Raw genomic sequence first — 57,671 nt, 5'->3', positions numbered from 1 at the left:
CCGGACGATATGGCCGCCATCGAAGCGCGCATGCACGCGCTGATCGAGAAAGATTACGACGTCATCAAGAAAGTCACGCCACGCGCCGAAGTGATCGACGTGTTCACTGCCCGTGGTGAGGACTACAAGCTACGTCTGGTGGAAGACATGCCGGACGAACAGGCCATGGGCCTGTATTACCACGAAGAATATGTCGACATGTGCCGTGGCCCGCACGTGCCGAATACGCGCTTCCTCAAATCGTTCAAGCTGACCAAGCTGTCCGGTGCCTACTGGCGCGGCGATGCGAAAAACGAGCAACTGCAGCGGGTCTATGGCACCGCCTGGGCTGACAAGAAGCAGCTGGCGGCCTACATCCAGCGCATCGAAGAAGCCGAGAAGCGCGATCACCGTAAAATCGGTAAGCGCCTGAACCTGTTCCACCTCCAGGAAGAAGCGCCGGGCATGGTGTTCTGGCACCCGAACGGCTGGACCCTGTACCAGGTGCTTGAGCAGTACATGCGCAAGGTGCAGCGTGAAAACGGCTATCTGGAGATCAAGACGCCGCAAGTGGTTGACCGTAGCCTGTGGGAGAAATCCGGGCACTGGGCCAACTACGCCGACAATATGTTCACCACCGAGTCGGAAAGCCGCGACTACGCCATCAAGCCGATGAACTGCCCTTGCCACGTGCAAGTGTTCAATCAGGGCTTGAAGAGCTACCGCGAGCTGCCGATGCGCCTGGCCGAGTTCGGTGCGTGCCACCGTAACGAGCCATCGGGTGCACTGCACGGCATCATGCGTGTGCGCGGTTTCACTCAGGACGACGCCCACATCTTCTGCACCGAAGAGCAGATGCAGGCCGAATCCGCCGCGTTCATCAAGCTGACCATGGACGTTTATCGCGATTTCGGCTTTACCGACGTCGAAATGAAGCTGTCCACTCGTCCGGAAAAACGCGTCGGTTCCGACGAGTTGTGGGATCGCGCCGAAGCTGCACTGGCCGCTGCGCTAGATAGTGCGGGCCTTGCGTACGATCTGCAGCCGGGTGAGGGCGCCTTCTACGGTCCTAAAATCGAGTTCTCGCTGAAAGATTGCCTTGGCCGTGTCTGGCAATGTGGTACCTTGCAGCTCGATTTTAACCTGCCGATCCGTCTGGGAGCCGAATACGTCTCCGAAGACAACAGCCGTAAACACCCGGTTATGCTGCACCGGGCGATCCTCGGCTCATTCGAACGGTTCGTCGGGATCCTGATCGAGCACTACGAGGGCGCGTTCCCTGCGTGGCTGGCTCCGACTCAGGCAGTGATCATGAATATCACTGATAAACAGGCCGATTTTGCTGCTGAAGTTGAAAAAACACTCAACGAAAGCGGATTTCGTGCCAAGTCCGACTTGAGAAATGAAAAGATCGGCTTTAAAATCCGCGAGCATACTTTGCTCAAGGTTCCCTATCTTTTGGTTATCGGAGATCGGGAAGTCGAGATGCAGACTGTCGCTGTGCGTACTCGTGAAGGTGCTGACCTGGGCTCGATGCCCGTCGCCCAGTTCGCTGAGTTCCTCGCGCAAGCGGTTTCCCGGCGTGGTCGCCCAGATTCGGAGTAATTACTATTAAGCGTGAAATGAGACAAGATAAACGAGCTGCACCGAAAGCCCCGATCAACGAGAATATCTCGGCACGCGAGGTTCGGTTAATTGGGGCTGAGGGTGAGCAGCTTGGGATTGTGTCAATTGAAGACGCGCTTCTTAAGGCTGAAGAAGCCAAGCTCGATTTGGTGGAAATTTCCGCCGATGCTGTACCTCCTGTCTGCAAGCTGATGGATTACGGCAAGTCGATCTTCGAAAAGAAGAAGCAGATTGCCGCAGCCAAGAAAAACCAGAAGCAGATCCAGGTTAAAGAAATCAAGTTTCGTCCAGGGACGGAGGAAGGGGATTACCAGGTAAAACTGCGCAACCTGGTACGTTTCCTGAGTGATGGGGACAGGGCCAAGGTATCCTTGCGATTCCGCGGCCGTGAGATGGCCCACCAGGAGCTGGGTATGGAACTCCTCAAGCGGGTTGAAGCTGACCTGCTGGAGTACGGTTCCGTCGAACAGCATCCTAAGATGGAAGGACGCCAGCTGATCATGGTCATCGCCCCGAAAAAGAAGAAGTAATCAATAGGGCACGGCAGGCCTTCTGATTATGTTTATCAACTGAATGCGGAGTATCCGAACATGCCAAAGATGAAGACTAAAAGTGGTGCTGCTAAGCGGTTTCTGAAAACTGCTAACGGTATCAAGCACAAGCACGCTTTCAAGAGCCACATCCTGACCAAAATGTCGACCAAGCGTAAGCGTCAACTGCGCGGTAGCAGCTTGCTGCATCCGTCTGACGTGGCAAAAGTCGAGCGCATGCTGCGCCTTCGTTAATTTTGGATCAAGAATAGAGGAAGTAACTCATGGCTCGTGTAAAGCGTGGCGTCATTGCCCGTAAGCGTCACAAAAAAATTCTGAAACTCGCTAAAGGCTACTACGGCGCGCGTTCACGCGTATTCCGTGTTGCCAAGCAAGCGGTAATCAAGGCAGGCCAATACGCCTACCGTGACCGTCGTCAGAAAAAACGTCAGTTCCGCGCTCTGTGGATCGCTCGTATCAATGCTGGTGCTCGTGTTAACGGTCTGTCCTACAGCCGTTTCATCGCTGGCCTGAAAAAAGCGTCCATCGAAATCGACCGTAAGGTTCTGGCTGAACTGGCCGTGAACGAAAAAGCGGTGTTTGCTGCGATTGTCGAGAAAGCTAAAGCCACCTTGGCTTAAGTACCCCCGACAGTCACCCTGGGCTACTCCGTAGTCCAAGGTGGTAAACGTCATAAATAGGGGAAGAGCCTTCAAGCTCTTCCCCTATTTTGTATCTGGAGTCTGTACATGGAAAACCTGGACGCGCTGGTCGCTCAAGCTCTTGAGGCTGTGCAAAGCGCTGAAGATATCAATGCCCTGGAGCAAATCCGGGTTCAATACCTTGGCAAGAAAGGTGAGTTGACTCAGGTGATGAAGACCCTGGGCAATCTGCCGGCCGAAGAGCGCCCGCAAGTCGGTGCGCTGATCAACGTTGCCAAGGAGCGTGTCACAGAGGTTCTCAATGCGCGCAAGGCGTTGTTCGAGGAGGCCGATCTTGCGGCCAAGCTCGCCGCCGAGTCCATTGACGTGACCCTGCCTGGCCGCGGCCAGACCTCTGGCGGTCTGCATCCGGTGACCCGGACTCTGGAACGTATCGAGCAGTTCTTTACCCACATCGGCTACGGCATTGCCGAAGGCCCTGAGGTCGAAGACGACTATCACAACTTCGAGGCGCTCAACATCCCAGGCCATCACCCGGCCCGGTCGATGCACGACACCTTCTATTTCAATGCGAACATGCTGTTGCGCACCCATACCTCGCCGGTACAGGTCCGCACCATGGAATCGCAGCAGCCGCCGATCCGCATCGTCTGCCCAGGCCGTGTGTACCGTAGCGACTCCGATATCACCCACTCGCCGATGTTCCACCAGGTCGAAGGCCTGCTGGTTGATCGCGACATCAATTTCGCCGACCTCAAAGGCACCATCGAAGAATTCCTGCGGGTGTTCTTCGAAAAAGAGCTGGCGGTACGTTTCCGCCCGTCCTACTTCCCGTTCACCGAGCCATCCGCCGAAGTCGATATGGAGTGCGTGATGTGCAGCGGTAAAGGCTGCCGTGTCTGCAAACAGACCGGCTGGCTGGAAGTCATGGGGTGCGGGATGGTTCACCCCAACGTGCTGCGCATGTCCGGGATCGACCCGGAAGAGTTCTCGGGCTTTGCCTTCGGCATGGGCGTCGAGCGTCTGGCCATGCTGCGTTACGGCGTGAACGACTTGCGCCTGTTCTTCGACAACGACTTGCGGTTCCTCGCGCAATTTCGCTAGTCGTAACGAACCTTTAGGAGAGCAGGATGAAATTCAGTGAACAATGGCTGCGTGGCTGGGTAAGCCCGCAGGTAAATCGCGATGAGCTGGTTGCTCGTCTGTCGATGGCCGGTCTTGAGGTCGATAGCGTTACGCCGGCCGCCGGTGTTTTCAGCGGTGTAGTGGTGGGCGAGGTGCTCAGCACCGAACAGCACCCGGACGCCGATAAGTTGCGTGTGTGCCAGGTCAGCAACGGCGCGGAAACCTTCCAGGTTGTGTGCGGTGCGCCAAACGTGCGCCCGGGCCTGAAAATCCCGTTCGCGATGATCGGTGCCGAACTGCCCGGTGACTTCAAGATCAAGAAAGCCAAGCTGCGTGGCGTCGAGTCCAACGGCATGCTGTGCTCCCAGGCGGAGTTGCAGGTGGGCGAAGGCAATGATGGCTTGATGGAACTGCCGGCTGATGCGCCCGTGGGCCAGGACATCCGTGCCTACCTCGACCTGGAAGACGCCAGCATCGAAGTCGACCTGACTCCGAACCGTGGCGACTGCCTGTCCCTGGCCGGTCTGGCCCGTGAAGTCGGTGCGCTGTACGGCGTGCCTGTCACACGTCCAGTAGTGACCGCGGTCCCGGCCGTCCACGACGAAGTGCGTTCCATCGAAGTGCTGGCGCCAAGCGCGTGCCCGCGCTACCTGGGCCGTGTCATTCGCAATGTCGACCTGTCCCGGCCGACCCCGCTGTGGATGGTTGAGCGCCTGCGTCGCGCCGACGTGCGCAGCATCGATGCTGCCGTCGACATCACCAACTACGTGATGCTGGAGCTGGGTCAACCGCTGCACGCCTTCGATCTGGCCGAGATCAACGGCGGGATTCGCGTGCGCATGGCCGAGGAAGGCGAAAAGCTGGTCTTGCTCGATGGCCAGGAAGTCACCCTGCGTAGCGATACCTTGGTGATTGCTGACCACTCCCGCGCCCTGGCCATTGCCGGTGTAATGGGGGGTGAGCACAGTGGCGTGTCGGCGACGACCCGTGACGTGTTCCTTGAAAGCGCGTTCTTCGACCAGATCGCTGTGGCAGGCAAGGCCCGTTCCTACGGCCTGCACACCGATGCCTCGCACCGCTACGAGCGTGGCGTGGACTGGCAACTGGCCCGTGAAGCCATGGAGCGTGCCACCGGCCTGCTGCTGGAAATCACCGGCGGTGAAGCTGGCCCGATTACCGAGACTGTCAACGAGCAGTACTTGCCTTCGATTGCACCAGTGACGCTGCGCGCCCAGCGCGTCGAGCAGATGCTCGGCCTGGTGATCGAAGAAGCGCAAATCGTCAGTCTGCTGACCGGCCCTCGGCCTGGGCATTAGCGCTGATGGGGCAGGGCAGTGGCGCGTAGAAGTGCCGAGCCATCGGTTCGATATCAGCCTTGAAGTCGACCTGATCGAAGAACTGGCCCGCCTGTACGGCTACAACCGTCTGCCGGTTCGTTACCCGCAAGCGCGCCTGGCCCCACAGCCCAAGACCGAAGCCCGTGCGCACCTGCCGGAGCTGCGTCGTCTGCTGGTCGCCCGCGGTTATCAGGAAGCGGTGACCTACAGCTTCATTGATCCCAAGCAGTTCGAACTGTTCAGCCCGGGTGTCGAGCCGCTGTTGCTGGCCAATCCGATCTCCAACGACATGGCGGCTATGCGTTCGTCCCTGTGGCCAGGCCTGGTGAAAGCACTTTCCCATAACCTGAACCGTCAGCAGGATCGCGTGCGCATGTTCGAAAGCGGCCTGCGCTTTGTCGGCCAATTGGACGGCCTGAAGCAGGAGCCGATGCTGGCCGGTGTGGTCTGCGGCAGCCGTCTGCCTGAGGGTTGGGCCCAGGGGCGCGATCCGGTGGACTTCTTCGACGTCAAGGCTGACGTGGAAGCGGTGCTGGGCTTTGCCGGCGCGCTGGATGCCTTCGCATTTGTTCCGGGCAGCCACCCGGCATTGCATCCAGGCCAGACTGCGCGCATCGAGCGTGAAGGCCGCCTGGTCGGTTTCGTTGGCGCTATCCACCCTGAACTGTCGAAAACCCTCGGTCTTGACCGTCCGGTGTTCGTCTTCGAGTTGGTGTTGGCTGACGTCGCTGCGGGCAAGATGCCTAAATTCAGCGAGCTGTCGCGTTTCCCGGAAGTGCGTCGTGACCTCGCCCTGGTGGCGGATCGTGATGTGGCGGCCAGTGCCGTGCTGGAAGTAATCCGAGAAAATGCAGGCGAATGGCTGACGGACCTCAGGCTATTTGACGTCTATCAGGGTAAAGGCATTGATCCGCATAGAAAAAGCCTTGCAGTTGGCTTGACCTGGCAGCATCCATCGCGCACTCTTAATGACGATGAGGTGAATACCACGACGCAAAATATCCTCACCTCGCTCGAACAAAGGTTGAACGCCACGTTAAGGAAGTGACGTATGGGGGCTTTGACGAAAGCTGAGATGGCGGAACGTCTGTACGAAGAGTTGGGTCTGAACAAGCGCGAGGCCAAGGAATTGGTCGAGCTGTTTTTTTTGAAGAAATCAGGCACGCTCTGGAAGACAACGAACAGGTCAAATTGTCCGGTTTCGGCAATTTTGACCTGCGGGACAAACGCCAGCGGCCTGGCCGCAATCCAAAAACGGGAGAAGAAATCCCGATCACGGCTCGCCGTGTGGTCACCTTTCGTCCAGGGCAGAAGTTGAAGGCCCGAGTTGAGGCTTATGCTGGAACCAAGTCATAACGACGAGCTACCCGTCATCCCAGGCAAACGCTACTTCACCATTGGTGAAGTCAGCGAGCTATGTGCGGTAAAACCGCACGTGCTGCGCTATTGGGAGCAGGAGTTTCCTCAACTCAACCCCGTCAAACGCACCGGGAACCGTCGGTATTATCAGCGCCAGGATGTGCTGATGATCCGACAGATCCGCGCGTTACTGTACGACCAGGGGTTCACCATCAGCGGCGCACGCCAGCGTATGTCCGGTGATGAAGCCAAAGAAGACACCACCCAATACAAGCAATTGATCCGCCAGATGATCTCCGAACTGGAAGATGTACTGGTGGTTTTGAAAAAGTGAAACAAGCCTTTAAAATACTTCCACATTTCAAATGCTTGCGGTATATTCCTGATCGCTTCTTTACGAAGCGAACCCAGTTTCACGCCTAGTCGGGGCGTAGCGCAGTCCGGTAGCGCACTAGCATGGGGTGCTAGGGGTCGAGTGTTCGAATCACTCCGTCCCGACCATATAATTCAATGACTTAGCCCAATCTGAAAAGATTGGGCTTTTTCATGCGTAGGGACTTTTGCGGGGGCTCATCCCGTTTTTCTCCTCAAGATTGTCAGCGTCGGCCCGCGAGAGTCAGTATGCAGATACTTTGTTCTCAGCTTCAATCAGATGTTGCACCTCCGGGGTAGAATAGTGGCTCGTAATGCTGCCGTTCTTATGCCCCAACAACGCTTTACGATCTTCCTCTGTCACGCTTACTGCACGTAGCCTTCTGCCAAAGGTGTGTTTGGTCGTGAATCTTGATTGATCTGAACCCAGGGTGTGCCGGCGCCTGGTGGGTCTTCTCCCACTTGTCCGCTGCGCGCACCCCGGCTTTCTCACACTTCGCCCGCCGAACCCGGCAGGCATCAGAAACACGCTGGTGTTCAACGCCGGCACTCGTGTTTCCCAATCCCATCGCAATTTGCAGACTTCCTGTTCCCGGCAGCCGGTGTTCACTTTAGAGAGGGCCATCCTCAACAGGTGGTCCGGCAGCTCGGCCAAAAGCATTGACTGCTCATCCCATGACAGGGGGTAAGGCTTCCTGCTGGATTTCTTTTCCCCCATCATTGAAATCATCGGCACGCTTTCCAGCCGATGGATCAAGTACTGCTCGGCTTCTTCCCTCTCGCTTGCTCCAGTGCGTTCTTGAAGTCGGCAACCTCTGACGACTTTGTCGATGTGCCCAATCCTGCTCCTCTCGTAGAGGCCCGACATTGTTTTTCGCGCCATTGTTTTGCTCCTTGGCGCCCACTGCGGGGCGGATTGTTGTCCTGATTGGTCTGCTTTTCAATCGCCTTGGCTTCGATGTAGGCGTCTGCCCACTGGTCCAGTTCATGACGGTCGAAGGCAACGCCCTGTTTCCCAATGGGGAATTCGCGGACGTGGGGGCGCACGGTGTTCTTGAGTTCTTCCCGGCACATGCCGAGATAAGCAGGTGCGTGCATCGCCCGAATGAAACGCGGCGCGGTCTCTAGGGCTGGCGCCAGCTTTGTGTTGGCCATAGGAATGCCTCGCCACGCCGTTGCCGGGTGGATTGATTGAAGGGGGGAGGGGTTACTTGGTTTTGAGTTCGGCGCTCCGCGAATCTTGGTGGCGCGGCGTAGGACGGTTAACCGCCTCTGTCGACGTCAGCTAGCGGGCCACAAAGGTGGTGCCGGTGGACCTGTGAGCGGATTGAATGGAGTGCTCGCCCCCAGTGAGCGCTGATGGACAAGTTCGCGACGCTATTACACCGGTCATTCACCGAGCCCCGCCATCACGTTGGCTCGATCCAACGCGGCCTTCAAAAAGTCACGTCTTCGGGGCCGATGTTGAGGCTCACGCCCGGCGAATCACGATTGTCATTCAGGAAGCCACTAACGATCAGGCGCATCTACTCGCTGTGGTTACATGGACTTCTCGAAACGCCTGTTCTTCACCGCTGCAGTCCGCCAGAAATAGCGCAAAAATGGTGGTGGCCATGGTTTTTAGCCGTCACCATACGTGGCAATCTCGATATTTAGCGGGCGGCTACTTGGGCTGTCAGAGTGTGATGATAAACGCCGCCACCGCCATAATCGCCAAGCAGCCAAGAATCTCGCCCGTAACGGGCATCAATAAGGTCAGGGACGCCACCGCCAGCAGGGCGGCTACGAGCATCCATCCTACGCGCCGCGAGCCCATCATGTGCAACGCTGCGTGAACAGGTAACCGTGGCCGCGCACGGTGTCGATCGGCTTAAAGCCGGTCCGGCCTTCGATTTTGCGCCGCAGTCGGTACACCAACACCTCGATGACATTCGGATCGCGCTCACCGTCTTGCGGATAGAGTCCCATCAAGTGTTCCTTGGCCACTACCTGCTGATGATGGCGCATCAGGTACTCGAGGATGCGGTACTCGTAGGCGCTTAGGGCCAATGGCTGCTCATCGAGAACCGCCTGCTTGCGATTAAGGTCGAGCGACAGCGGTCCGGCGACGAGAGTCGACTGGGTAAACCCGCCGGTGCGGCGCAGCAAGGCAGCCAGCCGTATGTCCAACTCTTCAAACCGAAAGGGTTTGACCAGGTAATCATCGGCCCCGGCGGCCAGACCTTCGACCTTGTTCTGCCAATTGCAGCGCGCGGTGAGGATTAGAACTGGAAAACGCTGGCCCCGGGTGCGCAGCTGGCGGATCAGTTCCTGCCCACTCATATCCGGCAGGCTAAGGTCGATCAGCGCCAGGTCATGGTTGAATTGCTCAGCCCGGTACAACGCCTCTTCGGCGTTGCTCACGGCTTCAACCAGGTAACCGCTCTCGGTCAGGCGCGTGTGCAGGTGATGACGCAACAACGCGTCATCTTCAACGACCAGCAATTTCATGACGCTCTCCTTGGAAACCTACTGACGAGGCACACCGATGTACCTCGTCAGCTTGACGTCGGACGCTGGTTAAAACGCGTAGTTGGCCGCCAGGTAGGTCTGAGCGCTGCTGTTGAGTTTCATCGAACCCTGTTTGCTGCCGCCGTGCTCGTTCAGTTCGGTACTGGCGTTGGTGCGCAGGTAGCGGTAACCCAGTTCCACCGAGGTGTTTTGCGATACCTGCTGCAGTACACCTACCTGAGCGCCGATGGTGTAACCGATATTGGTGTCGCGGCTGAAGCCGGACGATTCCTGGCTGACTTTGGTCAGGCCGGCCGAGGCACCGCCGAACAGTTTGGTATCTTTGCCCACCGGCAAGAACAGGTCGTAGCTGCCGAGCAGGTTTTCCTGACGCTGCTTATACGCATGGTGCGAACCCGACACGTTGTCATAGGTGGCGTAGTAACGGCTGTCGTCGCTTTGACGGCCGACGCGAAGACCAAAGGTGTGGTCCTTGTGGATTATGCCGTCGGCGCTTGGGTGGTTGAGGTTATCGTTTAGTGACTTGGATTTACTGACCTGGTTGCTGGTCTGGCCATAGGTCAGGCCAGCGAAGTTAGTGGTCTCCGCCTGGGCCGTGGCACTGGCGCCCAGTACGGTGAAGGTCAGCAGCAATTTTTTTAAGGAGGTCATGAGGAAATTCCTAATGCGCTGAGTGCGCTGTGGGGGATGAAGCAAGGTTATGTCCCCCGTCCTGAATACCCGCTGAACCCCTGCTGTACCTTAACTGAACCAGATCAAACGATTGTTTGAAGAGCCAAGTTTATTCTTTGGAATGCGCTGCTGGAATCCGGAACCACCAGAACGGAGCGGGCCTGTCGTCTGGCGTGCCACGGGGCCACGTCTATTGCCTCATCAGCAAACGCAAGATTGAAGACGGCAAGGCGCAACTGTGTGTCAAGGTTGAGAACCCCTTTCCGGTGATCAAGGTGCGCTTCAACCAACGCAAGGTTCGTTACCGTGGGCTGAAAAGAATACAGCGCAAAGTTGTTCAGTCTATTTGGGTTGGCCAATTTGCTGCTGGCCAAACGGTTTTTGCAACGGGCGACGGGATAAAACCGCCTGAAAGCGAGATGAGCCCGCGAATCAGCAAAATGAGGGCAGAAATCGCCCTCAGAAACCCAGAGTAAGACCGATGGGTTGAAAAAGGACGGCCTGGAAATGGAGGGCGGCGTGAACGGATTAATTACTCGGCGCCTCCTTAATGGTTTTTGTCGTCGAATACTATCTTCCATAGTGGTACTGCAGTAGCAAATGTACCACGGTGAGTGGTTAGCCCTGTCGAAATTGCCTCTACCTGTGGGTTGCCATTTCCTATGGCTTGTTGATAGACCATCGGTAATCTGCCCAGGCCGATAGTAATCGCCTCATCAGCTTCGCCATAATAATTTTTCACTAGGCTTTTAATCACCCATCGGTAGGTGTGTGTCAGCAATTAATCGGCCATAAGCCGATGCTGCAAAAAACTGAGAGTTAAAATATTCTTTCTTAATTAGCTTCCGTAAGTCCGTGGGTATGTCGGCTGGGTCGTACTGCTGCCTCTCATACGCTTTGCGAGAAACTTCAAAATAGTCTTCATTTATTATTGATCTAGCCAAGCCAGGGATTCCATAATAGTGTTCAAATGAAAAGCTCGAGAGAATAAATAACGTAGGTACCCAGTCGGCATCGTTGGCTCTCGGGAAGGTTTAGAAAACCACTCAGCGTTATGAAAATATCAGTTGGTGCACTGGCAGTCACTGCTGCCTGCACGGGGATGTTTGCCTTTTCTAACTTTTCAAGAAAGGCCATCGTGACGAAGCCGCCTTGTGACCAGCCAGCTAAAAATAAATTACGTGTATTGATTTGCATATGGCTAAGGACTGCTTTACTGGCGACCAACATATCGTAACTGGATTGCTGATGGCTAGCCTTCACCATATAACCTTCTGGCTCAGTGGATTTTCCCAAACCAAAGTAATCTGCACCTATGACGATATAACCCTGCCCGGCAAACTGAGCAATCATTAGCGCCGTTTCAGTCGATTGCTCGGGAAAAGAAGGGACTTGTTGCTTGCCATAGACTGTGCCGTGTTGATAAGAAACAATTGAAAGGTTAGAAGAATCTATATCTGGTATTGCAAGTAGTCCTGTGGCTATAGTGGGTTGATTGCCACGCTCTGGTATAACTGAAGGGTAGGTTATTCTATACAAGCTTACGCCGTTTGTTGCAGGTGAGTATTTCACAGTGACACCGAAAAATTCAGGCGCAAGCTGCTGGAGAATATTATTAAGCTTGTTCGGGGACCAATACCCAATCAATTCAAGTTTTACTTCGGATGAAACCACTGTTAATGTCTGTGTGCTTTTTGCCTGAGCAGTTGTTGCCAATGGCAGTAGAAAAAAAATAAGTGTCACTGCATGCACTAGTTTGTATAGGTGGTTCATGGGATTTCCTTGTGTTGGTGTTCAAGATTTTTGATATTGGAAATAAATATTATCTTTTGATGTCTCTCGATTTTTATGGACGCTCCGATCAACTTGCCGAAAAGTGGCGGCAAGTTGGTCGTAGCATCCCTAAGCGACGGTTTCTTTTTTAACCGCCCCCCCCGATTTCTATCGCGGCCACTCCAGTAACCGAAAATTGACCCGCTCGCTCGAAATGCTGCCTCTTAAAGAGCAGAGCTCTCAGCAGGGAGTGTCCGTTCTTCCTGTCGACGGTCAGTGGTAATCAGGAATCATTGTCCTACAATACTTTCGGGGAAAGTAATGTTTCCGAGCCGGTTTGTGCACGAGCCTGTGAGAAGTGGTGAATTCACATTAATTGAGCTTCTGTCTTGCACTGTGTTTGCCGAAACTAGTCCATTATTGGTGTCAAAGTTTGAAAGGTGATGAAATTGAAAATTTACTTTCGGGTGATTATAGCAATTACAGCTGCATATGCCTCGCTTACATGGGCTGCCCCTGAGTTGCAGGTGAAGTTTCACATGGGCATTGGCAACGGTAAGACCCAGGAGGTCGGCGGCACCCTTGTTAATGTAGGGGATGCGCCTATTACTCAAGGGTATCTGGTGATTACGCCTATAGCGACCCAATGTCACCCCAAGGCAAGCATTCTCTATACGTTTGGATTGTTAGCTCCCGCTGAGGAGCAGCCGTTTCGCGTTCCGGTTATCGAACGTTTTTCCAGCTATCGACTGCAGATGGGCGCTTTTGATGAACAAGGGTTTGCTGTTACGGCCAAGGATGCCAATCAGGCCATCCTGGATGGACGCATTGGCGAAGAGCGCGAGAAGTGTAACGCCGCTCGAGAGAATTAAAATCATAAAATGTTAAATGAGTGTTTTTGGTTCTTGCGCCATTTCATTGTTGGCGCATAACTGCGCTTCACTGTGCAGCCACTGAAAGTAAGCAATGAAGTCCAAGTGTTGGACTATTAAGGAGGCCTGCACCTTTGGGTGCTCGCTTGATAGATTTTTCTTGGGTAGAGTTTAATGATTTTCTTTCAAAATAAAAAAGCGTTCACCTATTTGACCCTGCTGTTCTTTACAGGTCATATCGCCTCGTCGGTGGCTGCGCCTTATCAGAAAACTGTCGCGGCAGAGCAAGTTCTGCAATACATTATCTACCCACCGGTTCAAGGTGAGACATTACAAGCTATTGCCGAACGCTTTTCTCTGCCGGTCAGTGCATTGACATCATTGCGCGAACAATTTAAAGCCTACGGCTGGTCATCCAGCTCGGTACTAGTACCTTATAGTCCGCAGGGTGAGGCACGGCTGTATAGCAATTACCTCGTCTATCAACTCAAGCCCGGTGAAACCCTGGCCGCAGTTGCCGGAAAATTTAACCGTTCCACTCGTGAACTTTCAGCCTTAAACGGGCAGGTTATGCTGGCCAGCAAACTGGCCACGCTCCAGGCAGGCGACTTCATTTTGGTGCCCGGTCCGGTGGGCTTTGCAGGCAATGGCAAGCTGAGTGCGGCACAGCTCAAAGAACAGGATCAACTGACCAGTGCCTTAGCGCAGGAGGTGGTGGGTGCTGCCCAACTGTTGGGGGCCAACCAGAAAAAAGGCGCAGACCCAACCGGGATGCTGACTCAGCGTGCCATGGGCGGGGTGACCGGCGGTGCGTCTCGCGAGATCGAGAAGTTCCTCGGCGCCAATGGCACCGCTAAGGTCGGAATCCAGGCCAACGTCAACAGCGGCCAGGTCGGCTACTCGCTGGATTACCTCCAGCCGTTGTACGAGCGTGACATCGACATTGTCTTCGCTCAAATAGGCGCACGCACCTTTGGCGAACGCAATCTGGCCAACGTCGGACTGGGGTATCGCAAGCAAGTGGACCCGCATTGGGTATTGGGGGTAAACGGCTTTCTCGATCAGGACATGTCTCGCAACCACACCCGTGGCGGCATCGGAGGCGAAGCCTGGACCGATCAGGCGCGCTTCTCGGCTAACTACTACGCCCCACTCAGCGGCTGGAAACACTCCAACGATCATCGGCTGAACAGTAATCCAGACACCCGCTTCCTTCAGGAACGTGCCGCTAAGGGCTGGGACGCTAATGTGGAAACCGCGATGCCCGGCATTCAACAGCTGTCGCTCTCTGGTAAATACTTCCAGTGGCAGGGCGACCGCGTCGACGTCTCAGGTAGCCGTAGTCAGACGGAAAAAAATCCTAAAGGCTATACCTTGGGTGCCAAGTATCAACCGATCCCTTTGCTTAACTTGAACGCTCAACATACCAAAGTTACCGGTGGCCTTGGGGGCTGGGAGCTGGGCATGGGGCTGACTTGGGACTTCGATAAATCACTCAATGAATTGCTTGATCCGGAAAAAGCTATTGCCCTACGCCCACTGGCACAAGCCAAGACCGATATCGTCAATCGCAACTACAACATCGTTCTTGAGTATCAGGAAAAAGACAAGTATGCGCCGCTGACCTTTGCGCTGAGTAACATGAGCATGATGGTGGGAACCAGTGATCCTGGTATGCGTGTTCAAGGCGGGCGCCAAGGTTTGGTGACCTACTCATCCTCTGACCCACTGGCACTGAGCGTCGACTCCGTGACCGGTGTGTTGAGTGCTCTGGTGCTTGGTACGGTGACCATTACTGCCGTTGAACACGATGGAGCCGGTAAAGTTTTCGGTTCAGCCAGTTATACCGTCACCGTAACTCCCAATACCTTGGTGCCGGCAGTTAATGTAACGGCCATCAATGGCAGCCTCAGCGTGGGTTCGACGTTAACGGGGGTCTATACCTTTACATCTAACGGCGGTGAGCCCACCGACAAATCAACAATGGTTTGGCTTAACGGCGGCCATACCGAGACTGATAACACCTATTTGCTCGACGGTGCCGACGTTGGCAGCGTGTTGACGTTTCAGGTTACCGCGCAAAACGGTGCTGGAATTATCGGTAATACCTCCAGCATGAACACGGCCAGCTCAATTGATACACAGATCCCGGTAGTGATCATTCAGGACCACGCCGGCAACACGTTGAATGGTGTTCCTTTGGTGGGTGACGTACTCACTGCGATGGTGGTGTGTGCCACTAGTTGTAGTGCCAGTAGCTTCCTCTACCAATGGGAAGAAGAAACCACCCCAGGCAGCGGCGTGTATGTCGATGTGGCAGGGGCGACGGGACAAACCTTCACAATCCAACCGGGGTATCAACTCAAGCGGGTTCGGGTGACGGTTGAATCCCAAAAAGTCACGCCCTAGATGACGCATTCACTGCGGTCACGGGTTCACTGGACGCGCTGAAGGGTACAGATGAAGGGTTATGAGGCTTTGTCCCAGGGACATCTGTGCCGTGGCAGTGGCCCTGCAACTGCTGTGGTGGGTGGGCAAATGGCGGGATGTCACCGGATGCCCGGCTTGTTACGGATCTTGTTTTTAACCTAGGTGTGGTGGCCAGGCGCGTAAGCCGCGGATGCGTAGGCAGAGCAGTGGACGTTCGATAGCAGTCTTCTGCCGCGCAGAGCGTCTTCTCGGTGCTTGGTCTTTTGAATATTCGAATTCTCTTTTTCAGGTTTAGATAGCGCTCATGAAGTTATTCAGAAACAAGATCACCGCTGGAATATTGATTGCATCGCAATTTATGTACGGTGTGCCGGTGTATGCGGAAAAATACACTTCCGAGCCCACTTCTCGGATTAACGGGCGAGCCCCGGTCGCCAGTAACCTTGCGTTTGACAAGCTGATACCGGCATTTGGCGACACCGTTACGCTGACCTATGATTTTAGCGACCTGGATGGGGACTTGGAGCAAGGGACCACAGTGCAATGGCTGCGCGATGGTCAACCTATTCAAGGCGCAACTGCGTTCAGTTACACCGTGGCTGAGAGCAACGGTGATCGTCCAGGCGAACGGCTGAGCGTAGAGGTCACGCCTAGGACCGACCCTGCGCGCTCCGAGCCGTCCGTGGGCCAAGTCGCAAGCCTGGAGACAACTGTGTACGGTGATCCAGCGGCGAAGCCGGTGGTCTCTGATTTGAACATCGTGGGTAAGCTGAGCATCGGTGAAGCCCTGACCGGCGTGTACAGCTATGACGACAACGGCAGTGGCTCGGCTGATGCGTCGACCTATAAGTGGGGTGTGAAAGACTCGACGGCCAATGGTGTTGCGAGCGGCGATCAGGTCACCAACAGCGGTGTGGTGCCAGGTTATACCCTACGTGATACCGATGCCGGTCAGGTGCTGGAAGTGTCGGTGCAGGCGAAGAACCAGGCCGGCACCGTGGGCAACACGGACACCAAGACGACGGCGAACTCGACCGGTACCACCGGCGGTGACGGTGCAGGGGGTGTGATTAACCTGAACGTCGCCCCGGTCATCGCTGACCTTACGATCAACGGCAAGCTGAATGTGGGTGAAAACCTGACGGGTCAGTACACATACGATGCCAACGGCAGTGGCTCGGCTGATGCGTCGACCTATAAGTGGGGTGTGAAAGACTCGACGGCCAATGGTGTTGCGAGCGGCGATCAGGTCACCAACAGCGGTGTGTGCCAGGTTATACCCTACTGATACCGATGCCGGTCAGGTGCTGGAAGTGTCGGTGCAGGCGAAGAACCAGGCCGGTACCGTGGGCAACACGGACACCAAGACGACGGCGAACTCGACCGGTACCACCGGCGGTGACGGTGCAGGGGGGGTGATTAACCTGAACGTCGCCCCGGTCATCGCTGACCTTACGATCAACGGCAAGCTGAATGTGGGTGAAAACCTGACGGGTCAGTACACATACGATGCCAACGGCAGTGGCTCGGCTGATGCGTCGACCTATAAGTGGGATGTGAAAGACTCGACGGCCAATGGTGTTGCGAGCGGCGATCAGGTCACCAACAGCGGTGTGGTGCCAGGTTATACCCTACGTGATACCGATGCCGGTCAGGTGCTGGAAGTGTCGGTGCAGGCGAAGAACCAGGCCGGCACCGTGGGCAACACGGACACCAAGACGACGGCGAACTCGACCGGTACCACCGGCGGTGACGGTGCAGGGGTGTGATTAACCTGAACGTCGCCCCGGTCATCGCTGACCTTACGATCAACGGCAAGCTGAATGTGGGTGAAAACCTGACGGGTCAGTACACATACGATGCCAACGGCAGTGGCTCGGCTGATGCGTCGACCTATAAGTGGGGTGTGAAAGACTCGACGGCCAATGGTGTTGCGAGCGGCGATCAGGTCACCAACAGCGGTGTGGTGCCAGGTTATACCCTACGTGATACCGATGCCGGTCAGGTGCTGGAAGTGTCGGTGCAGGCGAAGAACCAGGCCGGCACCGTGGGCAACACGGACACCAAGACGACGGCGAACTCGACCGGTACCACCGGCGGTGACGGTGCAGGGGGTGTGATTAACCTGAACGTCGCCCCGGTCATCGCTGACCTTACGATCAACGGCAAGCTGAATGTGGGTGAAAACCTGACGGGTCAGTACACATACGATGCCAACGGCAGTGGCTCGGCTGATGCGTCGACCTATAAGTGGGGTGTGAAAGACTCGACGGCCAATGGTGTTGCGAGCGGCGATAAGGTCATCAACAGCGGTGTGGTGCCAGGTTATACCCTACGTGATACCGATGCCGGTCAGGTGCTGGAAGTGTCGGTGCAGGCGAAGAACCAGGCCGGCACCGTGGGCAACACGGACACCAAGACGACGGCGAACTCGACCGGTACCACCGGCGGTGACGGTGCAGGGGGTGTGATTAACCTGAACGTCGCCCCGGTCATCGCTGACCTTACGATCAACGGCAAGCTGAATGTGGGTGAAAACCTGACGGGTCAGTACACATACGATGCCAACGGCAGTGGCTCGGCTGATGCGTCGACCTATAAGTGGGGTGTGAAAGACTCGACGGCCAATGGTGTTGCGAGCGGCGATCAGGTCACCAACAGCGGTGTGGTGCCAGGTTATACCCTACGTGATACCGATGCCGGTCAGGTGCTGGAAGTGTCGGTGCAGGCGAAGAACCAGGCCGGCACCGTGGGCAACACGGACACCAAGACGACGGCGAACTCGACCGGTACCACCGGCGGTGACGGTGCAGGGGGTGTGATTAACCTGAACGTCGCCCCGGTCATCGCTGACCTTACGATCAACGGCAAGCTGAATGTGGGTGAAAACCTGACGGGTCAGTACACATACGATGCCAACGGCAGTGGCTCGGCTGATGCGTCGACCTATAAGTGGGGTGTGAAAGACTCGACGGCCAATGGTGTTGCGAGCGGCGATAAGGTCATCAACAGCGGTGTGGTGCCAGGTTATACCCTACGTGATACCGATGCCGGTCAGGTGCTGGAAGTGTCGGTGCAGGCGAAGAACCAGGCCGGCACCGTGGGCAACACGGACACCAAGACGACGGCGAACTCGACCGGTACCACCGGCGGTGACGGTGCAGGGGTGTGATTAACCTGAACGTCGCCCCGGTCATCGCTGACCTTACGATCAACGGCAAGCTGAATGTGGGTGAAAACCTGACGGGTCAGTACACATACGATGCCAACGGCAGTGGCTCGGCTGATGCGTCGACCTATAAGTGGGGTGTGAAAGACTCGACGGCCAATGGTGTTGCGAGCGGCGATCAGGTCACCAACAGCGGTGTGGTGCCAGGTTATACCCTACGTGATACCGATGCCGGTCAGGTGCTGGAAGTGTCGGTGCAGGCGAAGAACCTTGCTGGTGTAGCCGGCAATGTGGAGACCAAGACGACGGCGAACTCGACGGGTGGCACAGGCGGCACAGTGATCGACTCCTCCAAGAAGCCGCAGATCGATAAGCTGAGCATCAGCGGTATTCTGGATCAGAATCAGGTACTGACAGCAACCTATACCTACAATGATCCGAACGGCGGGTCGGATAGTTCGACCTATGCATGGGGCCTGGTAGGCACAACAGAAGGGGCTGTCGACAATTCGACGGACGTGGTAACTGGTAACGGCACCGTGCAGTCGCCGCCCTTGGATCTGGCGACATATTCTGGTCGCGTGGTGGAATTGACAATGTTGCCTAAAAATAATCTGGAAGTACCGTTGATTGGCAACAAGGTAATGGCTACTACAGAGCTCCCCCCTAGTGTCACTGATCTGAAAATTAAGCGACCTACTTCCGAAGGATATACCGTCATGGTCGGTCAGACCCTAGAGGCAGAATTTAAACCCGTTGGCAACAATATCGGAGTGACGAATAAGATCCAATGGTACCGGGCTGCGAATGCCATTCCTACGGCTACCAACAAAACCTACCAGCTAGTCTTCGCCGATCAAAATGAGACTATTACCTTTAAAGTGACACCGGTTTCAACGACAAACTTGAATGGTGTAGAAAAAATTTCTGCCTCGCTAGGGCCTGTCGCAAGTGCGATAAGACCGTTCATTCAACCAAAAGCGAAGCGGATGTCATGGAACGCAGCAAGAAACTTTTGCGCATCCCGAGGAGGAAAATTGGCAGAATCAAGCGATTTACAACAGATATTTACCCGTTTAACAGGTGCTGCGCCGGCTGGTTCGGAAAACGCGCAGGGTAATAAAATCATGAACACTATCTACGGATGGCCGTTCACAGAGGACGCTCCGGCGTACTATTATTGGGCCAATGATCAACCCTCTAGTGAAGAAGGTTATGCTGTCGACATGAATAATGGCTATAGAAGCAAAAACTATACAGAGACTAACATGCAGGTGGCCTGCATTGCTGGTTCGAGATAAGTGAAGTTCAAGCGAGATAACCGGGTTTGCTAACGATCTATTGAAGTGCTTGGTGGTGTGCGAGCAAAGTCGCAACTATGGTTTTAGGGAGGGACTGCCGGCAACGGCATGTCCTTTCTGGCTTCACCGGTTTCAGAATGGTGGTAAGTTTTGGTGGCGCGTGCCCTGCGCAAAAAAAACGGCATTTGTTTTCAATAGGGAAACTCCGAACAAGCCCCCAAGTATGCTGAAATACAGCCTCACACCTGCCCAGAGTGCTTCATGAGCCAGCTGAGCTTTTCCGATTTCGAATACGCAAGCAAACACGCCGCGATGGATCAGGTCGTGCCCTGGAGCGGTTTACGGGCGTTGATACGAGCCTTATTATCCGAAGGCTGGCGGTGGCCGCAAACCGTATCCGCTGGATACCATGCTGCGCATTCACTTGCGGCAAAACTGGTTCTTGATCCTGCCATGGAAGAGGCGCTGTATAATCACGCCCATCCGCCAGTTTGCGCACTTGACCCTGAGCGCGCCGATTCCTGAGGATATGGTAGTTGTGAGGTAAATGGTCACCGTAATAAGAGACCACATCCCCAACGACCATAAACGGTGTAAATCCTTCATAGCCACCTTCTGCGCCTTTATAATTCACATAACCACAGACTCCTTCATAGCTTTTACCACTAGCGAAACGCCCCTTGAATTTATAAATAGTTTCAAATTTCGCGGAGTCGGGGTCTGAAATATGTCTGAGCAGCTTCCTTTTTGCATCGACGATTTCGGTCTTGCTTGCAATAGAGTGCTCGACTGTAGGGGGAGCAGGTGGCGCTGGGGGAGGGAGAAGTCCGCAACCTGTAAGTGCAAGAGTGACACCAGCTATGGTTATTTTCTTTAACCTTTTCCAAAATCCTTTTTCTAGTGCTTTAGCGCCGAATCAGCATCGTAATGTGCTAATTCGATGTGTCGATAGAGATGCACAGCACCGCCTTATCGAATCCTGCTTGGGAATCCATACTGCGACAAGAGTTGTGATTTTTTTGTTCCTGCTTAGTCGCCGAAGCGCATGACCGACTGTATCGCGATGGTATTGGCGTAGAACTCTCTTATGAATAGTACGAATGTGCTAGATGGCCCTTTGCCTCATGTCCAGGGTGTGAAACTATTTTCTTCAAAAATAACGGCAAAGGGCCGCCCCTATGATCGCTTTTACAAGGCATCTCCTGCCTGCCTGCCTGCCGCATTACTGTGTAGTGCCCTCGCTGCCCAAGCGAGCGAAGTGCTGAAGGGCGACTTCTGGGTCGTTCACTACCAGGGTGCCTTGGGCAAGAATCAAGTGTTCATCGCAGACGGCGACCCCACTCACATCGTCAATCGTCCAGGTGGGGCGAAATCATTGGGTGTCTATCAACTTTACGAAGAGCCCGGAAAGCCCGACTTCACCTCTTACGATGTCGAAATCGATTGTGCGAAGAACCGCGTGCGAGTAATGGGTGCAGCGGATTTCCGCAGCGTGTTCAATGGGTTTCGCGATGCGAAGTATTCCAGACAATGGCAGAGCAAACCTGACGCCTGGCTGATGCAAAGCCGTGACTTTGTCTGTAAGCCGACTGAACGCCAGGCCAAGAAGATGGAGCACTTGGGTGTGATGTCCGCGTCGCAAATGAGCAAGGCAGGGCCGCACTTCTTCGAGATATTGAACCGCGAGGCCGCCAAGACGGCCATCCTGCAGAAGATAGATGACGGGTTCGCGCAGATGCCTGCCAAGTAACGCGACCTTCAGGGAGAAGACCTTATGAACCGATTGTTTATGTTGGCCTTGCTCGCCACCTTGCTCAGTGGCTGTGCATCATTGTCGGCCAGCAGTACCTGGAAAGATCGCCCGGTGGGCGAACTGATCGACTTCTTCGGTGTGCCAAGGCAGATCATGGTGGCGCCGGAGGAAGATATGGTAGTGCTTAGGTATGTACGTGACAGTAGCTATGTCTCACGTGAAGCAGCGGGTACTTACACGGGGCCGCAGAACGGGCAACTTGTGCACGCAGAATACTGGGAAGACGTACAACACTCAGGCAGTTGCGAGATCAATGTGTTCGTCAACAGAGCGCGACTGGTGCAGAAGGTGCGGACGAAAGGGCGTTGTGTAGCGGTCGAGATGGCACCAGTAAGGTAGCGCATGGGCCACTGGCAAGAAGAGGGGCGGGTCTAACTATACGGAGCGGCCTTGCGAGGTGCAGGATTTTAGCGAATGGCATGAATTCATGCGCGCCTGCGAAGACAAGGTGATGGTAAGCATCAATGATCATCCCGAAGTCCGACGGGTGTTTAAAGGGTTCCGCATGGAGGCGATGGATATCCGTTACAGCAGGGCCAACCCGAGGAAGGGTGTAGCAGAAAAAACAGGCGAGCTGGCTATTATGAACTGGTAATGGTCACTATCAGCGCATTGGTGCAATCAGCTCAGGCCCTTTGCTCCGTACGTTGCCCACGGCTTTCTCGACTTTGAACCATTCGAACACCTCCGATGATTTGCCCTGGTGCAATACCATCTGCTCGGCACGCTCCTTGGGCGTGCCCGGGTCCAGACATTCCCTGGCCAACTCCGGCGTGAGCACCACAGGCCGCCGGTCGTGAAGGTCTACCATGCCGCCGGCGCTGTCGGCGGTGATGATCACAAAGCCGTCATGCTCGCCTTGGCCTTCATCTGCGTCGGGTAGCTGGCCTACGGTCGCGCACAGCACCGGCGCGCCATCTCCATGGGGAATTCGCGGACGTGGGGGCGAACGGTGTTCTTGAAAACCGCTCGGCATATGCTGAGATATGCGGGGCTGCCGATGCCCTGATGAAACGCGGCGCGGTTTCTAGGACCGTCGCCAGCTTTGTGTTGGCCATAGGAATGCCTCGCCACTCACCATGGCCAAAGAGGGCGAGTCGTACGATTTGAAGGTCATGATCACGCTGCACATCCTAGTGCCGGATCTGCCCCCACAGGAAGAGCTGCCGCCACCTGCGCTTGATCCTGTGGTGGCTGCACAAAACCAGATCGCGCACTTGCGAGCCGAGGCGGATTACGCAATCAGGCACCTGCAGGATGCAGTCGATATCGACGACGCTACAGCGGCAGAGCTGACGACCCTCAAGGCCTGTAAGAAGTACCGCGTGGCCCTGAGCCGCGTGCCTGAGCAGGAAGGGTATCCGCTCGCAATTGATTGGCCCGCCGCGTCCTAGTACCGCGCTGTTGATCTCGTATCTCAGGTGTGGCAACGGCGGTTTCAAAGTATTTCGTACAGGCCCTGGGCGATTATTAAACAGCGTTACTGGATCACGGAAAGCGCTTTTTTAACAAGTTGCGATCACACGCAACTCAAGGCGGTGAAACGGTAATCACCGTGAAACCGGTGAACTTGCCGGGTGTGACTGCTCCCGTGGGGGTACTCAGTGTCGAGGTAATGTCTAATTTGCTGGTTTGACCATCAGTAACATTCACATTGATGCCTCTAGTCGCGTCCTTGCCATTTACGGTGATCTTTGAGAATAGAGTCCAATAGTCGTCGAGTTGCACGCCTAAAGAGTTTGTCCTGGATGCTGAAACTGTAACGTTAGTTGAGCCTCGGCACTGCAAATCGAGCTGGGTTGAAGCCTTTGCTCCTGATAATTTATTGTCGGGAAGGCTTCCATGGTCAATAGTGGCATTCCCCGATATTTCGCATTGAACTGCTACAGGGCCAACTCTGGCGCATGGCCCGAAAGGATTATAGGCGCCGCCGACACTGGGGCCGACTCGGGAGTACGTAAATGTTATGCAGATATTATTATCGGCATATTGACGAGGAACTAGAATCGATCCACTTAGAGGGATTCTAAATCCTTTCATCTGTAGGTCTGAGAGTAATTGGCCCAAAGTAGACGCGCCATGGCGAACAGGTACCTCCCAAGAGTTGTACTCTCCTACATAGATAATCGAATATGGCTGCAGCGCAGCAATGCCAATTGTGCATAAAGTTAATTGTGGGTCGTCGGATGCGCAAGGGCTCGGGCTGGTGTCGCCAGTTGTCCACCCGCTTACTAGGAAATAATAGCGCACCCCGCCCGATTCTATACGACTGTCTGTTGTGGTGAGGGTGTAGTAGGCCTGTGCTTGTAACGCTGAGGCCCATAATAGTATCCCAGCGAAAACTTTTTGCAGCACCGTTACGGAAATTTTTTTCATGTTGATTACTCGTAACTTAGGGAAAAAGTAAGAGATGCTTCAAAATCACCAAGCCCTAGGGCGTGATTAGCAAGTGCCTTGGGCTCGCCTTGCAGGTAAGTATTGAAGCTGAGCAAATTGTCGCCGATAGTTAGCGGCCCCATGCGGTGAGTCTTGTTCAATGGCAGGGCAGTGCCACTTTTAGTTTCCAGCCCGACCAGCAGACCTTTTACTGTGGCGCTTTGAAGCACCAGCAGCCCGGGAGGCTCTTTGCTTTCATTGCCGCTGAAGGTGATGCTGACCATACGTTTGCCGACATCCGGGTCACAGTTGGTCAGGTGTAGTTCAATCGGGAGACCCTTAGTTCTGCCGTTGAGATAAAGATCCTTGTCGATTACGGTGCTGAAGTCCCGCAGAATCTCCCTGTCATTCTCCGCGAGTACACAAGGTTCATTAACCAACGTGCCAGAAAAGTACAGGTTGTCCGGTGTCGCCTGCGCTGCAGGCGACCATAGGCTTACAACTAACCAGGCACTTAAGGTGGTCGTGTACTTACCCATAGATACTCCTAGTATAGTTCGGCCATCAAAAGCGCTGAGGCGGTAAAGTCAGTGCTGGGCAACTGAGCAGCGGGGAGCTTTACCGGTACGGCTTCGAGCAGCGGTGGCGTCGATGCGCTGACATCGATCTCTCGAGATTCGTTCGGAATCAGCACGGTGCCACCGAGCAGTACTTTGATGCCTAGGTTGTCCACCGAGGTCTTCAGGGCAGTAGGCTCGAAGTCTGCGTACGCTCCTTTGAGAGTCAGGCGCATGTGCCAGGCGATACCAGTGCCAGCCGCACCCGGACATTCGATCTGATAGGCGATCGCCTGGCGATAAAGCTCACCATCAATGCGATTGACGGCGATATTGCGCTCGAAGTGCACATCTATACGGCCACCCTTATTGCTAATAATACAGGCGGGGGGCGCCAGCAAATTTCCGGTGAACTGCAGATTGTCTTGGCCCAGACTCGGAAAGCTTAGGGCGGTGAACCATAGTGCCGGTAACATGTAACCTAGTGTCTTCATTGATAGTCGACCACAAGGGTTGCGCCAGCTCTAAACGGACCCGCCTTGATCTCGCTGTTCTGGCGTTTAACCAACACCGCTTGCAATAATGGCTGCCTGCGAGAGTCAAAGTTTGCCCAGGTGTTGATTGCCAGCGGTTCACCGTCTTTTGTTAACGCGATGCCGAGGTTTTCATACCCTGGGACTCTCAGCAGCGTGGAGTTGAAACCCGCGTCGTTACCGCGGATCTGCAGGCGTAGATCATTTGTCAACGAGCGTGTGCAGTCGAGGGAGTAGCCCAGGGTGATAGTTTTGTAATGTCCATTGATGCCCGTGGTCTGCACATCGCCAAACGACTGAGTAATAGGTTCGTTTTTGTTAATAACACAAGGAATTGCGGCATATACAATACCTTGAATTCTTACTGCCCGCTCGTTAGCGGGAGAAGTAGATGCACAAGTAACTAGCACGGCGAGAAGTGCAGTTTTTCCGACTTTCATCGCGGGAAATTCAATCATACGTCAGGTACACATTTAGACTGGCGCGAAAGGCGCCGGGGCGCAAAGCGGCTGCGGTGCGTTCAGGACGGATGTAGTACGTCAACTGGCTCTCTCCAGGCGAGACGAACCAGGCCGGTGCGGTGCGGCCTAGGCGTACGTCGTTGCCTTGGACATCGAGTACACGCAGGCCGAAGCCCTCGGCGCCAACCACCTTGATCAGGTCGGGGGTATCGGCATCCGCGACCGCGTTGAAGGCCAGCGTAGCCACCGGTTCAATCGCGCTCCAAACCAGCGTGCCTTGCTGATCATCACGTCGACCACCATCGCTACGCACACAGCCTTGCAACTTGAGCTGCATGGCCACCGGAGCGCCCTGATCGCCAATGCGTGAAAGGCGCGCAGTGCTCAGGTCTCCCAGCGACAAGGTCTGATAGGCGGAGCTCGGATCTAGGTAACAGGCGCTCTCAAGCAAGTTCCCGGTGACTTGGAGTTCGGCCGTCTGTGCAGGAATGCCAGCGGCGTGAGACCAGGTCCAAACACTGGCGTTGCACAGCAAGGCTACCAGGCATCTACGTGTTGCGAGCATCGTGATTTGCCCTCACTTGAACAGGTCATGGCTCGGTGTCAGCGGTTGTTGGCAACGGCGCTGGCGGTGCAGGTACCTGCGGTGCAGCTGAACTGCAGCTGCGGGCGGCCACCGAAATCATTTACGTAGGTCAATACAGGTTTGTCGCCCAGTGACTTGCTGCTGACACCCAGATCCAACTGACCTCTGGGGGTGATCATCAAGGGCTTGAAGTCCGTTGCGCTGGCGGTTTTGAGGTCGGGCGTGGCATCGATCACGGTGATGTAATAAGGCGTCGGGTTGTTCACTAAATAGCGGTCGTTCTGTCGGGTAAGCGTCAGTTTTTCCTGCCAGGGGGCTTCATTGAGACCGGCTTTTGGAGCAATAGCCACGGGGCGATAGAAAAGCTTCACTCGCGTTTGCAGCGCGATCTGCAAAGTGTTTGGTTTATCGCTGCGCGGCGGCACTTCGCGAAGGTTGAAGTAGAACAGTGATTCGCGATCCTGGGGCAGTTGGCCCAGTTCAGGCAGACCTTGAATTTTCACCTGGCTGGTGGTGCCGGCTTCCAGGCGCTGGATTGGAGGCAGTACCACCAGGGGGCTGGTGATCTTCTCGGCCTGTTCGTTTTCAATCCAGGCCTGGGCCAAATAGGGCAGTTGGGTATTCTGGTTGCTGACGCTGAGGCTGACCGATTTCTCGCTGCCGGTAAAAATCACCCGGGTACGATCAAGCGACACGGCGGCTTGGCAGGTCTGTGCGGTGCACGCGCCGATCAAAACGAGCAGGGGCAAAGTGTTGCGTTTGAAGCGAGCTTTCATAGAGGTACCTATTGCAATAAATTAAGCGCCAGCGTTATCCACGTCGCTGACTGGCCGGCACATCAGCTCCAGTTGTCGCTCAAGCGATGTAACCCGGTCGGGTAGGGTGAAGGTGCATCGTGCGCTGCCATCCCAATGCAGCGACATGGTTTCGCCTGGCTTTATGCCGCTTAGGTAAGTCGATCCTTCTTCACCGACAATGCCGGTTTCCTGGCCGCGGCTGTTCTGGGCGGTTGCGCCAAAGGGCGGAGCGCGGCGGTTTGCCATGCGAATGATGACCATGGACTTGTAGCCGGCAATAACGTCAAAGCGGCGATAGCCAATCGCGCCCTCGGTCAGGGTCGCCTGGGTGACTGATTGGGTGGCTTCGACGTCGTCGGCCAAGCTGTCCAGAACTATGTTGGCCTGATTCCGGTAGTAGCTGTTCACGTCGCTAATCACAGCCTTGCCGAAACGGTTGGTGCGGGTGACCCCGCCGCTGCCGCGCACCGGTACGCCGGCTACGCCCTGGGTATCAACCAGAAGCCGGGTGCCACCCATGAGGCTGCTACGGTGCAGGGCCGCGCCTTCACCGGTCAGGGTTGCTCCGCCTTGCAAAGACAGGCTCGCCGAGGTGTACTCGCCGGTCTGATAGCTGGCACTGGCCGTTACCTGAGCCTCATCACCATCATGAGAGAGGAAGCCGCTGGCCGTTTCACCGCTTGAGGCCTTGCCTGCGCTGAGCATGTAGTGGTTACGATCATCGATGCGGTCGTAGTAACTCAAGCTATGGCTGCTTTGCCCCTGGTTTACCGATGAGCTGTAGCTGAATGAGCCATTGCTGCCCCAGGGAATGCTGACCGACAGGTAAGCGCCGTCATCTGAGGTGCCGCTGGCCTTGTTCTGGTATGCGGTGAGCGACAGGCTGAGGTTCTTCAACCCTCCCACGTTGAAATAGCGTGACAACGACAGGCTATAGCGATCGCTCGCCTGGCTGTTCCAATAGGTCTGGTGGTTGTAGTTCAAGTACACGCTCAGCGCGGAATCGCGAAACTGTTTGCTTAATGTCGCGGTATACATTTCCTTGCTCTGGTTCAGTGGCTGGCCACCTCGCCGGGCTTCGATGAATTCGTTCATGCTCATGTAGCTCTCCTCGGAGAACCGGTAGCCGGCAAAGGTGACCTGGCTGTCGTACTCGTCGAAGCGTTTGGAGTAACTGGCGCGGTAGGATTTACCGCTCAATGTGCCGCGCTCCGGCAACGTCGCTCGCGACTGTGTAACGTCGACGGACAATGCACCGAACGCCATGAGGTCACGGCCTACACCCACAGCCAGCGAACCGTAGTCCTTGGCGCCGAGGCCACCGCCATACAGCGACCAACCGTTGCTCACCCCCCAGGAAAACTCACCGGTGGCGAATGCCGGGCCATCAAGCTGATGCTCCCAATCAGAGGGTTTGCCGGCAGCTAGCTTGTAGCGCACCGAACCCGGACGGGTCAGGTAGGGGATGCTGGCGGTGTCCATCTGGAATTCTTGGACGCTGCCATCCTGTTCTTCGACGCGCACGTCAAGTTGGCCAGAGACCGCATCGTTGAGGTCTTGGATGCGAAAAGCGCCTGGTGGTACCTGGGTGTCGTAAAGCACTCGGCCTTGCTGGCGAATTACCACGCGCGCGTTGGTGCGGGCTACACCGCTGATTTCTGGGGCATAACCTCTGAGGTTGGGGGGCAGCATGTTGTCGTTACTGCTCAGGTTGCCGCCGGTGTAGCGGAAACTGCCGAACAGGTTCGAGTCCAGGTAGTCCTCACCGAGGATCAGGTTCGAACGTAGCGACGGCACAGCGCGCAAAGCGTAAAAGCGACTCCAGGCAAATTGCTGCTGTGAAGGCTGGTCGGCGCTGCGTTGCATCTGGCTTTGCCAGTCGCCGCGCAAGCGCCAGGCACCCAGGTTGATACCGGCGGTACCATTGCCGCTGAGGTTATCGGTGCGTCCTTTACCTTGTTTGCGTTCGGTGGTCTGGGCGTTGAGGTTGTAATCGAACAGCACGCCGGCGATGCCGTCGTCCCAGCGTGAAGGCGGATCCCAATTTGCCGCCGTGTACTCCAGTTGGTCCTGGGGAATGCTCACGTACAGTGCCGAAGTACTCAGGCTGCCACGTGCCTGCATGCCAGGAACACTACTGAGGTTCAGACAGGCGCCGTCGTGCCACCAGGTCAGGGACTTTAGGACGTGTTCTTTCAGACCCAGTTCCTTGACCAAGGCTGGGGAAAGACAGGCGACGCTGCTTTTCGGATCGTCGTCGGCCGGGAGGTAATCGATCGGGAATTCCGTCAATGTATCGCGGTTCATGTGGACCATCAGGCTGTACTGGCCGGGCATAATGAAGTTGGCCGATGCAAACACTCCAAGATCAAGGTTCTCGCGATCTTTGAGGTCCAATACCTCGGTGTTGAATTGGAATTCTTCGGCTCCATTTACCCACGTCGCGACACAACACAACGCCGTAGCAGCCAATGCCTTACGGTGATCCACGTGACTAAATCCTTGAGCGAAACTGCGCACTGGGTAACTGCAGTTCAGAAGTGCTGAATACTCAGCTTAATCGTGGCGTGATAGTCGCCCGCTTCCAATGTATGTCCACTGCCGACGAGTGACAGCGAGTAGTTAAGAGTCAGCATGTCGGGAGACATACTGCTGTGTTGTAGTAACATGCCGGGTGAAACTAACTTTCCTTCCTGGTCTTTGATTTGTAAGGCAATGCCCTGTGCGACGCCTTGAACACTGAAGTATTTACCATTGGACTCACCTTCAAATGTTAATTGGAAACGCTGCGAAGGTTCAGTGTTGTCGTTCGTACGGTAAGTAATGCAGTCATTTATAAAAATATTAAGGGGTTGTTTAGATGTAGTATCGCCATTGATTAAACCGTGAAGCGCTGTGGGCTTAAATGCAATCGTCTGGCTATCATTACCCATACGGATAGTGCAGGCGCTATCGACAATGCTTCCGGTCATCTGCACTCGCCCCTTGAGCCCAGTAGTCATCACCGGCTCGGCCAAACAGACAGACCCGCCCAAGGTGCAAAGGGCCAGGGTGACCAGCAATGCGGTTGAACGACTCATCTACGCCTCCGCAAAGTTCTCCGCAGCACGCAGCAAGTGCTGCGGAGTCCTCAGTGACAAAATCCGTTACTGATATGCGAGGGTGAAGTTGGCGAAAGTCTCGAAGTTACCCGGTACGATTTCGGCTGCGGCAGCTTCGCCGCCACCTTCCGCAGCAAGCATGTCGCCCTGCAGATAAGCATTGAATTGCAGGTAGGTGTCGCCATTGGACAGCGACTGCGCAGGCGAAGCACTGCCCAGTTTGATGAGCGCGCCGGAGTGATCGGCAATGGCCAGGCTTGCACCTTGGGCAGTGCCTTTCAGCGACAGCAGGTCCGGGTTCGACGAGGGCGAACCGGTGAAAGTTGCCGTCGCAGACTTCAGAGCGCCCAGGTCACAGCCGCGCAATTCAATTTTGAAAGGAGTCGGGTTGGATTTGCCGCCGTTTTTCAGGGTTACGTTGGAGATTTGATCCATGTCGACAGTCTGGTACTGCGACTCTTGAGATATTGAACACGGCGAATCGATAATCGCGCCCTTGAAGGTAATCACACCGTGACCCTGATCTTTGGCAACACTGACAGCAGAAGTTGCAGCCAAGGTGATTGCCATTATCGCGCCAGCCAACGTACTAACTTTCATTTGAAACTCCTAAATTGATGTTGGTGTCCTTGAAGGGGACTCAATTGAACTCTCTTTGCGCCGGGGTATCGCCGTACCCTTGAGCTGGAGCCAGTTTAGGAGTGACAGGGGAAGAAATGAGTAGGACGTTGCCTATGCATGATAGGGAAATTTCCTACAAATTTGCTGGTTGGCAGTTAGGGAATCAATGCATTGCGCTTGGCGAACTCGGCCAGATCGACCAGCGAGGCGGCGCCTAGCTTTTGTAGCAATCGGGTTTTATAGGTGCTAACAGTTTTATTGCTGAGAAAGAGCATTTCACCAATCTGCTTATTGGTGTACCCCTGGGCCAGGTGTTGCAATACCGTCACTTCACGGTCTGTTAGGGACTGAATTTGTTCAAGCTCAGTAAGTTGTTCTGCTGAATTGACGCTGTCAAAGGACAGAGAGGGGAAGAAGCTATAGCCGGCGTCTACGGCTTTGATCGCGTTGATCAGGCTGCCCAAGTCTTCTTCTTTATTGACGAAGCCACGAGCGCCCAGCTGGATGCAGCGCCGGCACACTGAATCGGCGGGTTGAGAGGTCAATATTAGAATCTCGCTGCGTACATTCAAGGCTTTGATTCTAGAGATAACGGTATAGCCATCCAGCTTTGGAATGCCAATGTCGAGGACAACCACTTGTGGTGTCAGGTCGCGCACGAGTTGAACAGCGTCGATACCATTGTCTGCTTCGGCGACCACACGCATACCGTGCTTTTCCAGCAGGACCCGGACGGCAAGTCGAATGACCGGGTGATCGTCAACTATAAGAACGCTATGCATAATGTGAGTTCTACCTTGAAAAAACGTTTGTTACGAAGCGGTGTAGTCTCGGCGATATAAGGTTAACACCATTAGCTATTAGCGGCAGAGCTGTAAGTGCAGGATAGTGCTGCCTTAGGAAATTTCCCAGTGCGCATAGGAAAAGTCTCATGGAGATGTAGGAAGCGCTCCTTGCAGACTGTTCGTCCTTTAATTGCGTGCGTGTAGACCTGCAATGCAAGATTTGACTGTTTTGGTGCTGGAGGATGAGCCCTTTCAGCGCCTTGTCACCGTAACCGCGTTGGAAAAGGTGCTTCAGGGACCCATTCTGCAAGCTGCTGGTGGAGAAGAAGCGATTGCTGTCCTGGCCGCTTGTGACGCTGTGGACATCGTCCTCTGTGACCTGAAAATGGCGGGCATGGATGGCCTGGCGTTCTTGCGTCATGCCAGCAGCAGCGGCAAAGTCGGTGCTGTGGTGTTGTGCAGCGAGCTGGATCCGGTTCTACGTCAGGGCACAGTCGCGATGATTCACTGCCTAGGTCTTACTTTTCTGGGCGACCTGGGCAAGCCGTTCAATCTTGATGGGTTTAGCCTATTGGTTAAACGGTACCGGGAATACTGCAGCAGCATTCCCAGACTGTCGCCAGCAGAATTGCCGACCTTGGGCGACGTGCAACGCGGCCTGGATAACGGCGAATTTGAAGCCTACTACCAACCCAAAGTTACTCTCGAGGGCCAACTGCTGGTCGGAGCAGAAGTTTTGGCGCGTTGGACGCACCCGCAGTGGGGCGTTTTATTGCCGGCGCATTTTTTGCCCGTCATGGAAGAACACAATCTGGTCGATAGGATGTTCTGGCAGCTTTTTGACCAGGGCCTGGCCCTGCAGCAAAGACTGGCTGTACAAGGACGGGTGATTAACCTAGCGTTCAATCTGCATCCCGCACAACTGGCGTGCACCGGGCTGGCGGAGCGCATTGCCGTGTTGCTCAAGCAATCGCAGGTGCCAGCGGTCAGCGTGATGTTCGAAATCACTGAAGTCGGTGTCGTGAGTGCGCCGGCCAGTAGCCTGGAGAACTTGGTGCGGCTACGTATGCTTGGCTGTGGCCTAGCCATGGATGATTTTGGCGCTGGTTATTCTTCGCTGGACCGGCTCAGTGAGTTGCCGTTCAGCGAGATCAAGCTCGATCGGGCGTTTATACGCAAGATGCAAAGCCAGCCAAAAAGCGCCGCAATCATCAGTTGTTCTGTTGCGTTAGCCCGAGCGTTGGGGGTCTCGCTGGTTATCGAAGGTGTAGAGACCACCGAGCAACAGGTACGTCTCATTGAGTTGGGCGCCACCCTTGCCCAGGGCTTTCTTTTTGCACGCCCCATGCCGGAAGCTCATTTTATAGACTTCTGTACCGTTCAGGCGGGTTGGGACCGTTGAGGATTGAACGACAGAGGCGACTTTGAACTATTATTGCCTCATCCATGACGGCCCTCCAGTATCATGCCGGGCTCTTGAATGAACGGCCTTCAGCCAACGGATTCCCGTACTTCAGGCATTTTCGGTCTCCTATTTCATATGTATCTACGTCCATTCTGTCTGTCCATCGGGCTGTTTTTGGGGGGCGCCCCGGTGATGGCTACATCATTACCTCCAGCCCCGCAGGTACTGTCCAGCCAACTGCGTATCGATCGTCCCGATCTGGCTGTTTCTAGCGAAGATTGGCATTGGCTGCGGCACAAGGCCGAGCTCAAGGTCGGCGTATCGGCAGCCGCGTCCGCGCCGTTTTCGATCAATGCCCAAGACAACCTGTACGAGGGCATCAGCGCCGATGCAACTGCTCTGGTCGCGCAGCTATTGGGCTTGCAGGTGAAGGTCGTGGCCTTCGCCAATGAGCAGGATGCGCACAAGGCATTACAGGCCGGTAGCGTTGATGTGATCAGTATTCACGGCAGCACCAGGCCACGCCCGAACCTACTGCTGAGCATTCCCTATGCCGAGGAGAGGCTGGCGGTTTTCAAACGCAGTACCGAACCTCGGCATTCACCCGTTGATCTTGCTGGCTTGCGCGTAGCGATCACCGAAGAACACAGCGACGAGCTCAAGCAGCGCTACCCGCAGGCCGATTTGCGGGTGTATGCCAAGCATGATGAGGCGATTGCCGCTGCAGCCTTTGGCCAAGCTGACGTTTATCTGGACGATCTGTACAGTGCCTACTACCGAATCAACCACTCCTACTATGGTTACTTGCGCTTTGAGCGTTTCAGCGACCTACCGGTAGGCGGTTATGGTTTTGCCTTGCGCACGGATAACTCACGCTTGCAGCGGCTCATCAATGTCGCCATCGAGGCTATCGGTGACGATACGTTGCGTAACCTGTCCAAGCGCTGGGTCGGCAACAGCTTTATTCCAAGTGAAGAACCCTTAGACCTCACCGTAGAGCAGTTACGCTGGATCCAGCGTAACCCAGTGGCGCGACTGGTAATCAATGATGACATGGCGCCGGGTGCCTACTTCGACTCGAACGGCGTATTTTCCGGTGGGTTCGCTGACTTGCTCGAAGTGATAACCCTAAATACGGGCCTGCATTTTGAGGTTGTTTTGCGCAGCGGCGGTTACCCGCAGATGATCGAAACGTTGAAAAATAACGAAGCTGATCTGGCCTTGATGACCGCCAGCCTTGAGCGTGAAGCGTTCCTGCGTTTTTCCAGGCCGCTGGATACCAGCCCCTTTGTGTTGCTTAGCAGCAAGGAACAGCAAGGCAAGCTGGAGAGCCTGGCCGACAAGCGTGTGGCGATTCCTACTGGGCACGTGGGCTCACAGCAACTGCGCAAGCGCTACCCCGAAGCAGTGATAATTGACGCTGGCACCACGCTGGATACGATGAACTTGCTCTATGAAGGCAAGGTCGATGCCGCCATTGTGGCGTTGCCTGCAGCACGTTATTACAAGGAGCGTTTGTTTCGCGATAAATTGGCGATCAACCAGGTGATTGATGTCGGGCCTGCCACGCTCAACTTTGCGATGCGACGAAGTGATGTCGAACTGCAATCCATTATCAACAAGGTCATGCAAAGCATCGCCCCGGATGAGATCAATGCGATTTCCAATCGCTGGCGTTCACCACCAGGCATGAGCGGCCAGACCTGGGTCGATTACCAAAGGGTTATCATCAACATCGTCGCGATTGCGGTGTTGTTGCTTTTGCTGTCGTTGGTCTGGGTGGTGTATCTGCGTCGCCAGATTAAAGTCCGGGCAAGGGCAGAGCGGTTGCTCAGCGATCAACTGCAGTTTGTCGAAACACTGACTGATTGCATGCCGCCGCCGCTGTATGTGCGTGATCTCAAGGGACGCATGCTCTCGTGCAACCGCAGCTACTTGAAAAGTGTCGGCCTGAGCGCCGAGCAGGTGCTGAACAAAACGGTGCGTCAGCTACCCAAGGAAAACTTCGAGAGCCTCCCGGATTTTCATCGCAACTACTTTAAGGCGATGCGCGACGGCCAGACGATCGAGTCGGTGCATGCCATTCAGCTCCAGGGTAGGGAGGCGTGGATCAACCACTGGGTGCAACCGTTCCAGGACCCCAAAGGTGAGATAAAGGGGGTTATTTGTGGCTGGTTAGACATCACTGAGCATCGTCAGTTGGTGGAGCAGTTACGAGAAGCAAAAGCCCTCGCGGATGATGCCAGCCGTGCCAAGACCAGCTTTCTGGCGACAATGAGCCACGAAATTCGCACGCCAATGAACGCCGTAATCGGCATCCTTGAGCTGGCACTTAAGCGCGCCGAAAGTAAGCCCATTGACCGCGCGAGCATTGAAATCGCCCATACTTCGGCAAAAAGCCTGTTGGAGTTGATCGGCGACATTCTCGACATCGCCCGCATCGAATCCGGACGTCTCAGTCTGTCGCCCAAGCGTGCCAACTTGCGTGAACTGATCGAGTCTGTGGCCAGGGTGTTCGAGGGGCTGGCTAGGCAAAAGCGCTTGACCCTCATCCTTGACATCGATTCGAGCATTAACTGCGATGTGCTAGTCGATGCCCTACGCTTCAAGCAAATCCTCTCCAATTTGATCAGCAATGCCATCAAGTTCACCGAAGAAGGCTCGATCACGATCAGTATTTCCGGGTTCTTGGTCGATGCCAGCCTGCTTAATGTTCACCTCAGTGTGGAAGACACCGGTGTAGGCATAAGTCCTAATGATCAGCAACGCTTGTTCAGACCTTTCGTTCAGGCGCAGCGCAATGTGCAACAGACCGAAGGGACGGGCCTGGGACTAGTGATCTGTCGTTCGCTGTGCGAAATGATGGGCGGCCATGTCACTATGAGCAGTGCTTTAGGCCGTGGAACGAAGATAGAAGTAGAGCTGCATTTACAGGTATTAGAGCGCATCAACATCACGCAGTTACCCGCGTTACCCTTGGCTCATCAACGTTACTGCTTGCAAGTTCTGGTGGTAGATGATCACCAAGTCAACCGCCAAGTATTACACCAACAACTGGAATTCTTGGGTCATGATGTCTATGAGGCAGAAGACGGGCAGCGTGCCTTCGACCGCTGGGGCGAGCACTCTTTCGATGTTGTTATTACCGATTGTCATATGCCGGTCATGAGTGGTTCGGACCTTGCACTAGCCATACGCAGAGTCGAACAGGAGCAAGGACTAGAGCCCACGATGATTATTGGCCTTACGGCCGATGCGCAGCCGGAAGAAATAGAACAGTGTATAAAAGCGGGCATGAATGATTGTCTCATCAAGCCTATCGGTCTTGATGAGTTGGACGCGAGATTGTTGGGGCTACAACAGAATCGGGATGCAGAGAACGAGTGTCCTGCGACGACATTGCCACTGATGGCATCCGATTCACTACAACTGGTAGATCTGGGGCCTCTGGAGTTGCTCCTCAATAATGACCCGGTAAAGTTTCGTGAAATACTGGATGAGCTAATCAATAATAATCGCAAAGATTGTCAGTTGCTGAGAGTCCTACTTCAGAATGGTGAGACGGATAAGTTAGGGGAGTTGGCTCACAGAATTAAAGGCGCTGCGCGTGTGGTTAAAGGAGAGCAACTGGTCGAGTCTTGCCGGCGTATGGAGTTGGTATGTGCTGATGCACAGGCTTCGTCTGAAGAGCTCAACCAGGCGTTGAGCGAGATGGAGTTTTCCATACTCCAATTGGAGCGGGTACTTGCAGCTCTTTGAACGGGAATTGTCTCTAGGACTGCTTATGTCGCGCTGAGCTTCTTGAATAAATCTGTAATCCACGTCGGTATCCATTCCGTTTTCAAGCTGCGGAACACTCGCTCCATCGGCGCATTGTCCCGGCAGTTTCCCCAGCGGCTCATGCTCTGGCGCATTCGATAACCCCACAGCCGCTGGCGAAATAAACGACTTGCATACTGGGGCAGCAGCTCCGATTGGCGCAGCTTTTTGAAGGCAACCAATTTGGTTGCCAGCATGAGTCGCCGAGGTAACTGTCATGAAAACGCCGTGGCCGAGAGCTTTTTCCGTAAGCGTTCGGCAATTACACCTTGCTCTTGGGTATTGGCATAGCGGCGATCAGGCTGCCCACCTTATCCTCCATCCGTTACCGCCCCAACACCAGATGACTACGCCTGAAGTCTTTTCGTGGAAGTCGATGGATTTCAGCGAGCGTTGGTTAACATAGAAAAACTCTAATTCACGCATACGGATTTTGGTGCTTACGCGATCTGTAGTGGAAGCAGGATAGCCTCCTGCTTCCACGAGTGGATTGCTAGTTAATGGGTTTGCTGATCGATCCCGGCCTGTAACGCCTGGCTATCACTGTGCCCGCCGACCCTCAGCGGTCCAAGGTTGAAGGCTTGATCCTTACGTATGGCGTCGTCCTGTTTCTGGGTCAATTCGTCCTTGGCGCCCAGCACCAGGTTGACCGGTGACTTCGACAGGTTCAGCCCGACATCCGCTCGGTAATCGCTGCCGGCCAACGTCGTTGCCGTGACCTTGGAACCACCCAGGTCGACCTTGCCCTGGTCCGCGCTGATCCGGGCGCCAGTCAGGTGGGTTTCGCCACTCACCTGCAGGTTGACGCCTTGCGTGCGGATGCCCGACGCTTGAGTGACGCTGTCTTTCACCACATGGCTGACGTCCAGGTTCAACGTCGGGGTGTAGGACGTGTTGCCGCTCTTGTCGCCGAACAGCACGTTTTCGGTGGTATTGGCCACCGAACTGCCGGTGGTGTTTTTGCCGTTGACGGCGTAGCTGTCAGTGGTTTTTGGCCAGGCCTTTTCCTTGAGGTCGGACAGGCGAGTGCCCACGGCATCCTTCTTGTCCGCCAGGTAAGCCTTGGCTTTGTCCACGCTCGTACCGAAGGCGCCGCGGGGCTCGGGGTTCACGTCGTAGCTACCGCTGCGGGTGAGTTTTTCGCCCAGGCGTTCCTTGGCGTTGCCAACGCTGTTGACCACGCTGTCCTTGGCCGAGGCCAGGTGCTCGGTGCCCTTGTCCACGGCGTTCTCGAGCTTTTCGCGGTGCTTGTCAAACGCGCCCTCGGCCTTGGCTTGCACCTTGTCCTTGAGCGGGCCGCTGGCCTTGGCCAGTTTGTTGACCACGCCGGGCTGGTTTTTCTCGACATCAAGCTTGGCGTCGACGTTGACTTGGGTGCTGCTGACTTGATCTTTGCGGCTCTCGACGACGAGGTCGCCGCCGACATTGCCACTGACCTGATCGGCTTCAATTCGCGCGCCGGCCAGATGGGTGTCACCGGCACTGTTGATCACCACCTTATTCGCCTTGATCAGGCTGTCGTGCTGGGTGGTGCCTTGCAGGTGATCCACGTCGACCTTGGCCCGCGCATTGATGCCGTGCTGGGTCTTGGGGGTGTCATGTTCACCGGCGTCGGCCAGGGTGGTTTTGCCGCCGCTGCCGCCTGCGCCCAGGGTCACGCCCCAGCTGTTATGCGCCTGGGTCGATTGCGCCGACTCTTGCAGGATGCCGCCGTTTTGCGCATCCAGATTGACGCTGTCAGCCACCACCTGAGTGCCTTGCAGGTGGATCGCATCCGCCGCGTTGGCGCCGCTGGTGAGGCTCACTTTGCCGTTGCTGTGCAACTGCCCGCCGCTAACGCCTTGGTCGTTTTCGGCGACTTTGCCGATGTTGAAGTTGGCGCTCAGGCTGCCGGTGGTGCCGCTGCTTTCAGCGCTGCTGGTCTTGCCGGCACCGACCGTCAGGCCGCCGCCCAGGTTGCTGCCGCTGCTCACGTGCGTAGCGGTGGCCGCTTGCAGATTCAGCTTGCCGCCAGCGTTGAGGCTGATGTCACCGGTCTTCGCGGTGCTGCTGCCGACCTGAGTACCCTGCAGCGTCATGTCGCCACCGCTGCTGAGCTGGATCGGGCCGTTGCCCTGCAGCGTCGCGACACGTGCCTGGCTGTCCTGGGTGTTCAGGCGCTTGTCGTCCAGTTGCACGCCGGCACCGAGGCTGGCGTTCGTACCGTTGCTGCCCGGGGCCGTGCCCACGGTCATAGAACCGCTGCCGCGCAGGCTGTTATTGGTGTTGCTCTGGGTATCGTTGGCCTGGTTCAGCGCCAATTCGCCACCGGCTTTGAGGTTGACGCCTGCCTGGCCGCCGTTGAACTGGCTGCCTTCATAACGCGCGTCGCCTTGGGTCTCGATGTTCACACCCTGGGCCCCGGCGTAGCTGCCGACCACCGCCGTGTTGCTGGATTCGCGCACATCGCTGCTGCCGCCTGCGCCATTGCCGCGCACGTTCAAGTCTTCACCGGTGGTGGTGTAGACGCGCACGCCCACTTTGGCGTCAACGCCTTGCTCGCTGCTGGTGTGGGTGTTGGCGGCCGCCGTGACGAGGTGCTCGCCGGCATTGATCTTCAGCCCGCCCTCACTGGCGTGGTACTGGGTGCCTTCATCTTTCACGGTGTTGGCGACATTGACCTGCACCGTGCTACCGCTGAACTGGCTGACCACGGCGGTACTGTCCTGCTGTGTGCGGGTCTTGTTGGTATGGCCGACTTCCACATCGAGCCCGACATTCGGTTGCTCGAAGGCATCCAGCAGGCCGGGCTGATGGAATTTGGCCTGGGCCACGCCGTCGACGGCTTTTTCGATCGGCCGGGTGATGCCTTTGTATTCAACATTGGCGCCGACGTCGGCGGTCCAACCGTTCTCTTTGTGGGTGCCGGTCTCGGTGTTATGCGCCGCCTGGTTATCGACCTGCGCCGCGTTGACCTGCAACTCAGAACCTGCCTTCACCTGCGCGCCCTGGCTGGTCAGGGTGTTGCCGGCGTTGATCGTCAGCGTGCCGGCCGACGCCACGCTGCTGGTTTGCGCGGTGGTTTTGTGGCTGGTGTCAGTGCTGCTCTGGTGGCTGAACTGCGCACCATTGCCGGCTCGGTCCAGGCCGCCGGTGTAATACACGCCGCCAGCGGTGGTGGTGGTGTCGGTTTGGCTACGGGTGCTGTCATCGGTCGCCAACAGCTCGACGTTTTTGCCGCTCACGGTCGCATCGCCCTGGGTCGCCTTCAGCTCGGAACCCTTGATGCTCACGTCGCCACCGGCCGTGACGGCCAGGCTGCCGCCGCTGAGGCTGGAAGCTTGCTGCTGGGTGGTGTCGGTCTTGCTGGCGTGCTGCTGGTCTGCATAGCTCACACCCGCGCGGTACTGATGCGTGCCGTCGGCGGTTTCCTTGGCGTAGCTATCGAAACCCCGCGTGTGAGTGCTGGTAGTGGTGTGAGAGGTGTTTTCAGCCGACGCGACTTTGATGTCGCCCTTGGCATTCGCTTGCAGTTCGCCTGCCGCAGAGACCTTGGAGCCGCTGACGCTGATGTCCTTGGCGCTTTGCAGTTTGAGGTTGCTGTCCGAGCGCAGGTTGCTGGCGACGACGGTGCTGTCTTTGAGGTTCTTGCGGCTTTCATCCTTGGAGATACCAAAGAACTTGCTGTCGTTGCTGTAGCTATTGTCGTGGGAGGTGTCTTGCACGCCGTCGATCACCAGCGAGCCTTTGTCGCTGATGACGCTGGCCTGTTGGCCACCACGCGCCTGGCTGCCGCTGATGCGCACGTCGTCCGCCTTGACGATCAGCTTGCCATCGGCGTTGACCTTGCTGCCGGTGTTCAGGGTCTTGCCCTTATCGCCATCGCCGTTCTTGCCGAAGAAACTGCCGCCAGTCAGGTCGCCGGAGTAAGCGTTGTCGCTGCTGCTCTGGGTACGGCTGGCGCTGGTGATGTCGACTTGCCGAGCGGCCAATTGAATATCGCCCGCAGATTTCAGTTCGGCGCCTTGCAGTTGCAGTTTTTGCTGGCTGGTCAGTTCCAGGGCTTTGCCGGCCTTGAGGCTGCTGGTGACGCTGCGCTGTTCGCTGCTGGACTTGTCCCAGTTGGCTTTCCACAGGTGCTTGCGGTGGTTGCCCTGGTCGCGGGTTTCGTGGGTCTCGGTGGCGGCGCTCAGTTGCAGGTCGGCGCCGCTGTTGACGCGCAATGCGTCGCCTGCTTCGACCTTGCTGGCCTTGATCTCGGTGTTGGCGCCGGACGACAGCGTGGCATTTTGTTGTGCGACGACGTTGTTGCCGTGCTGACGCGAGTCCTTGTCGGTGGTGGTGCGGTCATAGGTTTCGTAGGTGAACAGGAAGTTGCTGTTGTTCCACTGCTCACGTTTTTCCTGAAGTTTTTGGCTTTCCAGGCTGCTGAGGGTGAGGTTGCGGCCGGCGTCGAGCTTGACGTTGCGTCCGCCGACGTCGGTGGCGGCGAGGCTCAAGTCTTTGGCACTGTGCAAGTCGACATCGCCCTGGCGGCTCTGCACACCGGCGCGGGTGGCGTCGAGGCTGTTGGCGTGGACCTGGCCGCTGATATCGAGGTCGCCGGCCGAGCTGACCTTCACCCCATCACGGCCCTCGACTTGCACCGCGCCCACGCGCACCCCGGCACCTTCGGCGGTGCTGATGATGTTGATACGGCCGGCCTGCATTGCCCCGAACAGGCGGGCGTCGATACGCTGGTCCTGGGTTTTGCTCGCCGGGTCGACCTGGCGCACCTGGCCGCTGGCGTAGTCGACCTGATTGCGGCCGACCTTGAGGTTCAATTGGTCACGCGCACTGAGGCGCCCATCGCTGTCGATACGCGGCGCGATCAGGTTGATCGACCCCGCGCCGTTTTGCAGGCCCTGGCCCTGCACCGTCAGGTGGCCGCTTGCATCGCGAGTGTTCAAGCCTTGCAGCTTGCCGTCGTTGAGCTCAGGGCGGCCCACTACCAGGTTGGCATTTGGGGTGTTGATGAAACTGCCGCCGTTGACGGAAATGCCATTGGGGTTGGCCAGCACATAATCGGCAGCCCGGCCAAAAATCTCCTGAGCGCCGTTGATGGCCGAGGCGTTGCGGCTCACCACTTCGTTGAGGATCACGCTCGCCGCCTGGCCCTGGAACTGCGGATTGGCCGCCAGCTGCCCGGCGAGTTGCGATTGACCAGCCTGCAAGGCGTTGTTCAACACCACGCCCTGGCGGTCGACGTTGTAGTCCAGGAACTGGTTATGGGACAGGCCGCCGGCATTCGGCGCGACGATGTTGACGATGGGCACGCCGCCCTGGTTTTGCAGCTGCGGCGTACCGCCAGGCCCTTCGACGACGGTTAAGCCTCCGGCCAGTACCAGCTGTGGCAGCAGGAACAGGCTGGCGATGGCCCAGCGCAGTTTGCCCTGGGGTGAAAGGTGGAACGTATGGGTGTCAGTCGGCATAAAAAATTCGCTTTGTGTTGGCTGATCCGCGACGTGCGTTGTTCGTTGCAACGCTGCTGTGGTGGTCAGGTACGGCGGTTAACTCAGGCTAAACAGGTGTTGCTCAAATCTGCACGCTAAGGCGCGTCAGCCAGACCTCCGGCTCCTGGCCAAACCCTGCGGGCGTGTTGAGGTTGCGTTGGTAATCGAGGTCCAGTTGCACGTTTTTCCAGCTGAGGTTGAGCCCGGCACTGGCACCGCTCAGGCGCTGGCTTTGAGCGCCGTGTTCGCGCTTGATCCAGCCGTTGTCCAGGCCCAGGCGCGGGGTGATTTTTACCGGCAGGTCGCTGGTGAGCGGCAGGCGCAAGGTGTTGCGCCATACCGCGCCGATGGCCCCGGACGTGATGTTTTCGCGGTAGCCACGCACCGCCGAATCGTCGGTGCCCAGCAGTTGTTCGATGGCAGGCAACGCATCCGGGCTGTATTGCGCCGACAGCTGGCTCTGCCACTGCCACGGTTGCCCCAGCCATTGGCCGTTGCGCCATTGGGTGAGGTTGGCGCGGTACTTATGGAATTGCGCCTGGGGCAGGTTTTTTTGCGTTTGGTCGGCATCACGGTCGGCGCCGAACCATGTCAGGCCTTGGGCGTAATTGACGTCGAGGTTCCACACTGCGCTGTTGAGCCAGAACAGATTCAGGCCAGCCTCGGCCACTGTCAGCGTCGGGCTCTGGATGCCTAAGCGAACCTTTTGCAGGTAGCTGTCGACGTCCTTGTAGGCCAGTTGCAGGTTGGCGCTGAGTTGATGGCCCTGGTCGCGCCACAGCACGCGGTCGGTGCGCAAACTGACCTGGTCGGTACGGCCGCTGTTGTAAAACGTGGCGCGGCTGAGCTTGAACGGCGAGCGGTATTCGGTGTGGCTGGCGAACAGGCTGTAGGTCCAGTACCCGTAAGGGATGGAATAGAACAGGCTGTTGCTGCGGCTGTAGCGCGGCCCGTGGTTGAGCGTGTCGCTGAAGCTCAGGTTGAGCGAATCGTTGAGCTTGAGCGGGCTGTCCAGGCTCAGGTTGATGGCATTGCGATCACGCCCCGTGCCGGCACTGCCGAGGTTATCCACTCCAAGCCCCAGCCCCCAGCGTGACGCCGTGCTGCGCGAGCGCAGGATGATGCGCGAGGCGCCAGCTTCATTGCCAGGGGCGATGTCGGCGGTGAGGTCCACCGAACGCAGGCGGTTGAGCTGGTCCAGGCCTTGTTCCAAATCGCGCAGGTTCAGCGGCTTGCCGAGCATCCCGGGGAACGCGCCGCCTAATGACACCGGCAGGCTCTGGTCGGCCAGTTCGATGGCTTCGAGGTAGCCCTCTTCGACGTGAATATCCAGCGACTGTCCGGCCGCCGGCGGGCTGATCAGGTACGGGCGGCTGGCGATATAGCCGGCTTGCACATACAGCTGGGTGATCTCGGCCAGCAGGCGGTTGATCTGGGTGACGCCCATGCACGGCGCCACGTAGGGTTCGATGCGTTTGTTCAGCTCAGCCTTGCTGAACAGCGTGACCCCTGCCAGGCGCGTGCCACTTAGCGGCCAGCAGCGGTCATCTTTGGCGATGTCTGTTGGCAAGGCCGGCGTGGCCGCTTGCGTACCGAAACTACCGCGTTGCAGTTGCCGTTGGCGCTGCTCCAGGTGTAATTGCTGCAAGTCGCGCTGCTGTTGCTGCTGCAAGCGCAGCGCTTCCTGGCCCGCTTGCGGCCCATCGGCGGCGGCGGCCGGCAGCGCGCACAGGCAGAGCAGGGCGACGCCCAGGCTCTGGATACAATACTGGCGTTGGGTTGAGGGCTGATTTGGCACTCGACATCCTTAACGTAGAAGTACGCACAATCCATACCCATTAGCCAAACGGTGAACTCAGGGATTTTGCACAGTTGAGCCATCATTAAACTGTTTGTTACATCAGTGGCAGGACTTTTTACGTAAAACGTGGGGAATGCCGCGTTATTCACAAAATAAATGCATAGAGGTGGTGCGGGAGGGCCTGGCGACAACTCGTTTGGGCGTTTCATGAGGCGATTTCTGCTCTCATTCTGCTGACTCACCGATCAACCCTGCCTTTCAGACGTATTTACCCCTTTGCCTTTTACAAAAGCCGCTGGGCTAGCATCAGGTTGTTCAATACAAACAGCTGAACATCGGCATTCTGTTCTCTACTCGCCTCCAGGCATCGGTAGTGAATCTTGCGCTTGCCCCGTTACTGCACGCGGCCTTCGCCGTGATGCTTGTAACTGGTTGGCAGCGGCCGTATTTATGGTGATCACGTATCCATTGCGGCGGGGCAACTGACCAATGATGTGGAAGATGCCCGAGCGGCCGTGATCGCCGCGCGCGAACGCCTGGACATTGGCGTCGGGACGCTGGTCAACCGTGAGCACGCCATGCTTTTCAGTGCCGGTGACTTGTTGATCGGCGGCGCGCTGGATGCCCAGGGCCAGGCCACCGGCCAGGCCGGGCTGGTGCATAACGCCAGCGCAAGTATCGAAGCACTCGGCGGGCTGAGCCTTAACAGTGCCGAGTTGCGCAATACCAACGAACACTTCAGCACCCAAGTGGTTGAGGTCAGCCGCGAAGGCGTCCAGGAGTTCCAGCACACCGGCTCTGCCAATCGCTATCGCCCGGATCAGATCTCACTCTACAACGACGAAGTCAGCCACTTGGTCAGCCCCGAGGGCGTGGCCGATAACTACAACCGCTACGACTACACTCGTACCACTACCCAGACCCAGATCCTCACCTCGGACCCGGGTGAAATCCTTTCCGGCGGCTCAATGCTGCTGACCGCCAATTCGGTGTTGAACGACAAGAGCCGGATCATCGCCGGCGGCACGTTGGTGGGCACTATCGGACAGCTCAACAACACCGAAGTCACCGGGCAGCAGACGGTGACGGACAGTGGCACGTTCAGCCATTTGTATCGCATCCATCGCAAGGGCCGTGATCGTCAGGGCCGTTCGACAGCCGCCTACAACCCGGCCGCCAGCGTCACGGATATTTTCCTGCGGCCAACCCAGTACCTGCAAAACACCGCCCATACCGGCAGTGGCCTGCAACTCGGCACTCGCCTGACCAGTAGCGTCGATCAGGCTGCAGGCGGTGCCAGTGCGGCCAAGGTCAATGTGGGCAATGGCCGAGCGCCTGGCCCGGTGCTGGAAGTGGCGGCGCTGCAAGCGACGGCGGCGGGAGGCGTAGGTGAGTCAATCCGTACCGGCGGGCTTAATGTGCAGGTGCCGGACAACAGCCTGTTCCACCTCAATCCCCAGGCCAACCCGAACTATCTGGTGGAGAGCGACCCGCGTTTCACCAGTTATCGTTCCTGGCTGTCTTCCAACTACATGCTGGATCGGCTGCAACTGGATCCGGGCCTGACCCTTACGCGGCTGGGCGATGGTTTCTATGAGCAAAAACTGATCCGCGAACAGATTGCCCAACTCACCGGCAGACGCTTCCTCGACGGCTACGCCAATGATGAGACCCAGTACCGCGCGTTGCTCGACAGTGCGCTGACCTACGCCGGCAAGTGGAAGCTGGTGCCGGGTGTGGCGCTCAGCCCTGAGCAAATGGCCCAGTTGACCAGCGACATCGTCTGGCTGGTGAAGAAGGACGTAACCCTTGCCGACGGCAGCGTGACGCAGGCGTTGGTGCCGCAGGTGTATGTGCGGGTGCGCGACGGCGACCTGGATGGCTCCGGTGCACTAATGGCGGGCAACGTGGTCGACCTCAAGCTACAAGGCGACCTGGTTAACCGCGGCACGATCGCCGGGCGCAGCGTGCTGGCGATTTCCGCCGACAACCTGCAGAACCTGGGCGGGCGCCTGACCGGTGGCGAGGTGGAGGTAAAAGCCCGCACCGACTTGAACAACCTCGGCGGGTTGATCGATGCCTCCACGCGCTTGAATACGGTTGCCGGTCGCGATATCAACATGGTGTCCACCACGCGCAACACCGAAAGTGCCCAGGGCACCGCCACGGGTATTTCGCGGGTTGCCGGGTTGTTTGTCTCCGATGCCAAGGGTGAACTGGTGGTGAACGCGGCGCGCGATATCAACCTGAGTGCGGCGCAGATCGTCAGTTCCGGCAAGGACGGCAAGACCACGGTGGTTGCTGGCCACGATATCAACCTGGGCACGGTGACCCAGAGCCGTGAACAAAGCGTGCAATGGAACGCCAGCAACTGGCGCAAGGACGCGAGCCGCACCGATGTCGGCAGTGTTATCCAGGGTGAGGGCGAGGTACGCCTGATCGCGGACAATGACCTCAATGCCCGAGGTGCCAAGGTCGTCAGCGAGCAGGGCGGGGTCACCGTTTCGACAGGCCGCGACGTCAATTTAAGCACCAGCCAGAGCTACAACTTTGTCGACGAGGCCCATAAGGTCACCGGCAGTAACAGCTTGTTCTCCAGCAAGACCACTTCAACCCGCGACACCGTGAGTGAAACCCGCGCCCAGGCCACCACCCTCAGTGGCGAGACCGCGTGGGTCAAGGCCGACAATGACTTGAATGTGCGCGGCAGTAACGTGGTCTCCACCAGTGGCACCACCCTGGTAGCCGGGCACGATGTGAATGTGGTGGCCGCCACCGACCAGCTCAGCGAACAGCACTTCAAGGAGGTCAAGCAAAGCGGGCTGTTCAGCGGTGGCGCCATCGCGGTGACCATCGGCAGCCAGCAGCGCAGCGACAAAAACCGTACCGCCAGTGAAACGGCGGCGGCCAGCACCATCGGCGCCACCGATGGCAACGTGAGTATCCTGGCCGGCAATGCCTACCGCCAGGTCGGCAGCCAAGTGACGGCGCCCAAGGGCGATGTGAACATTGCCGCGCGGTTGGTCGATATCCTTGAGGCCCGTGACCAGCAACACATCACCCAGGAGACCAAGTTCAAGCAAGGCGGCCTCACGATTACCGTAACCAACCCGGTGATCGAAGCCGTGCAGACCGCCCAGCGCATGAAAACCGCGTCCGACCGCACCGATGATGGCCGGCTCAAAACACTGGCGCTGGTCAACACCCTGATGGGGGCGGGCAACGGCTATATCCAGTATGACAAGGACCGGTCCATGGCCGGCGGCATTAATATCAGCATTTCGGCCGGCACCAGCAAGAAGGAAAGTAAAACCGAGCAGACCTCCAATTCGGCCGCCAGCTCGTCGGTGTTGGCCGGTGGTGATGTCAACATTACCGCGGCCGGCGCCGGCAAGAACAGTAACCTGACCGTACAAGGCAGCCAGATCACCGCCGGCCATGACGTTAACCTCAAGGCCGACGGCGCTATTGCCTTGCTGGCCGCGCAAAACACGGTGCAACAGCGCACGACCGAAAAGGGCAGCAACGCCAGCCTTGGGATTGGCATTGCCATCGGCGGCCAAACCACTGGCATCAGTTTTAACGCAGGGGCGTCCCAAAACCGCGGCAAGGCCGATGGCGATGATGTGGTCTGGAGCAATACCCATGTGGACGCCGGTAATAAGGTCTCGCTCGATTCCGGTGGCGATACCCGACTCAAGGGCGCAGTGGTGAGTGGCAAGCAAGTCACGGCCGATGTGGGCGGTGATTTCAGTGTCGAAAGCCTGCAGGACACCAGTACCTACAAGGCCAAACAGACTAGCCTGGGCGTGGGCGTGAGTATTTGCGTGCCGCCATTCTGCATCGGCTCATCGAGCTTCACGTTGAGTCAGAACAAAGGCATTCAGAAATCCAACTTTGAAAGTGTCACTGAGCAGAGCGGCATTCGGGCCGGGGACGGTGGTTTTGATATCCGGGTCAAGGGCAACACCCACTTGGTGGGCGGCGTGATCGCCAGCAACGACAAGGCGATTGCCGATGGCAAGAACAGCTTGAGTACCGGCTCATTGACCACCGCTGACCTGCACAACAGCGCCAAGGCCAGCGCCGACAGCAGTGGGCTCACCCTCAGCAGCGACTTTGTCGGCCAGGGCATGTACGGCGCCAGCAAGGCCTTGTTCAGCAACTACCTGGATGCAGGGAAGGCTTCGGACTCTTCCGAGGGCAACACGCTGAGCGTGGTGAGTGCCGGCAATATCCTCATTACCGATGCCTACCGCCAGCAGCAATTGACCGGCCGTGATGCCAGTCAAACCGTGGCCAGCCTTAACCGTGACACCGCCCACTCCCATGTTGGCGCCGAGCGTCAGGACCTGGACAAACTGCAGCGTACCGCCGAGGCGGAGCAGTCGATCAAGAATGAGGCCTATCGCCAAGGGGTGCAGTTTACCGATAAGGCGTATCGCACCATGTTCAAAACGCCGCCACAGATGTTGGCGCTGGAGCTGGATGAACAGGGCAATGTGAAGGAAGGCGCGGACCAAAAGCCGTTGTTCCGTGTAGTGGGTGATGCAGAAAGGCAACATCTGCAGGCGGATGAAAACAACGTAGTCAACGTAGCCCTCAATGGCATTTTCAACGACGACAAAGCCGCGGCTAAATACGCGGCTCAGCATCGCGACCCTGGCGCGACCGGGCCACAGTATTTCATGTGGTTTCCCAAGGCGGACAATACCCTGTCGGAGCTGTTGATTGCCGGGTATCAGAAGGCGATGGATAACGACTTTTTCGGCTTGACCAACTACACCGCGGCCTCGCGCCAGTTGCAGCTCGACTATGGCGCCACTGGCTTGCACCTGACTGAACACAGTCGCGGCACTATGACCGGTGGCAACTCCCGACAATCCATTTACAACATGCCTGATGCTGCCGGGTTACTCAGCAAGACTACGGTGTATAACTTCGGTGGCGCGTTCAATGTTTACACCGCCGATGAACAGTTGGCCTTTTTGCAAAACCGTTCGGCCGTCACCGACCCAGTCGAACAGGCGAAGATGGTTCTTAAATACGAAGTTCATAACAACGACCCGGTGGGCAGGTGGTTCTTCATGGGCAATAACCCGGGTACTGGCGGCGTAATACCTGAGGGCAGCAGCTTGCTCAAGGAGTTGGGCAATGTCTTCACCGGTGATACGACCATGCACAGCTGTTATGGCAGTGGTGCGCAAGCCTGCGCAAGATATTGGCCGCAAGGCAAGCCGGTGCTGGTGCCTGTCAGCCCGAGAAAATAAGGAGATTGATCATGTGGCTTAAACCTATGGCATTGGCGCTGCTGCTTGCTACCCTCGTCACCGCCTGTTTCAGCGAGCCCTTTCAGCCCCCGGCGGCTGATGCGGACTTATGGGAGAAACCCGGCGCGAGCAGCAAGGATGTCTTGACCTCCATGTTGGCTTGCGGTGAGAAGAATGGCTCCGGCATCGATCCCAATGCCAGCTTCCAGGAGCGGGCGCAGCGCTTTGTGTGTATGAAGCGCTCGGGCTACACCCGGCGTGATGGTTTTGACGTCTGTGCGTTGCGCACCCAAGAACCGTTGAAGGCCTGTGAGTCGGCGCAATGAAACCACAAAAAAACCGCCCTCTTTTTGAGGGTTCGTCACTCAACACGATAGGGACATCACCTGTGAAATATGCAATCTGCGCCACCTTGCTGCTGTTACTGAGCGGCTGTCTGACCATGTCGGGTGAGTACACCGTGACGGCTCAGGACGCCTCCGGCGCCCCGTTAACCAAGCTCGGCACGTTCACCGCCGAGGGCCATAACATTTACCCCATACGCAATGCGTTCTGCCTCAATGCGCCGGGGGCGACGGTCATCATTCGCGATGCCCGGACCGGCGAGGAACTGAGCAGCGAAAGCCCTTATCACTGCCGTTAAGCCTCAAAAAAGGACTTCCATGAGAGCGTTTCTGATAGCCGGCCTGGCCGTGGCCGTGAGTGGCTGCGGCAATATTTCCAATATCCGTGCTTACAACACGCCCTATGTTGAACCCACAGCAGGGGATACCGCACGCTTGCGCGTGATCACCAATGGCGTGGCGCGCGGTGTGCCGGGCCGTGACTGCATCGACTGGCGTGTGCCTGGCGCCGGGGTGATGACCGTGTCCGAATCCGGCTTTGCGGGTCAGAATAATGGCCGCAGCCTGGGCATGCCCGAGAGCAACCGCCGGGTGGAGGCGCAAGGCTCGGCGCGTAGCGAACTGAAGGTGCCGGCGAACAAGCCTTTTGCCATGAACTTCCAGAGTGAGGGCTATGTCTCTGGCGGCAATTCCTATAGCTGCAGGCAGAGCTTTCACTTCACCCCCAAGGCCGGGCAAGATTACGAACTGATCCTGCTGGACGGTGGCCAGTGCCTGGTCGCGTTGCAGCGCTTAAACCCAGCTGGAAAACCTGAAAACGAGCCTGTTGAGAAGGCAGGGCTGTGTAGAGCATTGGATGCCTTTTAGCTTAGCGTATTCAGAGTTCCAGCTATAGGTGGCTATCCGGACATTGCGGATAGTTCAAACCTAAACGTGAGCCGAATCAATGCGCATCGGGGCGTGGCCTTTAGCCGACTTGACATACCAGGCGTATCCAAGAGGCAGAGAAGTGAGCCAGCTTGCACTTGCGGAGGAGGCAAGCTGGGCGAAACCAGAACCGAGTTGGTCGTCCGCTTTTGAGGTAGACATCCAGACAAAGGCCAATCGTTTTCTGGCGCTGTCACGAGATGGAGATAGATGGCATCACCGACCACAATTTTTCTGACATGTCCGCTTATGGCCGAATTCAATCGGTCGTCACAGGCAGAAAACGGCCAAAAGTGGCCGCTCATTACGTAGGAAATTCGGGCGATTCAGCAGATGACGTGTTGAGCTAATCAAACGTTACGACAAAACAATGTAGTCATTGCGCTGAATGATGCCGTCGTGTGGTCCCTCAACCAAATGAACGTATCGTCCTTCTATCGCATCAATCGGCAAACAGTCGTCCACATCCAGCACACCATCAGTATGGGCCTGGACCCAGTGCTTTAAAATCTCGCGTTTACCGAGGCTCATCGCCTCCCGCTTATCTTTCGCAACTATCAGAGAATAGTGATGCGCTTCGCCAAAGGATTTAACTTCATACCCGCCTAAATTGATAAAGTACAAACGCATTGATCCAGGGCGGGGAGCTAATTCACTTAGTTCTAACTTCCAGCCTGCAACTCCATCAACTGCCATCCATGCATCAATATGAAGGCCTACAGGAGATCCAAACCAACTCTGTCTAAGCTGAGGATATGCATCCTCTAAGCTATCAGCTAATACGAAGGCTATATCATGGACTTCAATTTTCGCTCTAGGATGTTTTCCGCCTAACATTACAATAAAAAGCATTATTCGCCCTGCTATAAATTAAAAATGGAACAGCTCAAATAATTGCGGGCCATATTATCATGCTTTAAACGCCATTAACATCGCACCGACAATTGCACGCAAGTCAAAAAATCAAATCAATAACCTAATAAAATTCATATAAACACACCTCCTACAACGCCATGCGTAAATGGTGATGAAGGATCAAAGAATGTAATTATACAGGTGTCAGTCAGGCCTCTATAGGCATCGAGTAGGCGTTCGGGGTTAACATTTTCGGGGGCTTCACCGCCTCCCGAACGCGTGCGCAAAGACCTGTGGTCGATTCAGAAAGTAGTAAAGTCCGGAGACGAGGACTCACAGGACCAGCCCTCCTGGTAAATATTCACACCCTAACTGAAGGTGCTGCAGCCCTTCGTGAAGGGCAGGTTAGCGTCGTTTGCCGCCAGTCAGGCGTAAACTCAACAGCGTTATCGGTGATGGGTTGGAACATCTAAGCCCGTAGCCCCCAAAACACAGGCAGTACAGCACCACGATTCATCCGTGGACTCGCTCAATGATCCGCATCGATTCCATCTGGATCGCCACCGAGCCGATGGACATGCGTGCCGGTACCGAGACCGCGTTGGCTAGAGTTATCGCGGTGTTCGGTGCGACGATTGAACCAAGACAAGTTTCACTGGCCAGGTATCCGGCACGGATCGGACGTCGAACTCGACAACGAGCAACTTCAGGCCTTGATACTGGGCTTGCCTTGGCAGCGGATAGCCGCGGGCGGCTCGATCACAGTGCTTTAGCTGCCATTACCCAGAACGCTCAAGAATGACGAATAAGGATCTTAAACTTCAAAGAGCCGACGCACCTGCACGGAATCGGCGTTACCGCTTTGTTCAAGAGGAAGAAAGTAACGTAGTTGCCATTGCTGTGTCCTAACGGCCTCTTTGGCGACTGGTTTGACCCAAGGTGGATAAACGCGGATAGCGCGCTTACCACCTTTACCGTTAGTCGCCATGATGCCCTTTGATGCCAGTATTTTCTGGTCGAAAACAAACTGTCCGCGATGCGTTGCATCGAACACACTCACCACAACAAAGGCTACGCCATCATCGATATCGAGAGGTGCAATGATGCTGCCTGACGTCGGGCGCTTCCATATTGTGACGAACTGTCCAATCTTCGTCGGCGTTGTTTTAGCCACACGGAAGACAATGGTGTGTCCGTCGAGGCCAAAGCGGGAGGCACCATACTCGGCACTCTCAGCCTCGCGTATAGCCAGATCCGTCAATTGCATTCCCGCCGGCGTGTACACATCCTGGATAGCCGCTATCAGATCGTTTGGAATATAGCCGAGGCCAGGGTCTGCCGCGCCCGCATATTTTGTGCCTTGTTCAGTTAAATCGAATTTCAAAGGGAACAACTCCTAAACCACTCATTGGCCACACGATCCAATCCAGAACATATGCTACGCCCTTCGACATACCGAACGGACTGCGGGCGATTACATCGTGTGATTACGCAAGGTGGGATAGCCAGCCGCTTACGCTTTGGATAGGTCCTTCGTGACAGGAAGCTTCTGGCCGAACGCGGCCATACGACAAGTGCCCCGAATCGTGGGCAATTTGGTAGTTCGTGTTCGGCCGGCAGGTACCCCCCGGAAAGTCTAAGAAGTCACTAGATGAGGGGTCACATAGACCCACGCGGCATATGTGAAGAAACACATGCCAGTGCAGAAGCAAACAAATCCAATCAGGCTTGCCCCCCACATCAAACATCTCGCTTCACGCTGCGTCCCGCCCTGACTACTGCCAGCCCCCCTTGCCATTTTCATAACACTTGACCTTCCCCTCATGGCAAGCCGGATAAGACCTCCAGTGTTGGTTTGTCCTGAAAATTACAAGGAGGTACACGATGTACGGCAAGCGCATAACCCTGGTCGCCGTGGCGATAGCTGTCGTGTTCACGCTGGGTGGCTGTAAAGAGAGCGCGCCCGCGGCCGATGCCGCCAAGCCGCCTGGTGTGCCGGTGGCCGAGGTGGTTGCGCAGCCGGTGACTCCGTTTGTTGAATACACCGGTTCCTTGACCGCGATTGAGCAGGTTGAGTTGCGCCCGCGTGTCAGTGGTTATCTGCAAAGTGTCAGCGTGCCTGAAGGGCAATCCGTGGCCAAGGGCAGCCTTTTGTTTATGATCGACCCGCGGGAGTTCCAGGCGGCGCTGAACGCTGCCAAGGGCCGTTTGCGTGAGGCTGAGGCCAATGCATTGCTGGCCCAGGCCGAGCATGGTCGGGCTGAGCAACTGTTCGCCAAAAAGGTGGTGGCGCGGGATCGTCTCGACAGCGCCATCGCCTCGTTGAATGCCGGCAGGGCTCAGGTCGACGCCGCCAAGGCTGCGCTGGATGCTGCACAACTGGACTTGAGCTACACCCGCGTCACTGCGCCCATCAGCGGGCGTGTCGACCGCGCCCTTGTCACCGAGGGCAACTACGTCACCCGTGGGGTGACGCCGCTGACGACGATCGTTTCTATCGACCCGCTGCATGTGTATTTCGATGTCGACGAGCGCACCTATCTGCGCTCGCTTGCCGCGACTCGGGAGGTTGCTGCGTCGAAAGGGGAAAAGGCCGCCAGGGTCATGGTGGCGATGCTTAACGATGCAAGCTATGCACGCGCCGGGCGGGTGGACTTCCTGGCCAATGCGGCCGACCGCAAGACCGGCACAGTGCGTGCGCGTGCCGTGGTCGACAACCCGGATGGGCGCCTGACGCCGGGGCTGTTCGCCAAGGTCAAGCTGGACATCGGCGCGCCGCAACCCCGGGTGTTGGTGGCCGACCACTCGATTGGCACTGACCAGGGCCGCCGCTATGTGCTGGTGGTCGGCGCAGACGACAAGACCGAATACCGTCCCGTCGAACTGGGGCCGATGGCCAACGGCTTGCGCGTGATTGAGCAGGGCCTGCAACCGGGTGAACGCATTGTCGTCAAGGGGCTGGTGCGCCCCGGCATGCAGGTGACGCCATTGGCCGCCAGGATTGATGGGGCGCCGTTGGATGCGCCGTTGGTGTTGGGGGGCGTGCAATGAGCTTCCCACGCTTTTTCATTGACCGGCCGATCTTCGCCATCGTGCTGTCGGTGTTAATGATGATCGCCGGCATCGTGGCCTTCTTTCATTTGCCTCTCAGCGAATACCCCGCCGTGACGCCGCCCACGGTGCAAGTGACGGCTTCTTATCCGGGCGCCAACCCCCAGGTGATCGCCGAGACGGTGGCGGCGCCCCTTGAGCAGGTGATCACCGGCGTCGAGGGCATGCTGTATATGACGTCGCAATCGGCGACCGATGGCCGCATGATCCTCACCGCGACCTTCGCCCAGGGCACCAACGCGGACATGGCGCAGATCCAGGTGCAGAACCGCGTCTCGCGGGCCCTGCCGCGTTTGCCCGAAGAGGTGCAGCGCCTGGGCGTGGTTACGCAGAAGACCTCCCCGGACATCCTCATGGTGGTCCACCTGCTGTCGCCCGACCAACGTTATGACCCGCTCTACATCTCCAACTATGCCTACCTCCAGGTGCGCGACGAGCTGTCGCGGATTCCGGGGATCAACGACGTGCTGGTGTGGGGGGCGGGCGAGTACAGCATGCGTCTGTGGCTCGACCCGGACCTGATCGCCGCCCGTGGCTTGACCGCAGGCGATGTAATTACCGCAGTGCGTGAGCAAAACGTGCAAGTGGCGGCCGGCTCGGTCGGCCAGGCGCCTGACTCCAGCGCGGCGTTCCAGGTCACGGTCAATACCCTCGGGCGCCTGACGGACGAGGAGCAGTTTGGCGACATCATCATCCGCACCGGTGATAACGGCCAGGTGACGCGTCTGCGCGATGTGGCCCGTGTCGAAATGGGCGCCGATGCCTACGCGCTGCGCAGCCTGTTGGACGGCGAGCCGGCCGTTGCCCTGCAGATCATCCAGAGCCCGGGCGCCAACGCGCTGGATGTGGCGCAAGCGGTGCGCGATACCATGCAGCGTCTGGAGGCCAATTTCCCCGAGGGCATGGTGTCGCGGATTGCCTATGACCCGACAGTGTTTGTGCGTGCATCGCTGGAGTCAGTGGCCATCACCCTGATGGAAGCGATCCTGCTGGTGGTCCTCGTGGTGGTGGTGTTCCTGCGTAACTGGCGTGCGTCGCTGATCCCGTTGATGGCCGTGCCGGTGTCGATCATCGGCACCTTTGCGGTCATGCATCTGATGGGTTTCTCCCTCAATACCCTGTCGTTGTTCGGCCTGGTCCTGTCCATCGGGATTGTGGTCGACGATGCAATCGTGGTGGTCGAGAACGTCGAGCGGCATATCGAGAACGGTGAGGAGCCGACGCAAGCTGCGCGGCGAGCGATGGGCGAGGTCACCGGGCCGATCATTGCGATCACCTCGGTACTCGCTGCGGTGTTCATCCCCACCGCCTTCCTCAGTGGCTTGCAAGGTGAGTTCTATCGGCAGTTCGCGCTGACCATCGCGATTTCCACGATCCTGTCGGCGGTCAACTCCTTGACCCTCAGCCCGGCACTCGCCGGCCTGTTGCTGCGCCCGCGCGACGCTGCGGTGGTGCATGACCCGCGCAGCCTGCGCGGTCGCGCCGCGCATCTGGTGCAAGTGCTGAGCCGGCCGTTCCAGCGGGCACCGCAGGCGTATGGCAACACGGTGCGCAAGGTCGCGGGTCGTCGCGGCGCGGCGCTGTTGGTGTATGGCGGCTTGCTGGCGCTGACCTGGTTTGGTTTCAACGCTGTACCGGCGGGCTTCGTGCCGATGCAAGACAAGTACTACCTGGTCGGTATCGCCCAGTTGCCCAATGCGGCCTCCCTGGATCGTACCGATGCGGTGGTGCGGCAGATGTCGAAAATCGCCCTGGATGAGCCGGGCGTCGAAAGCGTGGTGGCGTTCCCTGGGCTGTCGGTCAACGGCTTCGTTAACGTACCGAATGCTGCCGTAATGTTCGTTATGCTCGATCCGTTCAAGGAGCGTACTTCTCCCGACATGGCTGCGGTCGCCATCGCCGGGCGCCTGCAAGCCAAGTTCGCGAGCATTCCCGACGGTTTCCTCGGTGTATTCCCACCGCCGCCAGTGCCCGGTCTTGGAGTGACCGGAGGCTTCAAGCTGCAGGTTGAGGACCGGGGTGGGGTCGGGCTCCAGGCTCTGGTGCAGCAGACCCAGGTGCTGATGACAAAAGCCACCGAGTCGGGCCAGGTCGCCGGGTTGATGACCAGCCTGGACGTCAACGCGCCCCAACTGAATGTCGATATCGACCGCACCCAGGTCAAGAGCCAGGGGGTGCGACTGGCGGATGTGTTCGAGTCTTTGCAGGTCTACCTCGGTTCGCTGTACGTCAACGACTTCAACCGGTTCGGCCGCACCTACAAGGTGACTGCCCAGGCCGATGCGGACCACCGTATGCAGGCCGAAGCCATCGGCCGCCTGCAGGTGCGCAACGCGGCCGGGGACATGCTGCCGTTGTCGGCGTTTGTCACCGTCACACCGAGTTCCGGGCCCGATCGGGTGATTCATTACAACGGCTATCCTTCGGCCGATATCTCCGGCGGAGCGATGCCCGGGGTCAGTTCCGGGCAGGCCGTCGCACTCATGGAGCGCCTGGCACAGGAGGTACTGCCCGAGGGCGTGACCTATGAATGGACGGACTTGACCTACCAGCAAAAGCTCGCTGGGTCATCGGCGCTGTTCATTTTCCCGCTGTGTGTGTTGCTGGCCTATCTGATCCTGGCCGCGCAATACAACAGTTGGTTGTTGCCCCTGGCGGTCTTGCTGATTGTGCCCATGTGTCTGCTCAGCGCGATCATCGGCGTTTGGTTGGTGGACGGCGATAACAACGTGTTTGTACAGATCGGGCTGGTGGTACTGGTCGGCCTGGCTGCGAAAAACGCCATCCTGATTGTCGAGTTCGCTCGCAGCCTTGAAGCCGAAGGCGCCAACCCGCTGGAAGCGGTTATCCATGCGTGCCAGCTGCGCTTGCGACCGATTCTGATGACCTCGCTGGCGTTCATCGCCGGTGTGGTGCCGCTGGTATTTGCCAGCGGTGCCGGGGCCGAGATGCGCCATGCCATGGGGGTTGCGGTGTTTGCCGGGATGTTGGGGGTGACCCTGTTCGGTCTGTTCCTGACGCCGGTGTTCTACGTGGTGATGCGCAGCCTTGCGCTGCGCAAGGTTTCGAGTCCGAAGCTGCAGTTGGAGGAGCGCGTGTCATGAAATTGGCCTATCAAGCGTTTCTGGTGTCGTCGCTCCTGCTGGCTGGCTGCACCGCAGTCGGGCCCGATTACTCCGCGCCGGTGTTGCCCGCCGCGCAACGGCCAGCAAGCTTCGGCGCGCCCATTGCCGGTCTTGGTACGGGCGATGTCGAGGTGCAGTGGTGGCGTGTGTTCGATGAGCCGGCCCTCAGCCAATTGATCCAGCAGGCGCTGGCGG

General features: G+C 56.9%; 43 protein-coding genes, 1 tRNA gene and 8 pseudogenes (2 of these 52 running past the window's edge). 31 read left to right on the top strand and 21 right to left on the bottom strand.

Annotated elements, in window-relative coordinates; translation table 11 throughout:
• The 9 genes and pseudogenes from thrS to PSH80_RS17605 all read left to right on the top strand — a co-directional run.
• On the top strand, positions 1-1,584 hold the 3' portion of the coding sequence (gene thrS, locus PSH80_RS17645; RefSeq protein ID WP_057960165.1) for a threonine--tRNA ligase. The gene continues 339 nt to the left of window position 1, outside the view; the window shows 1,584 of its 1,923 coding nt (coding positions 340-1,923); its start codon lies off the left edge, out of view; it ends in the stop codon at positions 1,582-1,584.
• Complete coding sequence (gene infC, locus PSH80_RS17640; RefSeq protein ID WP_169960276.1) at positions 1,584-2,135, top strand: translation initiation factor IF-3; 552 nt, start codon at positions 1,584-1,586, stop codon at positions 2,133-2,135. The genes thrS and infC overlap by 1 nt, the downstream gene beginning before the upstream one ends.
• A gap of 60 nt (positions 2,136-2,195) precedes the next feature.
• Positions 2,196-2,390, top strand: a complete 195-nt coding sequence (rpmI, locus tag PSH80_RS17635; RefSeq protein WP_002553160.1) for a 50S ribosomal protein L35 — start codon at positions 2,196-2,198, stop codon at positions 2,388-2,390.
• A gap of 29 nt (positions 2,391-2,419) precedes the next feature.
• Positions 2,420-2,776, top strand: a complete 357-nt coding sequence (gene rplT, locus PSH80_RS17630; RefSeq protein WP_003174975.1) for a 50S ribosomal protein L20 — start codon at positions 2,420-2,422, stop codon at positions 2,774-2,776.
• A 108-nt stretch (positions 2,777-2,884) separates the two neighbouring features.
• Positions 2,885-3,901: a phenylalanine--tRNA ligase subunit alpha gene (pheS, locus tag PSH80_RS17625; RefSeq protein ID WP_057438636.1), complete on the top strand. Its 1,017-nt coding sequence runs from the start codon at positions 2,885-2,887 to the stop codon at positions 3,899-3,901.
• Positions 3,902-3,927: 26 nt separating this feature from the next.
• Positions 3,928-6,307, top strand: a pseudogene (gene pheT, locus PSH80_RS17620) (phenylalanine--tRNA ligase subunit beta).
• Positions 6,308-6,310: 3 nt separating this feature from the next.
• Positions 6,311-6,615 (top strand): annotated as a pseudogene (gene ihfA, locus PSH80_RS17615) (integration host factor subunit alpha).
• The gene (locus tag PSH80_RS17610; protein WP_057960163.1) at positions 6,596-6,952 is read left to right on the top strand and encodes a MerR family transcriptional regulator; all 357 of its coding nucleotides are present in this window, start codon (positions 6,596-6,598) and stop codon (positions 6,950-6,952) included. Before ihfA ends, PSH80_RS17610 begins: the two are co-directional and overlap by 20 nt.
• A gap of 90 nt (positions 6,953-7,042) precedes the next feature.
• Positions 7,043-7,119 (top strand) — tRNA-Pro (locus tag PSH80_RS17605).
• A gap of 69 nt (positions 7,120-7,188) precedes the next feature.
• Here PSH80_RS17605 and PSH80_RS17600 read toward each other — a convergent pair.
• From PSH80_RS17600 to PSH80_RS17585, 4 genes and pseudogenes are all read right to left on the bottom strand, one after another.
• Positions 7,189-7,858, bottom strand: a pseudogene (locus PSH80_RS17600) (hypothetical protein).
• The gene (locus PSH80_RS17595; protein WP_258571527.1) at positions 7,744-8,145 is read right to left on the bottom strand and encodes a hypothetical protein; all 402 of its coding nucleotides are present in this window, start codon (positions 8,143-8,145) and stop codon (positions 7,744-7,746) included. The pseudogene PSH80_RS17600 and the gene PSH80_RS17595 overlap by 115 nt, the downstream one beginning before the upstream one ends.
• 660 nt (positions 8,146-8,805) lie before the next feature.
• Entirely contained in the window at positions 8,806-9,480 is a 675-nt protein-coding gene (locus tag PSH80_RS17590; protein ID WP_220172417.1) for a response regulator transcription factor, read from the bottom strand.
• Positions 9,481-9,549: 69 nt separating this feature from the next.
• Positions 9,550-10,152 (bottom strand): hypothetical protein, encoded by a 603-nt coding sequence (locus PSH80_RS17585; RefSeq protein ID WP_128592925.1) that lies wholly within the window; start codon positions 10,150-10,152, stop codon positions 9,550-9,552.
• Positions 10,153-10,379: 227 nt separating this feature from the next.
• Here PSH80_RS17585 and PSH80_RS17580 point away from each other — a divergent pair.
• Positions 10,380-10,575: pseudogene (locus PSH80_RS17580) on the top strand (IS5/IS1182 family transposase); the annotation flags it as partial.
• Between the two features lie 564 nt (positions 10,576-11,139).
• On the opposite strand, the gene PSH80_RS17575 reads toward PSH80_RS17580, so the two are convergent.
• Positions 11,140-11,946, bottom strand: a complete 807-nt coding sequence (locus PSH80_RS17575) for a S9 family peptidase (RefSeq protein WP_305417736.1) — start codon at positions 11,944-11,946, stop codon at positions 11,140-11,142.
• 443 nt (positions 11,947-12,389) lie between these two features.
• On the opposite strand from PSH80_RS17575, the gene PSH80_RS17570 reads away from it, so the two are divergent.
• From PSH80_RS17570 to PSH80_RS17525, 10 genes and pseudogenes are all read left to right on the top strand, one after another.
• Entirely contained in the window at positions 12,390-12,818 is a 429-nt protein-coding gene (locus tag PSH80_RS17570) for a hypothetical protein (RefSeq protein ID WP_305417734.1), read from the top strand.
• Between the two features lie 174 nt (positions 12,819-12,992).
• On the top strand, positions 12,993-15,227 hold the full coding sequence (locus PSH80_RS17565; protein ID WP_220172414.1) for a ZirU family protein: 2,235 nt from the start codon (positions 12,993-12,995) through the stop codon (positions 15,225-15,227).
• Positions 15,228-15,552: 325 nt separating this feature from the next.
• The gene (locus tag PSH80_RS17560; protein WP_305417731.1) at positions 15,553-16,536 is read left to right on the top strand and encodes a hypothetical protein; all 984 of its coding nucleotides are present in this window, start codon (positions 15,553-15,555) and stop codon (positions 16,534-16,536) included.
• Positions 16,511-17,017, top strand: a complete 507-nt coding sequence (locus tag PSH80_RS17555; protein WP_305417729.1) for a hypothetical protein — start codon at positions 16,511-16,513, stop codon at positions 17,015-17,017. The genes PSH80_RS17560 and PSH80_RS17555 overlap by 26 nt, the downstream gene beginning before the upstream one ends.
• Positions 17,014-18,420 carry a hypothetical protein gene (locus PSH80_RS17550; protein WP_305417727.1) on the top strand — a complete coding sequence of 469 codons (1,407 nt, stop codon included), beginning with the start codon at positions 17,014-17,016 and terminating at the stop codon, positions 18,418-18,420. The genes PSH80_RS17555 and PSH80_RS17550 overlap by 4 nt, the downstream gene beginning before the upstream one ends.
• Positions 18,417-19,718, top strand: a complete 1,302-nt coding sequence (locus PSH80_RS17545; protein ID WP_305417725.1) for a hypothetical protein — start codon at positions 18,417-18,419, stop codon at positions 19,716-19,718. Before PSH80_RS17550 ends, PSH80_RS17545 begins: the two co-directional genes overlap by 4 nt.
• Positions 19,719-19,979: 261 nt before the next feature.
• Positions 19,980-20,259 (top strand): annotated as a pseudogene (locus PSH80_RS17540) (transposase); the annotation flags it as partial.
• Between the two features lie 546 nt (positions 20,260-20,805).
• The gene (locus PSH80_RS17535; protein WP_240435930.1) at positions 20,806-21,468 is read left to right on the top strand and encodes a hypothetical protein; all 663 of its coding nucleotides are present in this window, start codon (positions 20,806-20,808) and stop codon (positions 21,466-21,468) included.
• Positions 21,469-21,492: 24 nt separating this feature from the next.
• A complete protein-coding gene (locus PSH80_RS17530) occupies positions 21,493-21,870 on the top strand; it encodes a hypothetical protein (protein ID WP_057960160.1) in 378 nt (125 codons plus the stop codon).
• A 79-nt stretch (positions 21,871-21,949) separates the two neighbouring features.
• Positions 21,950-22,126 (top strand): annotated as a pseudogene (locus PSH80_RS17525) (DNA adenine methylase); the annotation flags it as partial.
• Positions 22,127-22,135: 9 nt separating this feature from the next.
• On the opposite strand, the pseudogene PSH80_RS17520 reads toward PSH80_RS17525, so the two are convergent.
• Positions 22,136-22,450, bottom strand: a pseudogene (locus tag PSH80_RS17520) (SOS response-associated peptidase family protein); the annotation flags it as partial.
• Positions 22,451-22,646: 196 nt separating this feature from the next.
• Between PSH80_RS17520 and PSH80_RS17515 the strand changes: the two are divergent.
• Positions 22,647-22,925, top strand: coding sequence for a tail fiber assembly protein (locus PSH80_RS17515; RefSeq protein ID WP_169990218.1), 279 nt, complete (start codon positions 22,647-22,649; stop codon positions 22,923-22,925).
• A 136-nt stretch (positions 22,926-23,061) separates the two neighbouring features.
• Here the strand turns inward: PSH80_RS17515 and PSH80_RS17510 are convergent, their stop codons facing one another.
• The 10 genes from PSH80_RS17510 to PSH80_RS17465 all read right to left on the bottom strand — a co-directional run bounded on the left by PSH80_RS17510 (position 23,062) and on the right by PSH80_RS17465 (position 31,345).
• Positions 23,062-23,907: a hypothetical protein gene (locus PSH80_RS17510; protein WP_128593367.1), complete on the bottom strand. Its 846-nt coding sequence runs from the start codon at positions 23,905-23,907 to the stop codon at positions 23,062-23,064.
• 5 nt (positions 23,908-23,912) lie between these two features.
• Positions 23,913-24,446, bottom strand: coding sequence for a fimbrial protein (locus PSH80_RS17505; protein ID WP_169990219.1), 534 nt, complete (start codon positions 24,444-24,446; stop codon positions 23,913-23,915).
• Positions 24,447-24,454: 8 nt separating this feature from the next.
• A complete protein-coding gene (locus tag PSH80_RS17500) occupies positions 24,455-24,958 on the bottom strand; it encodes a fimbrial protein (RefSeq protein WP_169990220.1) in 504 nt (167 codons plus the stop codon).
• The gene (locus tag PSH80_RS17495; RefSeq protein WP_169990221.1) at positions 24,955-25,455 is read right to left on the bottom strand and encodes a fimbrial protein; all 501 of its coding nucleotides are present in this window, start codon (positions 25,453-25,455) and stop codon (positions 24,955-24,957) included. The genes PSH80_RS17500 and PSH80_RS17495 overlap by 4 nt, the downstream gene beginning before the upstream one ends.
• Positions 25,448-26,023: a fimbrial protein gene (locus PSH80_RS17490; RefSeq protein WP_081044279.1), complete on the bottom strand. Its 576-nt coding sequence runs from the start codon at positions 26,021-26,023 to the stop codon at positions 25,448-25,450. The genes PSH80_RS17495 and PSH80_RS17490 overlap by 8 nt, the downstream gene beginning before the upstream one ends.
• Before the next feature lie 38 nt (positions 26,024-26,061).
• On the bottom strand, positions 26,062-26,820 hold the full coding sequence (locus PSH80_RS17485; protein WP_057960154.1) for a fimbria/pilus periplasmic chaperone: 759 nt from the start codon (positions 26,818-26,820) through the stop codon (positions 26,062-26,064).
• A 21-nt stretch (positions 26,821-26,841) separates the two neighbouring features.
• Positions 26,842-29,331 (bottom strand): outer membrane usher protein, encoded by a 2,490-nt coding sequence (locus tag PSH80_RS17480; protein WP_152987962.1) that lies wholly within the window; start codon positions 29,329-29,331, stop codon positions 26,842-26,844.
• A gap of 44 nt (positions 29,332-29,375) precedes the next feature.
• Positions 29,376-29,921: a fimbrial protein gene (locus PSH80_RS17475; RefSeq protein ID WP_057960153.1), complete on the bottom strand. Its 546-nt coding sequence runs from the start codon at positions 29,919-29,921 to the stop codon at positions 29,376-29,378.
• A 66-nt stretch (positions 29,922-29,987) separates the two neighbouring features.
• Positions 29,988-30,542, bottom strand: coding sequence for a fimbrial protein (locus PSH80_RS17470; protein WP_057960152.1), 555 nt, complete (start codon positions 30,540-30,542; stop codon positions 29,988-29,990).
• 176 nt (positions 30,543-30,718) lie between these two features.
• Positions 30,719-31,345, bottom strand: a complete 627-nt coding sequence (locus PSH80_RS17465; protein WP_057960151.1) for a response regulator transcription factor — start codon at positions 31,343-31,345, stop codon at positions 30,719-30,721.
• Between the two features lie 214 nt (positions 31,346-31,559).
• Here PSH80_RS17465 and PSH80_RS17460 point away from each other — a divergent pair, with 214 nt between their 5' ends.
• On the top strand, positions 31,560-32,750 hold the full coding sequence (locus PSH80_RS17460) for an EAL domain-containing protein (RefSeq protein WP_200660417.1): 1,191 nt from the start codon (positions 31,560-31,562) through the stop codon (positions 32,748-32,750).
• 138 nt (positions 32,751-32,888) lie between these two features.
• Positions 32,889-36,512 (top strand): transporter substrate-binding domain-containing protein, encoded by a 3,624-nt coding sequence (locus tag PSH80_RS17455; protein ID WP_370693744.1) that lies wholly within the window; start codon positions 32,889-32,891, stop codon positions 36,510-36,512.
• 21 nt (positions 36,513-36,533) lie between these two features.
• On the opposite strand, the pseudogene PSH80_RS17450 reads toward PSH80_RS17455, so the two are convergent.
• The 3 genes and pseudogenes from PSH80_RS17450 to PSH80_RS17440 all read right to left on the bottom strand — a co-directional run.
• A pseudogene (locus PSH80_RS17450) lies at positions 36,534-36,712 on the bottom strand (IS3 family transposase); the annotation flags it as partial.
• 357 nt (positions 36,713-37,069) lie between these two features.
• Positions 37,070-42,022 carry a hemagglutinin repeat-containing protein gene (locus PSH80_RS17445; RefSeq protein WP_305417712.1) on the bottom strand — a complete coding sequence of 1,651 codons (4,953 nt, stop codon included), beginning with the start codon at positions 42,020-42,022 and terminating at the stop codon, positions 37,070-37,072.
• A gap of 103 nt (positions 42,023-42,125) precedes the next feature.
• Entirely contained in the window at positions 42,126-43,841 is a 1,716-nt protein-coding gene (locus PSH80_RS17440) for a ShlB/FhaC/HecB family hemolysin secretion/activation protein (RefSeq protein ID WP_057960146.1), read from the bottom strand.
• A gap of 497 nt (positions 43,842-44,338) precedes the next feature.
• Between PSH80_RS17440 and PSH80_RS17435 the strand changes: the two genes are divergently transcribed.
• The 4 genes from PSH80_RS17435 (at position 44,339) to PSH80_RS17420 (ending at position 50,325) form a co-directional block, all read left to right on the top strand.
• On the top strand, positions 44,339-49,114 hold the full coding sequence (locus PSH80_RS17435) for a hemagglutinin repeat-containing protein (RefSeq protein WP_305417710.1): 4,776 nt from the start codon (positions 44,339-44,341) through the stop codon (positions 49,112-49,114).
• A gap of 11 nt (positions 49,115-49,125) precedes the next feature.
• Positions 49,126-49,440: a hypothetical protein gene (locus PSH80_RS17430; protein ID WP_046068324.1), complete on the top strand. Its 315-nt coding sequence runs from the start codon at positions 49,126-49,128 to the stop codon at positions 49,438-49,440.
• A 62-nt stretch (positions 49,441-49,502) separates the two neighbouring features.
• On the top strand, positions 49,503-49,757 hold the full coding sequence (locus PSH80_RS17425) for a hypothetical protein (protein WP_015371087.1): 255 nt from the start codon (positions 49,503-49,505) through the stop codon (positions 49,755-49,757).
• Positions 49,758-49,776: 19 nt separating this feature from the next.
• A complete protein-coding gene (locus PSH80_RS17420) occupies positions 49,777-50,325 on the top strand; it encodes a hypothetical protein (RefSeq protein ID WP_128593356.1) in 549 nt (182 codons plus the stop codon).
• A 417-nt stretch (positions 50,326-50,742) separates the two neighbouring features.
• Here PSH80_RS17420 and PSH80_RS17415 read toward each other — a convergent pair whose 3' ends face one another.
• Positions 50,743-51,237 (bottom strand): DUF1543 domain-containing protein, encoded by a 495-nt coding sequence (locus tag PSH80_RS17415; protein WP_057441699.1) that lies wholly within the window; start codon positions 51,235-51,237, stop codon positions 50,743-50,745.
• A gap of 584 nt (positions 51,238-51,821) precedes the next feature.
• Between PSH80_RS17415 and tnpB the strand changes: the two genes are divergently transcribed.
• Complete coding sequence (gene tnpB / locus PSH80_RS17410) at positions 51,822-52,013, top strand: IS66 family insertion sequence element accessory protein TnpB (protein WP_370693704.1); 192 nt, start codon at positions 51,822-51,824, stop codon at positions 52,011-52,013.
• Between the two features lie 41 nt (positions 52,014-52,054).
• Here tnpB and PSH80_RS17405 read toward each other — a convergent pair whose 3' ends face one another.
• Complete coding sequence (locus PSH80_RS17405) at positions 52,055-52,624, bottom strand: MepB family protein (RefSeq protein WP_305417702.1); 570 nt, start codon at positions 52,622-52,624, stop codon at positions 52,055-52,057.
• A gap of 500 nt (positions 52,625-53,124) precedes the next feature.
• On the opposite strand from PSH80_RS17405, the gene PSH80_RS17400 reads away from it, so the two are divergent.
• The 3 genes in view from PSH80_RS17400 to PSH80_RS17390 are tightly spaced (each overlapping or abutting the next) and all read left to right on the top strand, a layout consistent with a single transcriptional unit that may run on beyond the window.
• Positions 53,125-54,291 (top strand): efflux RND transporter periplasmic adaptor subunit, encoded by a 1,167-nt coding sequence (locus PSH80_RS17400; RefSeq protein ID WP_186625958.1) that lies wholly within the window; start codon positions 53,125-53,127, stop codon positions 54,289-54,291.
• Positions 54,288-57,455 (top strand): efflux RND transporter permease subunit, encoded by a 3,168-nt coding sequence (locus tag PSH80_RS17395; protein ID WP_169990031.1) that lies wholly within the window; start codon positions 54,288-54,290, stop codon positions 57,453-57,455. The genes PSH80_RS17400 and PSH80_RS17395 overlap by 4 nt, the downstream gene beginning before the upstream one ends.
• Positions 57,452-57,671, top strand: the 5' end (the start) of a protein-coding gene (locus PSH80_RS17390) for an efflux transporter outer membrane subunit (protein WP_128593349.1). 1,232 nt of this gene lie beyond the right edge of the window; 220 of the gene's 1,452 nt are visible here — the first part of the coding sequence; it begins with the start codon at positions 57,452-57,454; the stop codon falls past the right edge of the window. The genes PSH80_RS17395 and PSH80_RS17390 overlap by 4 nt, the downstream gene beginning before the upstream one ends.

The organism is Pseudomonas sp. FP818 (assembly GCF_030687335.1).
Taxonomy (GTDB): Bacteria; Pseudomonadota; Gammaproteobacteria; order Pseudomonadales; family Pseudomonadaceae; genus Aquipseudomonas; species Aquipseudomonas shahriarae.
Note: the sequence above shows the minus strand (reverse complement) of the source record. Positions and strands in the feature narration are given on the sequence as shown.

Coding starts and splice junctions, on each gene's coding strand:
- PSH80_RS17515 (WP_169990218.1), top strand. CDS start 22,647: ATGATCACGCTGCACATCCTAGTGCCGGATCTGCCCCCACAGGAAGAG.
- PSH80_RS17530 (WP_057960160.1), top strand. CDS start 21,493: ATGAACCGATTGTTTATGTTGGCCTTGCTCGCCACCTTGCTCAGTGGC.
- PSH80_RS17590 (WP_220172417.1), bottom strand. CDS start 9,480: ATGAAATTGCTGGTCGTTGAAGATGACGCGTTGTTGCGTCATCACCTG.
- PSH80_RS17400 (WP_186625958.1), top strand. CDS start 53,125: ATGTACGGCAAGCGCATAACCCTGGTCGCCGTGGCGATAGCTGTCGTG.
- PSH80_RS17560 (WP_305417731.1), top strand. CDS start 15,553: ATGAAGTTATTCAGAAACAAGATCACCGCTGGAATATTGATTGCATCG.
- PSH80_RS17465 (WP_057960151.1), bottom strand. CDS start 31,345: ATGCATAGCGTTCTTATAGTTGACGATCACCCGGTCATTCGACTTGCC.
- PSH80_RS17565 (WP_220172414.1), top strand. CDS start 12,993: ATGATTTTCTTTCAAAATAAAAAAGCGTTCACCTATTTGACCCTGCTG.
- PSH80_RS17420 (WP_128593356.1), top strand. CDS start 49,777: ATGAGAGCGTTTCTGATAGCCGGCCTGGCCGTGGCCGTGAGTGGCTGC.
- PSH80_RS17610 (WP_057960163.1), top strand. CDS start 6,596: ATGCTGGAACCAAGTCATAACGACGAGCTACCCGTCATCCCAGGCAAA.
- PSH80_RS17445 (WP_305417712.1), bottom strand. CDS start 42,022: ATGCCGACTGACACCCATACGTTCCACCTTTCACCCCAGGGCAAACTG.
- rplT (WP_003174975.1), top strand. CDS start 2,420: ATGGCTCGTGTAAAGCGTGGCGTCATTGCCCGTAAGCGTCACAAAAAA.
- PSH80_RS17570 (WP_305417734.1), top strand. CDS start 12,390: ATGAAATTGAAAATTTACTTTCGGGTGATTATAGCAATTACAGCTGCA.
- pheS (WP_057438636.1), top strand. CDS start 2,885: ATGGAAAACCTGGACGCGCTGGTCGCTCAAGCTCTTGAGGCTGTGCAA.
- PSH80_RS17430 (WP_046068324.1), top strand. CDS start 49,126: ATGTGGCTTAAACCTATGGCATTGGCGCTGCTGCTTGCTACCCTCGTC.
- PSH80_RS17535 (WP_240435930.1), top strand. CDS start 20,806: ATGAATAGTACGAATGTGCTAGATGGCCCTTTGCCTCATGTCCAGGGT.
- rpmI (WP_002553160.1), top strand. CDS start 2,196: ATGCCAAAGATGAAGACTAAAAGTGGTGCTGCTAAGCGGTTTCTGAAA.
- PSH80_RS17490 (WP_081044279.1), bottom strand. CDS start 26,023: ATGCTCGCAACACGTAGATGCCTGGTAGCCTTGCTGTGCAACGCCAGT.
- PSH80_RS17395 (WP_169990031.1), top strand. CDS start 54,288: ATGAGCTTCCCACGCTTTTTCATTGACCGGCCGATCTTCGCCATCGTG.
- PSH80_RS17475 (WP_057960153.1), bottom strand. CDS start 29,921: ATGAGTCGTTCAACCGCATTGCTGGTCACCCTGGCCCTTTGCACCTTG.
- PSH80_RS17595 (WP_258571527.1), bottom strand. CDS start 8,145: ATGGCCAACACAAAGCTGGCGCCAGCCCTAGAGACCGCGCCGCGTTTC.
- PSH80_RS17485 (WP_057960154.1), bottom strand. CDS start 26,820: ATGAAAGCTCGCTTCAAACGCAACACTTTGCCCCTGCTCGTTTTGATC.
- PSH80_RS17455 (WP_370693744.1), top strand. CDS start 32,889: ATGTATCTACGTCCATTCTGTCTGTCCATCGGGCTGTTTTTGGGGGGC.
- PSH80_RS17505 (WP_169990219.1), bottom strand. CDS start 24,446: ATGGGTAAGTACACGACCACCTTAAGTGCCTGGTTAGTTGTAAGCCTA.
- PSH80_RS17495 (WP_169990221.1), bottom strand. CDS start 25,455: ATGATTGAATTTCCCGCGATGAAAGTCGGAAAAACTGCACTTCTCGCC.
- PSH80_RS17470 (WP_057960152.1), bottom strand. CDS start 30,542: ATGAAAGTTAGTACGTTGGCTGGCGCGATAATGGCAATCACCTTGGCT.
- PSH80_RS17575 (WP_305417736.1), bottom strand. CDS start 11,946: ATGAACCACCTATACAAACTAGTGCATGCAGTGACACTTATTTTTTTT.
- PSH80_RS17460 (WP_200660417.1), top strand. CDS start 31,560: ATGCAAGATTTGACTGTTTTGGTGCTGGAGGATGAGCCCTTTCAGCGC.
- PSH80_RS17510 (WP_128593367.1), bottom strand. CDS start 23,907: ATGAAAAAAATTTCCGTAACGGTGCTGCAAAAAGTTTTCGCTGGGATA.
- PSH80_RS17585 (WP_128592925.1), bottom strand. CDS start 10,152: ATGACCTCCTTAAAAAAATTGCTGCTGACCTTCACCGTACTGGGCGCC.
- PSH80_RS17415 (WP_057441699.1), bottom strand. CDS start 51,237: ATGCTTTTTATTGTAATGTTAGGCGGAAAACATCCTAGAGCGAAAATT.
- PSH80_RS17500 (WP_169990220.1), bottom strand. CDS start 24,958: ATGAAGACACTAGGTTACATGTTACCGGCACTATGGTTCACCGCCCTA.